Genomic DNA, 57671 nt, shown 5'->3' on the forward strand with positions numbered 1-57671 from the left:
GGGAAGGGGAGGACCGGGAGGCGGGTGGCTCGGACGGCCGCCTGCTCTGTCTCCATGGCGACGAACCCCTGCCCGCCGGGAGCAGTTCCCGCGCGAAATGGCCTCCCAGGTGGGAGGCCCGCCTCTGGGGGGAGGGGCGGCGCGTCGGCTCGGCGCGCCGGACGCTTCCCCGAAGAGCGGGCGAGTTTCGGAGGCGCGAAAGCGGACGGTCCGGGCCATGGCGGGGGTTGATGCTCTCACAGCTTGATGCCAGCGGCGGACTCTGCTGGCGGACGCATTGATTTTTCCCGCGACCGGGAGCCTCGTTGCTGTGGTAGTTCAACGGGTTCCCCGGCGATTTGGAGCCTGGGGCCTGTGCCAGCCGTGCAATCCACCGCCGATATTCGAGAGATCCTCCCGCCTCAGGACACCCAGTGGCTCCGTGCCCTGAAGGCCGAAGTTCAACCCGCGACCTTCAAGCAGGGGCGAGAGGTGGCGGAGTCGCGCCGCGTCTTCGGCCTCAATCGTGAAGGGGACCGCATCAGCGCCCAGGTCGCCGGTTCGTCCGGCGAGCGGTATCAGACGGCCCTGCATCTGGGTAACGGCCGAGCCACGTCGACCTGTACCTGCCCGTCGTGGAATGTCGAAGGCCCCCACTGCAAGCACGTGGTGGCCGCGGCACTCATCTACGCCGCGCGCTTCCGTCCGCCCGGACCGCCCGCACCTCGCCCGGCGGAGCCTGTCGCCGCCGCTCCCGAGCCGAAGGAGGCCGTCGTCGATGACGAGCCCCATGTGGAGCCGATGCAGTCGGGCGGCGACCCGGTCAGCCTCCCGGCCCTGGCCAAGGTGGAGAGCTGGCTCGGTCTGTCTTCTCAGCCCGACTACGAATTCTTCTACCGCCTCACGGCCGCCAGCACGGGGAACGGCAGCACGCGGCAGTGGATCGTCGACGTGCGCCGGCAGGACGCGCAGACGAAGGGCCCCATCCACGTCAAGCGCCTGTTGCAGACGGGGGGCCGCATCTCCCCCGCGGACGAGCGCGTCTTCATGCTGCTGTCGCGCCACGAGCACCGCTATGACTCGCGCCTGGTCCTGTCCGACGAGGAGCTGAGCGAGGCGCTGGAGCTCTTGCGCCACCGCCGCGTCATCTACCGTGGCACGGCGCTCATCAACACCGAGGTGCCGGTGCGGCCCCAGATTCATCTGGAGTCCCGCCCGGACGGCGCCACCGCGCGCATCGAGCTGCTCTTCCCGGACAACGCGAGCTACGCGCTCAAGGACGTCATCCTCCTGTCGGGCCGGCGCACCTGGGTCATCCAGGCGCAGAACCTGCACCCGGTGGAGCCGGACTTCCCGCCGCGGCTGCTGCGCAAGTGGCTGCTCGAGCCCAGCATGTCCTTCCCCTCGGGGCAGCTGGATCGGGTGCTGACCTTCTTCGCCGCGCACCTGCCGCGCTTCCGCATGGCGCTGAAGGCGGACGACATCGACGTGGACGAGAGCGTGGAGCCTCGCTTCATGCTCACGTTGGAGGGCAGCCCCGAGCGCGTGAAGGTGCAGCTGGCCGCGAAGTACGGCCACACGACGGTGCCGGTGTCCCCCACGGCCACGCACCTGGGCTACGCCAGCGGCGTGGGCGGGGACAGCCGCAAGCTGTACCGGCGTCGCGAGGAGCTGGAGCGCGGCGCGGGGAAGCTGCTGTTGGATCTGGGCCTGCGCTTCGAGCCGCAGGCGCAGGTCTTCGACGCCACGGGCGACACCGCGCTGGAGTTCTGGGCTCGGGGCCTGGCCTCGCTCCCCGAGGACTGGGAGCGCTTTGGCGTGCAGGCCCCCAAGGTGCGCCTGCGTCCCAATCTCAAGCCGCGCATCCGCGTGGGCATGAGCGGCGTGCAATGGTTCGACCTGGATGCGGAGTTCGTCACCGACGACCAGGCCGTGGACCTGGGCGCGGTGCGCATGTGGCTGGACTCCGGCCGCCGCTTCGTCCCCCTGAAGGATGGGAGCTTCGCGGAGGCGGACCCCGTCGAAATCAAGCGCGTGGCGGACCTGCTCGAGGAGGCCGGCGCGCTGCCGGGCCGCTCGCGCACGCGGCTGCCGCTGCACCAGGCCGTCGCGTTGGACCTGCTTGCGGACCTGGGGGAGTTCACCGAGGTGGAGGCCAAGGCGCGCCAGGCGATGCTGGAGCTGCGCGAGACGGCCGGCGTGCCGAAGGTGTCCGTGCCCGATGGGCTCCAGGCCACGCTGCGCCACTACCAGGAGGCGGGCCTGTCCTGGCTCTGGTTCCTGCGCCGCCACGGCCTGTCCGGCATCCTCGCGGACGACATGGGTCTGGGAAAAACCATCCAGTCGCTCAGCCTGATGCAGAAGGTGGCCAACGACGAGGGGCGCAAGCCGTCGCTCGTGGTGGCGCCCACCAGCGTGCTGGCCAACTGGGAGCGCGAGGCCGAGCGCTTCACGCCGGGCCTCAAGACGATGGTGTGGCACGGTCAGGACCGCAAGGAGCGGGCCGAGGACCTGAAGGACATGGACCTGGTCCTCACGTCCTACGCGCTGGTCCGCCGTGATCTGGACCAGCTGTCCCAGGTGGGCTTCCGCTACATCATTCTGGACGAGGCGCAGAACATCAAGAACGCGGGCAGCGCCACCGCGCAGGCGTGCAAGGCGCTCCCCAGCGAGACGCGTCTGGCGCTCACCGGTACGCCCCTGGAGAACCGCCTGTCGGAGCTCTGGAGCATCTTCGACTTCCTGATGCCGGGCTTCCTCGGCAGCGCGGATGGCTTCGGGGACCGCTACGAGCAGCCCATCCAGGTGGCCAACGACAACATCGCGAGGGACCGGCTGCGCCGCCGCATCCAGCCCTTCATCCTGCGTCGCCTGAAGACGGAGGTGGCCAAGGACCTGCCGCCGAAGACAGAGAGCGTCGCCTGGTGCGAGATGGAGCCCGGTCAGGCCGCGCTCTATCGCGAGGTGCTGGATGAGAGCCGCCGCAAGGTGCATGAGAGCATCGAGAAGGTGGGCTTCAAGCGCAGCCGCGTGTCCATCCTGGCCGCGCTGATGCGCCTGCGGCAGGTGTGCTGCGATCCGCGCCTGCTCAAGATGCCGCCCGGCACCCTGATGCCGCCCAGCGCGAAGGTGGAGCGCTTCCTCCAGTTGGTGGAGGACCTGGTGGCGGAAGGCCACCGCGCGCTCGTCTTCAGCCAGTTCACGGAGATGCTGGAGCTGCTGAAGCAGGAGGCGGACAAGAAGGGCCTGCGCTACCTCTACCTGGACGGTCGCACCAAGGACCGCATGGGCAAGGTGGACGAGTACAACAACCCGGACGGTCCGCCGCTCTTCTTCATCTCCCTCAAGGCGGGCGGCACCGGCTTGAACCTCACCGCGGCCGACTACGTCATCCACTTCGACCCGTGGTGGAACCCCGCCGTGGAGGACCAGGCCACGGACCGGACGCACCGCATCGGCCAGACGCGCGCCGTCATCAGCTACAAGCTGATCACCCGCGGCACCGTGGAGGAGAAGATCCTCGCCCTCCAGCGCCGCAAGCGGGAGCTGGCCGCTGGCGTGCTCGGCGGAGACACCGACGAGCTGGGCCGGACGCTCACGGAGCAGGACATCCAGGAGCTCTTCACGGAAATCTAAGGACTTGCGAGCTTGGGGGCCCGCCATCCGTGCGCTCAACCCGAACGCCTGTGCAGTGTCAGTCGAACCTGCTAGGGTGTTCAGGTACCAGAGCCGTCGTACGGACATTGGAGGGCGCGCGTGCTGCTGGGTCTGCGGATTTCGAACGTAGCGGTGATCGAGGAGGTGGAGGTGGCGTTCGGCGCCGGCCTCACCGTCCTCACGGGTGAGACAGGCGCGGGCAAGTCCATCCTCGTGGATGCACTGGGCCTTTTGCTCGGGGGGCGCGCCGACGCGGATGTCATTCGCGCCGGCTGTGAGGAGGCGTCCGTGGAGGGCGTCTTCGCGCGGACTCCCGCGTTGGAGGCCCGGCTGGAGGACCTGGGGCTGCCGGACCTGGGGGATGAGGTGCTGGTGCGCCGGGTGCTGGGACGCACCGGGCGTGGCAAGGCCTACGTCAACGGCTCACTGGTGACAGTGGGCGTGCTGGGCAAGCTCACGCGCGGGGCGGTGGACATCGCCGGCCAGCACGAGCACGTCAGCCTCTTTGATTCGGGCCTGCACCGGGTGCTGCTGGACAGGTACGGCAACCTGGAGGAGGGGTTGGCGGCCTACTTCCGGGAGTACACCGGCCTGCGTGAGGTGGACGCGCGCATGGAGGCGCTGGGCGGAGACGAGGCGAAGGTGCGCGAGCGCGCCGAGTTCCTGCGCTTCCAGCTCGACGAAATCACGCGGCTGGACCCGGAGGCCGGCGAGGACGCGCGGCTGGACGCGGAGCGCAAGCGGCTGGGCGGCGCGGAGAAGCTCAAGCGCCACGCCGCGGAAGCGGAGCTGCTGGTGTCCGGCGAGGAGCAGTCCGCCGTGGAGACGGTGGGCCGCGCGCTGGGGCTGGTGCACGAAGCCGTGAAGTGTGACGACACGCTGGCGCCGGTGGCGCAGGCGCTGAGCGCCGCGCTGTCGGAGCTGGAGGAGGCACAGCGCCGGCTCAACCGCTACGTGGAGGGGCTGGAGTTGGACCCCTCGCGGCTGGCGGACGTGGAGGAGCGGCTGGACGCGCTCAAGCGCCTGTGCCGCAAGCACGGCACGCACCTGGAGGGCCTGCTGAAGAAGCAGGGCGAGCTCGAGGTGGAGCTGGGCACGCTGGAGAACCGGAAGGAAATCCTGGAGGAGCTGGCCGCCGACCGCCGCAAGGTGGAGGAGCGGGCCCGGAAGGCCGCCGCGGCGCTGACACGGGCGCGCACGGCCAGCGCGGTGACGTTCGCCGCGCAGGTGCGTGAGGGCCTGGGGCAGCTGGCCATGGGCAAGGCGGCCTTCGAGGTGCGGGTGACGCCGTCGGAGTCGCTGCGCCCGGACGGCGCGGACGACGTGGAGTTCTTCTTCAGCGCGAACCCCGGCGAGCCGCCGCGCGCGCTGGCGAAGGTGGCCTCTGGCGGTGAGGCGAGCCGACTGCTGCTGGCGCTCAAGAAGGCCCTGGCCGACAGCGACGGGGGCGGGTGCTACATCCTGGACGAAGCGGACGCGGGCGTCAGTGGCGCCATCGCGGACGTGGTGGGGCGGATGATCAAGGACGTGAGCAGTCACCGTCAGGTGCTCTGCATCACCCACCTGCCGCAGGTGGCCGCCTATGCGGATGCGCACCTGCTCATCCGCAAGGGCCTCAAGGGCGAGCGCACTGTCTCGGAGGTGGTGGTGCTGGAGGCAGGGGCGGAGCGGACCCGGGAGCTGGCACGGATGATGTCGGGCGTGGAGGTGACGCGTGAGGCCCTGGGAGCGGCGGAGGCCCTGGTGCGTTCGGCCAACAGGGCGCTGGGGACCCGGGCCCGCAGGGAGTCCGGACCGGAGGGGGCCCCCCGGGGGCGGCTCCGACGCACTGCGTGAAGTGCGTCAGGTGCATCCGCGTCCTTGCCCCATCCTTGGGCCTCACATAGCATCCCGGGTGTGTCCAGCACCGCAGGGCAGACCGCGGCCTCCCGCTTGAAAATAATCTCCGCCGGCCTGACGGATGTCGGGCGTAAACGTAATCACAACGAGGACAGCTTCCTCATTGATGATGAGCTCCAGCTCTACGTCGTGGCCGACGGTATGGGCGGCCATGCGGGCGGCGGTACTGCGTCCCGCATCGCGGTGGAGACCATCGACAAGGAGATGCGCCGGGCGCGGGAAGGCAAGGACAACCCCTTCCTTTCCGTCCCGAACCTCCAGGACTCTCCGATTCCGGAGGCGCTGCGCACCGCCGTGGAGCGGGCCTGTCTGGCCATCTTCACGGCCGCGCAGGAAGACGCGCGGCTGTCCGGCATGGGCACCACCGTCATCTCCCTGGTGGTGCGCGACGAGCACGTCTTCTTCGCCCATGTAGGTGACAGCCGCGCGTACCTCATCCGCGGCGACCTCATCCAGCAGATCTCCGAGGACCACTCGCTGGTCAACGAGCAGATCAAGGCGGGGATGATTACCCCGGAAGAGGCGAAGCACTCCCGCTACAAGAACATCATCACCCGCTCCGTCGGCTTCGAGGAGGAGGTGCAGGTGGACGTCATGGGGCTGGTGTCAGAGCCCGGCGACGTCTTCCTCCTCTGTTCGGATGGCCTCGCGAACATGATGGAGGACCGGGAGATTCATGAGACGGTGGTGAAGGCGCGGACCTTCGATGAAGTCCCCGCGCGCCTCGTCGACTTCGCCAACGAGCGTGGCGGCGACGACAACATCACCGTCATCGTCGTGCGGGTGGAGGCCTGACGCACCCAGAGTCTGGACGTGGCCGACAGACCTCCCTGCGGGTCTGTTGACCTTGACACTCTTGGAATCTGAGTGGTAGCTGCCCCAACGTTTCCAGCCGAGTCGAAATGCCGGTGGGCGACGAAGCGGGAGGGGTAGGCGGCGGGGGGAGGTGTTGCGCGCGAGCAAGCGACTTAGCTTGCTGCGCCAGTAGTCCCACGCAAGCAGGGGAGCTGTCCCGTGGCGAAAAAGTCCTTCACACTGATGGTGATTCCGGACCATGACGCTCCGGTCAAGCGGTACACCATTCAGCGGTCCTTCTTCACCCAGGTGGGGATGGGACTGATGCTCGTGGTGGGACTGGGCGTGGGTGCGAGCGTGCACTACTTCCAGGTGGCCGCGGACGCCTCCGAGAACCGCATCCTTCGTGAAGAGAACCTGACGCTGCGCTCGCAGCTCAAGTCGGTGCGTGAGCGCATCGAGCACATCGGCTCCACGTTGGACCGGGTGGAGCGCTTCGACCAGAAGCTGCGCGCGGTGACGCTGCTGTCCGATCCGCAGCGCAACCTGGCCATGGGCCCCACGGAGCCCGAGGCGGGCACGTCCGCGCCGGCCACAGACACGCAGTTCACGCAGCTGACCTCCACGGAGACGCCCAAGGCGCTGATGGGCCGGTTGGACCGGCTGAGCGCGGAGGCCACCCGCCAGGAGCAGAGCCTCCAGGAGCTGCAGGCCTACTTCCAGGACCAGAAGTCGCTGCTGGCCTCCACGCCGTCCATCTGGCCCGCGCGCGGCTGGGTGACGAGCGATTTCGGCTCGCGCCTGGACCCGTACACCGCGGACCGTGTCATGCACGGCGGCATGGACATCGCGGCGCCGCACGGCAAGGAGGTCTTCGCGCCGTCGGACGGCACGGTGGTGTTCGCGGGCCTGGAGGGCGGCTACGGCAACGTGCTCGTCATCGACCATGGGTACGGCATCAAGACGCGCTACGGCCACCTGTCGAAGATGCTGGTGAAGGCCGGCGACAAGGTGAAGCGCGGCATGCACATCGCCGCCGTCGGCAACACCGGCCGCTCCACCGGCCCGCACCTCCACTACGAGGTCCGCGTCAACGGCATCGGGCAGAACCCGCGCAAGTTCATCCTTGAGGAGTAGTCAGCGCGGAGGATGACGCCTCGGCGCTTCGTCGAGGCGCCTCGCTCCGGACGGAAGGGACGCGCTCCCGTGGAAGCCCGAGGGGCTCCGGGCGCGCAGGCGCTGTCTCACGGCGTCAGAGCGTCGCGGGGCCTGGGATGGAGCCATCCAGCCGGATACGCCTGCGCTGAAGTCCCCGCGCGCGGCCGGTGCGCTCCATGACGTGGGTTCGCTCCAATTCCGCCCACAGCAGCGGTCCCAGCACCTGCCAGTGTGAAGGCGCGTCCACCGTCAGCTCCAGCAGGCTCACCGTCCACGAGGGCACGTCCGCGTCGGGCGTTCCCTGAGGCAGCACCCGGCGCACGTCCCGCGCCAGCCGTTCACGCGTGGGGGCGGCGAGGTGCTCCTCCACGGTGAGCTGCGACGTCGGCACGAGCAGGGCGGCGAAGGCGTCCGCGTGGATGCGCACCACCTTCGCGCCGGGGTACTGCGCGGAGAGGGACTCCACGGTGGCGCGCAGGACGGCGTCCCCGGTGGGGAAGCCGAAGCGGGCGTTGACGTTGATCATCCCCTGCACGTCCGCGATGACGGCGCCCACGCGCCACCCGTCATGGTGGCCGTGGGTGGACACGTCGTACTCCTCCTTGAGGAGGTTGCCCTGGGTGAGCGCTGGCACCTGGAGCGCGCCCGTCTTCGCGTCCGGCTGGCCGCGCCGGGCCTGCTCCGCCTGGACGAGCACCTCCACGGCGGCCTGCACCGGGGCCTGGGGGCTGCGGGTGAGCACCCAGGGATGGAGGGCGATGAGGGCGGTGGCCGTGGCGTCGTCGAGCGGGTAGGGCATTGCGCTCCTTGTGTAGCGCGTCCACCGCCGGGGCGCAGGGCCTCACTTCATCTTGTGCGCGGTGACGGTGACCTCATCCCGGTCATGGTAGAGCTGGCGAACGGTGAGCCCCTCCCAGCCGCCCTCCTGGACGAGCGTGTGGCGCACCCGCAGCAGGAGGGGGTTCTTGTCCTTCATGGGCAGCTTGATGTTGGCCACCAGGTGCTGCGCCCAGCCGCGGCGGCCCCACTTGGCCAGCAGCTGCGCCACTTCCAGGGGGCGCCAGGCCATGTCGCAGAAGAGCCAGTCCGCCGGCTCGTCGGGCGCATAGGCGAAGGCGCTCTCCTGGACGTGCTTGACGCGCGGGTTCCCCGTCAGCTCCGGCATCAGCCGGGCGGGGTCCACCGCCACCACCTTCGCGCCGCGGCTCACCAGCCGCTGCGTCCAGCCGCCCGGCGCCGCGCCCAGGTCCACGCACACGTCGCCGCGCCCGGGCTCGAAGGCCAGCCCGTCCAGGGCCTCCTCCAGCTTCATGGCCGCGCGTGACGGCGCGTCTCCAGCCCGCCGCATGCGCCTGCGCCCTCCCGCCGCCAGGGACACGGCCTCGCGCGCGTGCACGGCGCCCACCACCGTCACGTCGTCCGGCGCCACGCACAGGGAAACCAGCAGGGCCCCGGCCTCCCGCGCCCGCTGGGCGTCCTCCACACGCCGCCCTGGCGGCAGCCTGGCGGACACGGCGGATTCCAGGGCTTCGGCTACGGCCGCCAGGGCGTTGCCTCGTGGGGTGTCGGGCGTGAAGGCCTGCACCGCCCAGGGCGCCCGCCCGGGAAGCGCCAGCACGACCCGGGCCGCGGCTTCAGCGATGGCTTCGGGGCTGGTGGCCGTCAAGGTGGCGGCCACCTGATAGCCCGCGCGCGCGAAGGCGGGCGGAGGGCCAGAGACGGCGTCACTCTCCACCAGGGCCTCGCCCAGCAGGCGGGGCTCGGCGCCGGCCCACTCCAGCTCCTCGAAGAGGTGGGCCTCGAAACCCGCGCGGCAGGTCCACAGCCAGCGCCCGGGCCGGGCGGCCAGCGTCCGGGCGGGCATGGCGGGGACCTTGGCCCTGGGCGGGACTCTGGGCGCGGGCGGCGCGGTGCGTGCAGGGGGCTTGCCCCCAGGGGCAGGGCCCTGGCGGTTGGCCGGCGGTCCGGGGCGCCCCGGGTGGCGGGAGGGAGGTCGTCGTGAAGGCCGGGAGGGGCCTCGGCGTTGATTTCGTGTGGGGGACATTGCGTGGGCCGGGTTCCGCTTTACTCTGAGCCGCTGCGTGGTGGGCGGCCTGCCGAGTGGAAGTTTCGGCGGACGCACGTGGTTTCCATACGTTTCTCCCTTACACCTCCAGGGATTTCCCTTCACTCGCCGCCGTCCTTCGAGGATTCTCCGGCGAGAGAGCCGACCGAATGATCGAATGGACGCTGAAGAAACTGATTGGGACCAAGAACGAGCGTGAGCTCAAGAAGGCTCACGCGAAGGTCGCCCGGGTCAATGAGCTGGAAACCCGCATGCGGGCCCTCAAGGACGAGGACTTCGTCTCCGAGACGAACCGCATGCGGCAGGAGATCCAGAACGGCCGTTCGCTGGACGACCTGCTCTTCGAGGCCTTTGCCATCACCCGCGAGGCGGCGCGCCGCGTCATCGGCCAGCGTCACTACGACGTGCAGCTCATTGGCGGCATGTTCCTCCACGAGGGCTGCATCGCGGAGATGCGCACCGGTGAAGGCAAGACGCTGACGGCGACGCTGCCCACCTACCTCAACGCGCTGTCCGGCCGGGGCGTGCACGTCGTCACGGTGAACGACTACCTGGCCCGCCGCGACGCGGAGTGGATGGGCCGCGTGTACCGCTTCCTGGGCATGACGACGGGCTGCGTGCTGCACGAGCTGAACGACAAGCAGCGGCAGGAGTCGTACCGCTCGGACATCACCTACGGGCAGAACAACGAGTTCGGCTTCGACTACCTGCGCGACAACATGAAGTTCCGCCTGCAGGACTACGTCCAGCGCGAGCTGAACTTCGCCATCGTCGACGAGGTGGACTCCATCCTCATCGACGAGGCCCGCACGCCGCTCATCATCTCCGGCCCCACCGAGGACAGCACCGACAAGTACTACCGGGTGGACCAGGTCATCCCCGGGTTGGTGCCGGACCAGGACTACACCCTGGACGAGAAGCACCGCTCCGTGTCCCTCACGGACGACGGCATCGAGAAGCTCCAGAAGCGGCTGGGCGTGGGCAACCTCTACGACCCGGGCGAAATCGAGATGCTGCACCACGTGGACCAGGCCCTGCGCGCGCACACGCTCTACAAGCGCGACAAGGACTACGTGGTGAAGGACGGCGAGGTCGTCATCGTCGACGAGTTCACCGGCCGCCAGATGCCGGGACGCCGCTGGTCCGACGGCCTTCACCAGGCCATCGAGGCCAAGGAAGGCGTGAAGATCGAGAACGAGAACCAGACGCTCGCGACGGTCTCCTTCCAGAACTACTTCCGCATGTACTCCAAGCTGGCCGGCATGACGGGCACGGCGGACACGGAGGCGGAGGAGTTCGCCAAAATCTACAACCTCGACGTGCGCGTCATCCCCACCAACCGTCCGCCCATCCGCAAGGATCTGCAGGACGTGGTGTACAAGACGGAGCGCGAGAAGTTCGAGGCGGTGGCGGCGGAAATCGAGGAGCTGCACAAGGCGGGGCAGCCGGTGCTCGTGGGCACGGTGTCCATCGCCAAGAGCGAGGTGGTGGCCAGCTTCCTCAAGAAGCGCGGAATCCCCCACAACGTCCTCAACGCCAAGCAGCACCAGCGCGAGGCGGACATCGTCGCGCAGGCCGGCCGCAAGGGCGCCGTCACCATCTCCACCAACATGGCCGGCCGCGGGACGGACATCCTCCTGGGCGGCAACGCGGAGGTCCTGGCCAAGTCGTCCATGGGCCCGCCGCCCGAGCCGCCCACGTCGGCCCCGGACGGGCAGCCGCTGGACCTGACGGCCTACGAGGCGGAGCTCGCGGCGTGGCAGCAGAAGCTCGCCGACACCCAGGCGAAGCTCGAGGAGCAGACGAAGAAGGAGCGCGAGGAGGTCCACGGCGCCGGCGGCCTCTTCATCATCGGCACCGAGCGCCACGAGTCGCGCCGCGTGGACAACCAGCTGCGTGGCCGCGCCGGCCGCCAGGGTGACCCGGGTGGCAGCCGCTTCTTCCTGTCGCTGGAGGACGACCTGATGCGCATCTTCGGGTCCGAGCGCATCCAGGGCCTGATGGAGCGGCTGGGCATGGAGGAGGGCGAGGTCATCGAGCACGTGTGGCTGTCACGTGCCATCGAGGGCGCCCAGAAGCGGGTCGAAGGCCACAACTTCGACATCCGCAAGAACCTCCTCGAGTACGACGACGTGATGAATCAGCAGCGCCGCACCATCTACAAGCTGCGCCGCCAGGTGCTGGCCGCGGGCGCGGGCGTGCCGCTGGTGGAGTACGAGGAGGATCCGAAGACGCGCATCAAGACGCGCTCCGAGCGGACCATCAGCTGGGCGGACTTCCGCGAGCTGATTCTGGACTCGATGGAGGACGTCATCGTGTCCCTCACCGACACCTACGCGCCCACCCGCGGCGTGGAGGGCTGGGACATCGCCGCGCTCCAGCAGGGCGTGAAGGAGACCTTCAACCTCGAGATGAACTTCGAGGGCGTGGGCAACCGCGAGGAGCTCCAGGAGCACATCTACAAGGCGGCGGAGAAGATCTTCCAGGCGCGCGACGAGGAGTTCGGCGAGAACTTCATGCGCTTCCTCCAGTACAACTACCTGGCGACCATCGACCGGCTCTGGAAGGACCACCTGCTGGCCATGGACCACCTGCGCCAGGGCATCGGCCTGCGCGGCTACGGCCAGAAGGACCCGAAGCAGGAGTACAAGAAGGAGGGCTACCAGGGCTTCATCCAGATGCTCTCCGCCATCAAGGCGCAGTTCGTCACCCAGCTCATGCACGTGCAGCCCCGCTCCGCCTCCAGCGCGGCGGAGGAGGCCGCCCGCATCCAGCGCCAGCTCGCGCAGCAGCAGCAGAAGGCGGTGGCGGGGCGCGCCACGGCGGACGGCAAGCTGGATGAGGGCTCGGTGGCCGCGGCGGCTCGCCCGGCGGGGGCCAGCAAGCCGGCGGTGGGCCGCAACGACCCCTGCCCCTGCGGCAGCGGCCGGAAGTACAAGAAGTGCCACGGCGCCTCGGAGGCCAGCGTCTAGGACGCGGGCTGTCTGACAGGTCACCGTGCAGGACGCCGGCGCGGCGCCACCCCCTGGGGAGGCACCGCGCCGGTGCTGTCCTGGCGGGGCAAGAGGGCCTCGCTGGGACGGGAGGAGGGCAGGGGCGCGGCGGGTGCCGTCCCTGCCCGGACGGGCGGTGCGGCGAAGCTTGCGCGGCCCGGAGGGGTTCTGTTAAGGACCCCCCGCCCCAAGGTATGGGGTCGGGGGGACGTCCACCCCAGGCAGTACCCACTACTCACACGTTCGTGCCGGTCGCCGGTGCTTCCGTGGGTGAGCGCCTCTCTTCGGAGAGGGACTCCCCCGTGGTCGTTTCGGCCGGAAGGTTTCTCGAGCGTGGCGGAACAACCGGAGAGACACATGGAAACGCAGGACACGCAGACGCAGCAGCAGGCGATGGCCGCCGCCGGTGGCATCACGATGAGGCAGCTCCTGGAGGCCGGTGTTCACTTCGGCCACCAGACGAAGCGCTGGAACCCGAAGATGAAGCCGTTCATCTTCGGCGCCCGCAACGGCATCTACATCATCGACCTGCAGAAGACGGTCGTGATGGCCCGCTCGGCGTTCCGCTTCGTGGCGGACATCACCGCGCGCGGTGGCTCGGTGCTCTTCGTCGGCACCAAGAAGCAGGCGCAGGACGTGGTCCGCGAGGAGGCCGCGCGCGCCGGTCAGTACTTCGTCACCAGCCGCTGGCTGGGTGGCACGCTGACCAACTTCAAGACCATCAAGCAGGGCATCGACCGCCTGAAGACGCTGGAGAAGATGTCCGAGGACGGCACCTTCGAGCGCCTCCCCAAGAAGGAAGTCGCCCTGCTCGAGCGTGAGCGCGAGAAGCTGGAGAAGAACCTGGGCGGCGTGAAGGAGATGTCGAAACTGCCTCGCTGCGTCTTCGTCATCGACCCGAAGAAGGAGCACATCGCCATCCACGAGGCGAGCCGCCTGGGCATCCCGGTCATCGGCCTGGTGGACACCAACTGCGATCCGGATGGCATCGACTTCGTCATCCCGGGCAACGACGACGCCATCCGCTCCATCAAGCTCTTCACCTCCAAGATCGCCGAGTCCTGCATCGAGGGCGCCGCGCGTTACCGCGCCTCGGGCGCCGCCGAGCGCGACGAGCAGGAGGAGCGCGAGGGCCATGACCGTGGTGACCGCCGCGACGACCGCCGTGGCCCGCGCCGTGGTGACCGTCGCGACGACCGTCGCGACCACCGGGGTGGTGACCGTGGTGGCGACCGTCGTGGCCCCCTCGTTGAGATGAGGACCGCGGCCCCTGTCGCCGCGGCCCCCGAGGCCGCTGCTCCCGAGGCTGCGGCCCCCGAGGCCGCTGCTCCCGCGAGCGAGACGGCGGCCGAGTAGCCGTCCCTTCCTCACGTCAGTGCCGAAGCGGCCGGGTGGCGCCTGTTCGGGCCAGCTCCCCGGCCGCCTCTGTTTCCCTGGTGCCGCAGTATCCCCTTGAACTTGCAATGCTTCGCCCGGCGCAGTGCGCCCTGGAGTGGCGGAGGCAGGAGACGACGATGGCCGAAGTTAGCGCCCAGATGGTGAAGGAGCTCCGCGAGCGGACCAACGCGGGCATGATGGACTGCAAGAAGGCGCTCGCCGAGTCCGGTGGCGACTTCACCAAGGCCGAGGAGTGGCTGCGCAAGAAGGGCATCGCCAAGGCCGCTGGCAAGGAAGGCCGCGTTGCCGCCGAGGGCGTCATCGGCACCTACGTTCACGGTGGCCGCATCGGCGTCATCGTCGAGGTGAACTGCGAGACGGACTTCGTCGCTCGCAACCCCGACTTCCAGGAGCTGGTGAAGGACGTGGCCATGCAGGTCGCCGCGGCCAGCCCCAAGTTCGTCCGTCGTGAAGAGGTCCCCACGGACAACCTGGACAAGGAGAAGGACATCCAGCGGGAAATCCTCAAGCAGCAGGGCAAGCCTGAGGCGATGCTGGAGAAGATCCTCGTCGGGAAGATGGAGAAGTACTACGAGGGCGTGTGCCTCGTGGACCAGCTCTGGGTGAAGGACGACAAGAAGAAGGTCGGCGAGATGATCTCCGAGCGCGCCGCGAAGATTGGCGAGAAGGTCTCCGTGCGCCGCTTCGTCCGCTACGAGGTGGGTGAGGGCATCGAGAAGAAGAAGGACGACCTCGCCGCCGAAGTCGCCAAGACGCTGGGCCAGGCGTAAGGCCTCCGCGGTCCCCATGGGGCCGCGAGCCTGGACGCAGGGCTGACAAGGGCCGCGCGCACCGGAATCACCCCACACGGGGCGTCCGGGCGACGCGGCCCTCGCTTTTTGCGGGTCTGATTGGCCCCTCCCCGTGCGACCGCCAGCGGACGATGTCGGGCGGGCCCACCGACTCCAGCGTTGATCCCTCGCGGAGCGGGGGATAGAAGCGGTGGCGCATGTCCTCCGACACGAAGAAGCCGCTCCCGTATAAGCGCATTCTCCTCAAGCTCTCGGGCGAGGCCCTGATGGGGGAGGGGAAGTACGGCATCCATCCGCCCACGCTGATGGGCATCGCCGAGGAAGTCATCGAGGTGGCGCAGGCCGGCGTGGAGGTCGCCCTGGTGATTGGCGGCGGCAACATCTTCCGCGGCGTCGCGGGCGCCACGGAGGGCATGGACCGCGCCAGCGCTGACTACATGGGCATGCTGGCCACCTGCATCAACTCCATGGCCATGCAGGACGCGCTGGAGAAGAAGGGCCTGCACACGCGCGTGCTGTCCGCCATCAAGATGGAGCAGATCGCGGAGCCGTACATCCGCCGGCGCGCGGTGCGCCACCTGGAGAAGGGCCGCGTGGTGATTTTCGCGGCGGGCACCGGCAACCCGTACTTCACCACCGACACCGCCGCCTCGCTGCGCGCCATGGAAATCAACGCGCAGGTCATCCTGAAGGCGACCAAGGTGGACGGGGTGTACAACGCGGACCCGAAGAAGGATGCCACCGCGCGACGTTACCGGTCGCTGACGTACATGGACGTGTTGAAGCAGAATCTCAACGTCATGGACTCCACGGCCATCTCGCTGTGCATGGACAACAAGCTGCCCCTCATCGTGTTCGACCTGACGCAGCGGGGCAACATCCGCCGCGCGGTGCTGGATGGCGGGGACATTGGTACGTTGGTGGGTGGCAACGAGACGGTCTGGGCCTGAGCCCCGACCCACCGGCAAGCACTCAAGGAGAGAACGCAATGAGTGGAGACGTCGTCGCCGAACTGAAGGGCCGTATCGACAAGTCGCTCGAGGGCCTGCGCACGGACCTGACGAAGGTCCGCACGGGCCGCGCCAGCATCGCCATCCTGGATGGCGTCCGGGTGGACTACTACGGCACGCCGACGCCGCTGTCAGGCGTGGCCAGCGTGAACGCGCCCGAGCCCCGGCTCATCACCATCAAGCCGTGGGAGAAGAGCGTCCTCAAGGACATCGAGAAGGCGCTGCGCGAGGCGAACCTGGGCATCAACCCGATGAACGACGGCGAGATGATTCGCCTGCCCTTCCCGCCGCTCACCGAGGAGCGCCGCAAGGACATCGCCAAGCAGGTGAAGAACAAGGGCGAGGAGTTCAAGGTCGCCATCCGCAACCTCCGCCGCGACGCGAACGAGGCGCTGAAGACGCAGTTGAAGGACAAGAAGATCACCGAGGACGACCACAAGCGCGTCACCGAGGTCGTGCAGAAGCAGACCGACGCGGGCATCACGCAGGTGGATGAAATCGTGAAGAAGAAGGAGAAGGAGGTCATGGAGGTTTGAGGTCCTCCATTGTCCTCGCCGAGCCCTCCGCACCGGTGGCGGGCGCTCTGCGCCGCTACCTGGAGGCCGCCGGTCACGAAGTGTCCTGGGTGGGCAGCGTCGACGAGGCGCTGCGCGCGGTGCGGGAACGCACGCCCACCGTCCTGCTGGCGTCCGGAACGGGCGCCCTGGACGGTGAGGCGCTGTGCAGGAGTGTGCGGGCCGAAGGCCTCGCCGCGCCGGTGTTGCTGCTGTATCCGCCGGAGGAGGAGCAGGCGGACACGCGTGCCGCCCAGGCGGGCGCGGACGGGTGCCTGGTGGGGCCGCTGAAGCGCCCCACGGTGCTGACGTGTGTGTCCCTGCTCGTCCAGCGCGAGGAGGCGCTGCGGCGGGTGGCTTTCGTGGGCACACCGCCGCCGCCCCCTCCGTCCGCTGGGGCCTCTCACGAGGGCGGACCTCCGCCGCTGCCGGGCGCGTTGGGCGGGCGGATGGTTCCGCCACCGCCGCCGCTCGACGACGTGGGGGTGCCCGTCGAGCGCGCGGAGGCGCGGGGCGTGCCCCCTCCGCCGCCGCTCGCCGAGGAGGCCCTGGAAGCCGAGAGCGCGCAGGCGCTGGTGGTGTCACCTCCGCCCGAGGCGGATGCTCCGTTGCCCGAGGGTCGCGGCGCGGAGACCGCGTCACTGCCACCCGAGCTGGACGAAGAGCCCATCACGTCGCCGTCCTCCGGGGCGGGCAGCACGGCCCCGGATGTGGGCGCGGCGCCTGCTTCGGCCGCTGCGGAGTCGCAGGCTGTCGAGGAAGACGACCTACCGCTGCTCCACGCGGAGCCCGCGGACGACGAGCCGGGTGACGCCGGGCAGGCGTCCGAGGACAGGCCCGTGGCCACGGAGGCCGTCGCCGCGCCAGGAGTCGGTGCCGAGACGTCGCCCGAGTCGACGCGCCTGCCTGAAGCGACGACGGGTTCAGCGCCGCGGTCCGCGGACGCGGTCGCTCCAGCGGGGGACGAGCGACCGGCGTCGTCCGCGCCGGCATCACCGCCCGAGGCCGCGGCTGCCTCGGCGACGAATCCCGCGGACTCTGGCGCCGCATCCACGCGCGTGCCTGACGCCTCCACCGCGACGCCAGCGGCCAGTGCTCCGCCTCCCTCGGTGGGGGCCCGGCACTCCGGCGCCTTCCCCGCGCTGGCGCCCACGCCTGTTCCGGGCGGCAGCCGCATCAGCCGGTCCGACCTGGCGGCGATCGGCGCCTCTCCGGACTTCGAGTTCCTCAAGCGGCTGATGTTGATGGAGGTGAAGCGCAGCCGGCGCTACCGCTACCCCATCGCCGTGCTGTTGGTGGACATCGACAAGTTCGCGGAGAAAGCGGCGCCCCTGGCCCCCGCCGCGCGGAAGCTCGCGCTCGCCGAGGCCCTGGGCCTGCTCGTGTCGGGCGTGCGCGATATCGACGTCGCCGTGCCCTTCGCGGACAGCCGCTTCGTCGTCTTCCTGCCGCACACGCCGCGCTCCGGCGCGCTGGTGGTGGGGCAGCGTCTGCGCGAGCTCATCAAGTCCCTGACGGCCTTCGAGGGCGCCAGCGCCTCCGTGGGCGTCGCTGTCTCCGAGCCCCCGCCGGGTCGTGGACCCGTGGCGGGCGCGCTGACTCAGGTCAGCTTCGGCAGCCTCCTCAAGGAGGCCGGTGAAGCCCTGCGCCGCGCTCAGGCCGCGGGTGGGGATTGGGTGGAAGCCGCGAGCGGAAGGACTCAGCCGGGGTAGACGAAGTCCGCGCCGGCGATGCCGCGGACAACGTCCGCGACGAACGACATCAACTCCAGGCCTCGGCCCTTGTCGTCCTTCCAGGTGCCGGTGGCCGCGTCGTAGTCGAAGTGGATGCCCTGACCCCGGCCCGCCACCCAGACCTGCCGAACGGCGCGCTGGGTGTTGACGATGCACTTCTCCCGCGAGGCCGCGGTGAGCGTCACCATGTCGCCGGTGCTGTCGGCTTCCAGGATGTCGGGGTCGATGGCATCCGCCGCGCCGAGGATGCGCTTGAACGCGGCGGAGACCAACTGGTTGTAGCGAGCTTCGTCCATCATGGCCGCGACGGCCTCACTGGATGATGTCGAGCACCTGCTGACCCGGGGCGGCGTAGAACAGGAACTTGAACGACGGTGAAGATTCCCCCTCCGCGCGCTCCAGGCCGATGACGGTGCCCGGGTTGACGGGCTTGGGGAAGGACTGCATGCCGAGCAGATGGGCCGCCAGGGCGCCCATGGACGGCTGGTGACCCACGAGGACGAGGTTCTCGTCGGCGTACTCGGTGAGCACCGGCTCCACCGCGCCCACGGGCATGTCGGGCAGCAGGCAGCGATGCACCTTCAGCGGGCCCTCGAACCTGGCGGAGATGGAGAGGATCTGCGCTGTCTGCACCGTGCGAACCAGCGGGCTGGTCAGGATGCGCCCCACGGGACCAATGCGCTCGGTCAGCGAGGCGAAATGCTGGGCGGTGCTGGCGCGAGACTTCGCGGTGAGGGCGCGTGCCTCGTCACCGAGACCCTCGGGGATCTCCGCGTCCGCGTCCGCGTGCCTAACCAGGAAAAGCCTCAAATTCCCTCCACCGCTTTCGACAGAACCGCGGTTCGTACACGAGCGCGGCGGGGTTGGTCAAAGGTAATGCGGCGATTGTTCAGTGGCCGGAACAACCCCACCGTGACAGACAGAGGCGGGACGCCTCTCACCGCCCAGGTTGCAGGAGCATACATGAGGGGCTGACATGTCTCGTCTGGAGGAACGCGCGTGCGCAAGCTGCTGTGGGGACTGTGGGTGCTCGTGGCCTTCTCGGCCTGCAAGAAACCCGAGGACGCCTCCGGGTCGCCCGCCGGGGTGGTGGACGAGCAGGCTCCCAGCGCCGCCGACAGTGTCGTGGAGGCCGGCCCCTACCCGGTGACGAAGGAGAAGCTGGACGCGTACGTGGGCTACCAGCGGCGCATGCTGGAGGTGTACGGCTCGCTGATGAAGGGCCTGCAGAACCTGGGGGCGCTGGTGGACGCCGGTACCCCGGAGGCCATGGCCGCCGCGCGCGAGGGCCTGAAGGTGGTGGAGGCCAAGGCCAAGGCGGAGGCCGAGGCGCGCCGCGAGGCCCAGCTCTCCGAGGCGGACGTCAACGGCATCGCCGAGGTCGTCACCGCCGTCATCAGCCAGCGGCAGCTGGGGCGCACGCTCCAGTACGAAGAGGAGCTGAAGAAGCTGGAGGCGCTCCAGGCGAAGCTGCCGCCCGAGCAGCAGCAGGGCATGGCGCCCCAGGTGGCGTCGATGCGCGCCCAGGTGGAGGCCTTCCAGACGCTGGCCGACGCCCGCAGAGCGCATGGCGATGCGAACGTCGACGTCGTCCTGACGCGCGAGGAAGACCTCATCCAGAACTATCAGGAGATGATTCGCGTCTTCACCGGCACGCGCCGGTGAAGACGGGCACGGCCCGCTTGCCTCAGACGCGCTTGAGGTGCGGGGCCTGCTTGAAGAGCTGCGCCAGGTAGACGTCGGCGACCTTCTCCATGACGGTGTTGCCGCGCAGGCGCTGCCGGAGGTTGACGAAGTCCACCTGGTCCAGCCGCTGGTCCTGGTTGTAGCAGGAGAACACCCACGTCTCCTTGCCCGTCACCGGGTCCACGTGCCGCTGGAGGCACTGGGCGCAGATCTCCTTCATCATGCACTGCATCGGCGAGTTGATGGAGCCGATGGCCTCATGCCCCGGCTTGAGGTGCGGCTGGAGGACGCCGTGCCGGGCCTCGGCCACCGCGCGCATCATTCCATCCGAGCCAATGGCGATGATGCGGTCCACGTCCGCCAGGGGGACGACGGGCGCGGGGCCCAGCTTGCCCTCCGCGTAGGCCACCATCGCCTGCACCACGTTGCCCCGGAACGTCGAGTCCTGCGGCCGGCGCGGCGCAATCGTGTCCCCGGTGTCCACGGACCACACAATCTGGTCCGTGCCGGCCTCGATTTCGTCGTGCTTGAAGGAGTCCGACTTCTGCCGGTAGCCGGCGAAGTACACGACGCGGCAGCCGGCCGCCTTGAGCGAGCGGGCGATGGAGAAGAGCACCGCGTTGCCCAGGCCGCCGCCCACGAGCACCACCGTCTCGTCGTGGCCAATCTCCGTGGGCGCGCCGGTGGGGCCCATCAGCACCACGGGCTCACCGGGCTTGAGCGCGGCGCACAGGCGCGAGGACGAGCCCATCTCCAGCACGATGGTGCCCATCAGCCCCTTCTCCTTGTCCACCCAGGCGCCGGTGAGGGCCAGGCCCTCCATGGTGAGGCGCACGCCGTCCACCACGGGCGCGTTCCGCTCGAAGTTCTGCAGCCGGTAGAACTGGCCGGGGGAGAAGTGGCTGGCCGCGAAGGGCGCGCGCACCACCACCTCGACGATGGTCGGCGTCAGCCGGTTGACGGCCACCACGGTGGCGGTGAATGCCTCGTCCAGCTTCGCGAAGTGCTCGGCGCGGCGCGCGTCACGCGCGGCCTGGGCCCCCTCGTCGGTGAAGTCGAGCGCGGCCACTTCCTTCGCGTACAGCCGCGCCACCTGCGGGTGCCCGTCCTTCGCGCTGGCCATGGCCTTCACCACGTTGCCCGCGTAGGTCGGGTGGTTGTCGCCGTAGAAGGAGATGAAGCGGCCGTCCTGCTGGTACGACGTGAAGAAGCCCGTCTTCGCCGCCGGGTCCTCCTTCGCCTTCACGGGCGCCAGCGAGAAGCCGTCCTGCGCATCCACCAGCTCGTGGCTCTGGAAGTACTCGCCGCGCGCGTCGAGCTGGAAGGTGCCCGGGTATTCCTTTTCGTAAGTGACGTTGGGGGACGTGCCGGCGGCGACGCACACCGTGCGCGCGGGCAGCTCGAAGAACTGGCCGCTGCCCTTGAGCTTGCCGTCCACCGTCACCATGCGCTCGAAGCGCAGCGCGCGCACCGCGCCGGAGGCGTCCGGCAGGGCCTCCACCGGGCTCATGCGCTCGATGAAGCGGATGCCTTCCTCCAGCGCCTTCGACACCTCCTCATGGTTGAGGCGGTAGGCGGGGGACTCGGTGAGGCCGCGGCGGTAGACGAGGCTGACGCCGCCCCACGCGCGCACCAGCTTGATGAAGTCCGGGTCGCGGCCCAGGGCCTCCGCCTTCTGGCGCTCCTCGCGCACGGCGCGGCCGTGCTCCAGGAACGTCTGGTAGGTGACGCGCTCGTCCGCGTCGAGGCGGGCCAGCACGGCCTCCTCGCCCACCTGGGACACCAGCTTCTCGTGGCGGGCGAGCGCCTTCTCCACCTGCACCGGGTAGTACGCCATCAGCTCCGTGGCGGTGTCGACGCCGGTGAGGCCGCCGCCGATGACGATGGCGGGCAGCTGCACCTGGAGGTTCGCCAGCGAGTCCTTCTTGAACGCGCCGCTGAGCTGGAGCGCCATCAGGAAGTCACTGGCCTTGCGGATGCCCCGGATGAGGTTGTTCTTCATCCCGATGATGGTCGGGCGGCCCGCGCCAGCGGCGATGGCGATGTGGTCGAAGCCCAGCGCCCACGCGTCCTCCACCGTGAGGGTGCCACCGAAGCGCACGCCGCCGTGGATGCGGAAGCTCTCCCGGCGCGCCAGCGTGAGGTGGATGAGCGTGAGGAAGTTCTTGTCCCAGCGCACGGTGATTCCGTACTCGGACACGCCGCCGAAGCCCTCCAGGATGCGCTCATCCAGCTCGGTGGTGAGCGCGGACCAGTCACGGATGGGCCGGAGCGCGTGGCCGTTGCGGCCCACGAGCGCGTCGGGGAAGGGCTCAATCTTGAGGCCGTCAATCCCCGTGACGCCGAAGCCCTCGTTGAGCAGGTAGTGCGACAGCGTGTAGCCGGCGGGGCCCAGGCCCACCACCAGCACGTTGCGGCCCACGTAGGGCAGCGCGTACGGGCGGCGGACGTTGAGCGGGTTCCACCGCGTGAGCAGGCCGTAGATTTCGAAGCCCCACGGCAGGTTCAGCACGTCCGTGAGCGTGGCCGTCTCCGCCAGGGGGATGTTCACCGGCTCCTGCTTCTGGAAGATGCAGGCCTTCATGCAGTCATTGCAGATGCGGTGACCGGTGCCGGGGCACATCGGGTTGTCGAGCGTCACCATGGCCAGCGCGGCCACGGAGTTGCCTTCCCGCTTGAGCAGGTGTGCCTCGGAGATGCGCTCGTCGAGCGGGCACCCGTTGAGGGGGATGCCCAGCGGGTTCTTCTTGTAGTGGTGTCCCTCGGCCACCGGGTCCTTGGCGGGGAAGCCCTTGGTGCACGAGTCCTTCTGCCGCTCGTGGCAGAGCACGCAGTAGTCCACCTCGTTCATCACGTCGCGCGAGGTGCCCCGGCGGTCGGTGAGCTTGAACCCGTCGCGGTGGCGCAGGTGGTGCTCCAGGCCCTCGGTGGCCTCGGGCAGCGCGTTGTCCGGACGCTGGAGGTGGACGAGCTGGTCGAACACCAGCGGCTTGGGAATCCGGTGGGTGGGCCAGGCGTGGAAGAGGTCCTTCGTCTCCGGGTGGAGCGCCCGCGCGTACGTCCAGCGGTCCGCCAGCGACAGCAGCGCGCGCACCGACTGGAGCTCCGCGGCGTCATCGCCCTGCGTGACGAGGCTGGAGCCGAAGGCGTCCTGGCCCTCGGGCGTGGACAGCAGCACCTCACGCAGCGCGGACCAGCGGGCGCGCAGGGCCTCCGCCTCCCCCTGCCGCTCGGCGGGCAGCGCGTTGGAGAACAGGCGCTCCAGGTCCATCAGCGAGAGGACGGACTCCGCCAGGCCCCGCTCCAGGTCCCCGGTGGCCAGCGCCTCCGGGAAGCCCAGCTGGAGCATCAGCCGCATGCGCGCGTCCAGCGAGGGGAACTCCGCCAGCGCCGGGCGGTCCGCGGCGCCCTTCTTGAAGACGCGGCGGGTGATGAACTCGCGCTTGAAGTCGAAGAGCGGCAGCTCGCCCTTGAGGCGGCCGGACAGGCGCTCCAGCTCCTGCTCCACGCGGAAGAGGCGCGAGACGAAGCGCGACACGTGGCGCGACACGCGGACGAGCAGGTCCGACTCCGCGGCGCCGCTGACGCTCTTGCCGCCGGACTCGCGGTACGCGGCGAAGGCCTGGAAGAGCTCGGGCTCAGCCTCGGCGAGCTGCGCGTCGAAGCGCTCCGCCAGCCGGCGCAGCCCAGCGGGGCGATACAGGTCCTCGAAGACAAAGCCCGGCAGGCCCAGGGTCAGAGGAGGGGTGGGGTCGGAGGGCAGGTCAGTCAAGGCGCGCATGTCACGAACAGTGTGGGAGGAACCTGGGGAAACAGCTTCCAGGCGGGACCTATTTCGCGGGGTGCCGTCCGGAAATCAAGCGGGCTTGTCACTGTACGTGAGGCTCGCCTTCGGGCAACGCGTCCCGGTGGGTAGGCAGGGACACACGCTCCAGGCGCTGACGCAGCTGCAGCAGTCCCCAGAACATGCGCGCCGCGTCGAGCCCCGGGATGACCTTGGAACCCCCGAAGTCCTCCCAGTCGATGGGGACCTCCAGGAAGCGCGCGCCCTGGCGCTTCAGCAGCACCAGCAGCTCCACGTCCAGCAGCCAGCGCTGCTCCTGGAGTACGTCCAGGAGTGGCCGCAGCAGGTCCGCGCGGATGAACTTCACCCCGCACTGGGTGTCGTAGAAGTGGAGCTTGAAGTTCGCATCCGTGAGCGTGGCGAAGACGCGACCCTGTAGGTGCCGGTGGAGGCTGCGCACGACGCGGCGTCCGGCCATGAGGATGCGCGAGCCGGCCAGGACGTCCACGTTCCGCGCCATCTCCGAGGCGCTCAGCGCCACCAGCCGGTGGAACTCCTCGGCGTTGATGGCGCCATCCGCGTCCAGGAAGGCCAGCCACGTGACGCCCGCTGACGCGTGACGCCAGCCGAGCCGGATGGCCGAGCCCTTTCCCTGGTTGCGAGGCGCCGCCACGTAGGTGAACTGGTGCCGTGCCCCCGTGCTGGCGAGGTGGGCCTGGGCCGCCTCTACGCTGGCGCGCTGGCGTTCGGCGTGCTCGGGCGCGCTGCCATCGTCGACGACGACGAACTCCACCGGCGGGGCGCTCCGCTCCAGGAACACGCGCGTGAGCTCCGCGACGAAGCGAGGCAGCCGCTGGCCCTCGTTGTAAGCGGGGATGACGACGCTGACGGAGGGCCCATGCACGCGTTCGATTGAGCACAGGTGCGGATGAGCCGTCAATGCAGGGGGGCGGCATATCCCCGCCTCGCACGCACCAGCTCACACGGCCCGACGTCCGGGCGCGCGCCCTGTTCTGGCGGCCTGGGGCAGGCGCCGTGCCCCTCATGGGGGTGGTGCTCAGCGGGCCTTCTTGCCGCGGCGCTTCTTCTGGCCGGAGGCGTTCCGGCGCGGCGGAGCCTCCGCCGAGGGCTGTGCGGGAGCGGAGGGCGCGGCCTTCTTCGCGCGGGCCGTTTTGCTTCGGGCTGGCGCACCCGCGGCGGGCGCCGGTGCCTGCGCGCGGGCGGCCGGCGCACGGGGCGCCGAGGTCGAGTCCACTTCCGGAGAAGCCGCGCCCACTGGCTGCTTGGGCCGTGCTGGCTTCCGTGGATGGGCCTGGGGGGCACGCGGCTTGGGCAGCACGGTGTCGACCGCGGTCGCCGGCCGCGCCACGGGGGATGGCGTCGCTTCGTGCTCGCGCCGCTGTGCGCGCTCCTGCTGCCGCGGCGGCACCGCCGCTTCGGCGACCGCGGGGACTGGACGTGCCCGGAGCGCCTCCACCTCGCGACGCAGGCGGAGCACCTCGGCGGACAGCTGCGCGTAGGAGTCGCGCACGTGCCCGTTGAACACGCGCTGCCTGCCGAGCGCCTCGTTGATGAACACCTGGCACGACTTGCGGAAGGCCCACTTGGCCAGCAGGACGACTTGTCCCACGCCACCCCGGTGGGTGTGCAGGGGGAGGGCGCGCGTGGCGTCCGCGTATTCCTCCAGCGCATGCAGGTTGAACGTCAGCGGCTCCACCCGGGGCTCCACGCCTTCGGCAGGCAGCTCCACTTCCTCGGAGGTGGGGAGGCCGCGCGTGCGCAGGCGCTCCTCGATGCGGGCAATCAGCTCCCGCGCGGGGATGTCCCGTCCCAGTAACTTCATTGGCGCTTCTCCTCGAGGATGCGTTGCATTTCTTCCCGGTAGGCCGCCACCACCTGCGGCCAGCCCTGCTTCTTCACGTACGCCAGGCCCCGCTTGCCCATAGGCCCACGCTCCGAGCCCACCTCGCGCAGGCCCTGGATGAACGACTCCAGGTCCGTGTACGCGCGGCCCGCGCCGCTGCGCTCCACCTGTCCCACCAGCACGTCCGAGCGCCCATTCACCAGCACGGGGGTGCCCTGGGCGAAGGACTCCAGCGTCAGCAGCGACAGGCTCTCGTAGCGGGACGGCACCACCACCGCCAATGCCCCCGCCAGCGCGTCGTGTTTGTCCTGCTCGTCGATGCGGCCCAGGTAGCGCACGCCCTCGCCGGACAGCGCCATGTTGGTGTCTCCCGCGAGCACCAGGTCCGGCGCGTCCTCGAACCGCTCCTTCAGGGCCTGGTGGTACTCCAGCAGCTCGGGCACGCCTTTGCCCGGCTCCTGCCGGCCGATGTAGAGCAGGTAGTGCCGGTGGAGGCCGTGCTTCTCCTTGAAGCGCGCGCCGTCCGCCCGAGGCCGGTCCACGCCCACGCCCACCACCCGCGTGGGCGCGTGATTCGGGAAGAGCTTCTCGATGAGCGTGTGCTCCTCCGGCGTGAGGCAGAGCAGGGCGCGCGGGCGCTCGAAGACGTCCCGGTACACACCGAAGCGGACGGGGGCCTCGTCATGCGTGGTGGGCACCAGCAGGGCCCGGTCCGCCACCAGCGGCAGTCCCCACACCGTGGGCGCGTAGAGGTAGGTGAAGAAGAGATAGCCGTCGTAGGCGTCGCGCTCGGTGGCCAGGTGGTGCAGCAGGCCGGGGCACATGGGGCCCTGCTCGGCCACCCACTGCTCTTCGCGCAGCCGCTCGTTGCGCTTGTCGAACACCTGCCGCGACAGGCCGTTGAAGCCTCGGATGTTGCGCACCCGCGTGGACGGGAAGCGCAGCACGTTGATGCCGTCCACGACGTCGGGCCCGGGGGCAAAGGCGTTGTCCCACTCGAGGTGGTTCTTCGCGCAGGTCGTCAGCACGGTGAGGTCCCAGTGCGGCGCCAGGTGCTCGGCCATCTGCGCGGCGAGCTTCTCCGCGCCGCCCGTCACCTCGCCGTAGCGCTGCACCACCAGCGCCACCCGGGGACGCTCGGGGACCTTCCGCGGCTTCGTGGGCGCGGGGCGGGGGAGCACCGTCTCCAGCGCCTTCGTGAAGGCGGTCTGCACGGAAGGCGCGGAGAAGTGCTCCAGCCGCCGCGTCTGGCCGGCGATGACGGGGCCTCGCAGGGCCGGATCCTCGCTCAGGTCCACCGCCAGCTCCGCGAGGAAGGCGAAGCGCTTCTGGTCAAAGGCCACGCCCGCGCCGCCCAACGTCTCCGGCACCGCGGCGGCCGCGTAGGCCAGCACGGGGACCTCGGCGGCCATGGCCTCGATGAGGGGGACGCCGAAGCCCTCATGCTCGCTCATGGAGACGTAGACGGAAGCGGAGCGGTACGCGGCCACGAGCTGCGCGTGGCTCAGGCGTCCCAGGAAGCTCACGCCGCGCAGGCCGCGCGCCTCCCGCTGGAGCATGCGGAAGTACCGGCTGCCGGGCTCGTAGCCGCCCACCATCAACAGGCGCGCCTGGGGCCGCAGCCGCAGCACTTCGCGGTGGAGCGCGAGCAGGTCCTCGAAGCGCTTGTGCGGCATGACCCGGCTCACGCCGAGCAGCACGGGGCCTGGACCCTCAAGCCGCTGGAGCAGCTTCGCGTCCGCGCTGGCGCGGGAGAATCGCTCCGGTTCGATGAAGAGGGGCACCGTGTGGACGTTGCGGTAGCCCGCGGCGCGCAGCTCGGCGGCGTTGAAGTCCGACACGCCGATGGCCACCTCCGCGAAGGGGGCCATCGCGGCGAGCTGGGCCCGCCCCGCCACCAGCGCGTCCGCCAGCGGCAGCCCTTCGTAGAAGCGTGCGGGGCTGATGTTGTGGAAGACGACGCCGCGACGGCAGGGCAGGTGCATCAACCGGCTGCTGAGCGGAGAGGCGATGCCATGGTGGTAGAGGACCAGGTCACCGGGCGCGGGACGCAGCGCGGACGCGGGGCTGGCCAGCCCTTCGAGCCCCGGGCCCACCTCGTCCGCGTACAGCGCGCCCGCGTGCCCCGTGCGGCGCAGCAGGAGCTGCAGGTGCAGCGCGGCCTGCCCGGTGGCGTCGCCGGGGACAAAGCTCGGTATCAACTGGTGGATCGCCATGCGGGTCCTGCCTATCACACGCTCGTGGTATGAGGCGCACCGTGTCCATGAGCCCCATCGCCTTCGACGCGACACTCTGGGACGAGCCGACCACCGGCATCGGCCTGTACACCCGTTGCCTGGCCTCCGCCCTGGAGGCGCTCGGCGTCCAGCTCATCCGCATGGGGGCGCAGTCCTCTGGCGAGGCGCCTCGCGCGAAGGCCGGGCGCACCGCCTGGACGCTGGGAAGCTTGCCGCGCGTGCTCCAGGGCTCGGACGCGCCGCTGTACCACGCACACGGCAACTTCAACCTGCCCCTCATCCGCGCGCCCGGCATGAAGTACGTGCTGACGGTGCACGACTTGATTCCGCTGCTGATGCCGGAGACGGTGTCGTCCGCGTTCCGCTGGCAGTTCCGCCTGTGGCTGTCGCGCAGCCTGATGGTGGCGGACCAGGTGGTGTGCGTGAGCGAGCGCACGCGGCAGGACCTGCTGGCCCGCTACCCGGAAGCGGAGTCGCGCACGGTGGTGGTGCCCAATGGCGTGGACCACGTCCATGCGCCAGCCCTGGACGACACCAGCAAGGACTTCCTACGCGCGCTCTCCTTGCCGAAGGAGTACGTGCTCTACGCGGGCTCGCTCGACGTGCGGAAGAACGTGGACCTGGTGCTGGACGCGTTGGAGCGGCTGCGACCGCGGGGGCGGCCCGTCTCGCTGGTGCTGGCGGGGCAGAGCTGGTTCGGCGCGGGTCGCGTGGAGTCGCGCATCTCCCGGATGCGCTCGGAGGGGTTCGAGGTGCGCTCGCTCGGCTATCAGTCCGACGCCGTGTTCTACGAGCTGATGCGCCGCGCGGCCGTGTTCGTGTTCCCCTCTCGCTACGAGGGATTCGGACTGCCTCCGCTGGAGGCGATGCGGCTGGGGACGCCCACCATCGTCTCCACCGCGGGCTCGCTGCCGGAGGTCTGTGGCGACGCCGCGCTGAGCGTGGGGCCCGACGACGCGAACGGGCTCGCGAGGGCGTTGGACCGGCTGCTCCACTCGCCGGAGGAACGGCGGGCGCTCGCGGAGCGAGGAAGGGCGCAGGCCGCGAAGTTCACCTGGAAGCGGACCGCCGAGGGCACCTTGGCGGCGTATGAGGCCGCGCTGCGGCGATAAGGAGACGTATGCGAACGCTCGTCTGGAGTGGGGTGATGTTGTGCGGACTGCTCGCGGGCTGCGCGAGCCGGCAGGAGATGGGCACCGCTCCGGTGGAACCGCCGTCCACCGAGGCCGAAGCCGGGGCCAGCGCCGGGGTGCCAACGCCGGCCCCTGAGGACACGCAGGCCACTCCGACGTCGCCTGCCGGGGACGGCGAGGCGAAGGCCGCCGTCCAGCCGTTGGTGGTGATGCCCAAGCCCGAGCCGAAGGACCCCATCAACATCCGAAGCGCCCAGGTGGACGGCGGCATCCTGTCGCTGGCCGTGATGCATGGCGGAGGCTGCGCCGAGCACACGTACACGCTGGCCTGGGACGGAACGCTTCAGCCGGGCGCGGACGGGACGCCGGTGGCGAACCTGGTGCTGGTACATGACGGGAACAATGACATGTGCAAGGCGCTCCTGCGGGCCACGCCTCGCTTCGACGTGTCCTCGGTGTCGCAGCGCTTCGGGGCGCAGTTCGGGAAGACCTCGGGCACGGTGAACCTGGTCCTGCCGGACCAGGCTCCCCTGCGCTACGACTTCTGAGCCCTACGCTTCAGCGGGGGACGCCTCGGTGACGCCCTCCGCCAGCAGGTCCTCACGCAGCTTCGTGAGGACCTTGCCCAGCAGATTCAGTCCTCGCCACTTCGCGGGGTGATGGATGCGCGGGTCCTCCGCACTCAACCCCACACCCCAGATGCGATCCATGGGGCTGGCTTCCACCAACTCCGTGCCCGCGGTGACCAGGAGCGCTTTCAGCAGCGCCGGGCTCTGGGTGAACTTCGCGCGGTTGCCCTCGTAGACGATGCGCTCACGCGCCTTCTCCCAGCGCACGTTGTCGAAGTCTCGGACCTTGCGGCCCAGGGCCTTGTGCGTCTTGGGCGACCTCGATGACAGGATGCTCGCCAGCGCCTCGTTGTCACCGAAGAGCCGCGCCTTGCCCGCCATCATGTACTGCTCAGCGCACACGTAGCGCGCGCCGTCCACGACGAAGTCGGAGCGGTGCCACTGCGAGAAGGGGGAGTGCGCCTGCCAGAAGAAGGTGAACCGCTGCTGTCCTGCTTCACTCATGGGCGACCTCAGGAATGGTGTTGATTGTACACTAACGATGGTGGCCCGGCGACCTGACAAACGTCGCTACACTGCCCTACCTTCATGACGCTCTCCGACGCCCTGGCGCTGCTGGAACACTGCTTCACCGGGCTCGCGGAAGGCGCCCCCCGGCTCCGCGAGCAGGAAGACGGCCGCTTCGCCCTCCGCCCCAGCGCCGTGTGGCTGGAGTACCGCTGGTACGTCCATGAACGGGGGATGGCGGAGGTCTTCCTCAAGTGGCCTCGCGTCTCCACCGAACAGTGTGTCGCGGCCGAGGCCACGGTGCTGCGCGTCCATGTGCTCGGCGTGTCACCCACGCTTTCCGAGCGAGCGGGGAAACTGCTCGTGGGTGGAAAGCCATCGAGAGATCGCATCATGGACCTCTTCGGTGATGACGGCGTGCGCCGGGAGTGCGTCTGCGTGGGCCGGACGAACGTCACCGTGGAGCACTGGGAGCCGCGGCCCGGCCCGCGCCCGCTGCTGGACGATGCGCGCTTCACCGCGCTGGCCGAGGCGCTGGAGGCACCGGACGCCACGCCCGAGGCACGTCATGAGGCGGTGCAGCGGCTGGCCGACGAACGAAGCCCCCGCGTCGTGGCGGTGCTGCTCGCGCTGGTGGCGCGCAAGTCCTCGCTGATGGCGCTGCGGGTGTTGTCGGAGTGGGGCGTGATCGAGGCGCGCGGGGCACTTCAGCGGGACCTGGCCCTGGTGCGGCCCGACAACCCCGCCGACCTGTGGACCTTCACGGCGCTGGAGCGGCGGCTTCAGGCCTGGGCGGCCCTTCAGGGGCATGGGGGGACCTGAATCGTCCCTCCCGTCACCTGTCCGCGCTCAACGTCGATGAGCCAGTAGCCTTCACGGCCCGCCTGCGTGGAGGAGCCGGCGCCGAACACGTGGGGGTGCTCGGCGGTGGCCGGGTGGTGGAAGCGGTGGTGGATGTGGCCATGCAAGATGGCGTGACGGGGCCCGCGGAGCAGCTTGCAGAGGTCGGGGCCGTCACTCAATCCCCAGGGCCCCAGGGCCGCCGTGCCTTGGGGCTTCAAGGGCGCGTGGTGTACGACGACGAGGAGGGCCCGGCTCGCGAGCCGGACGTCGCTGACAATCGCCGCCAGTCCGTCCAACTGCTCGGGGCCGATGACCCCGCGAGAGAGGCCCGGCAGCGGTGGCACCCGGGCCGAGCAGAGGCCAACGACGGCGGCGTCCTCGCCCACGAGCCGGACGAAGGGAAAGGCACCTTCCCGTTGGTGCTCGGGCAGGTCGCTCTCCAGCAGGTGCCCGAAGTAGCGCTCGAAGCGCCTGCCGCGAGCGCTGCCCGGTGTGTACACGTCGTGGTTGCCGGGGATGACGGTGCAGCGGCCGCGGTCCTCCGCCAGCGCACCCAGCGCGTCCCGTGCCCCCTGGAACTCGAGGTCGAGCGCGCAGGCCGTCAGGTCTTCCGAGAGGATGAGATGGTGCGCGCCGTGTGCCGGCATGGCGCGCGCGATGGCGGAGAGCGTGCGAGGCGCTTCGTCGTAGGCGCGCGCCCGCCCCGCTGCCAGCAGCTCTGGCAGCGCCAGCCAGCGCCGCCAGCCCAGCCGGCGCAGGGGCAGCGCCCGGTAGTCGGCGGTGACGTGGACATCCGAGCAATGAAGAAAGCGCATGGCGGGCGCTGGAGGCGATGCCGGGACACCACGGTCATGAACCGGCACCGCCGTGTCAGCCGGTGATTAGAGTGCCTGACAGAGGGCGTTGCCGAGGGTGCGCGTATCCCAGTAGCGGATGCCGCAGCCGTAGCCCGGGCCGTCCATGGCGCCGCCACCCGCCAGACGCGCGACGTCCCACGTCCCCAGCAGCGCGCAGACCTCGCTCTGACGGGCCTCGGCCTCGGTCGGCGCCAGCAGGGCCGTCCCCGGGGCGCAGGGCTGGTCTCCCACGACCTCGACGAACGTCAACTGCGCGCAGAGAGTCTCCCCCATCGAGCGGGTGTCGACGTCACGGATGCCGCAGCCGTAGCCCGGGCCGTCCATGGAGCCGCCGCCAGCGAGCCGGACGATGTCCCAGGTGCCCAGCTGCGAGCAGATGTCGCTCTGGCTGGCACGGGCGACCATCGGGCTGACCACCGTGAGCCCCGCCGGACAGACGCCGTCGCCGGTGACCTCGCTGAACTGTTGCACCTGCTTGCAGAGGCTTTCGCCCATGCCGCGCGAATCCACCGTCCGAATGCCGCAGCCGTAGCCCGCGCCATCCATGGAACCGCCGTTGGCAAGTCGCACGATGTCCCACGTGCCGAGCATGGCGCACAGGGTGGATTGGTTCTCCCGCGCCTCTTCGGGAGAGGCCAGCGTGTAGCCCGAGGGGCACGCCGTGTCGCCTAGGACGTTGTAGACCTGCCCGGCGAGCGACGCCTGCGCCTCCTGGGTCGTGTCCGCGGGCGTGTCCTGCGCGGGCGTGCCGCATCCGGCAAGAGAAAGCGCCAAACCAAAACCAGACAACAGGACGGAGATTGCGCGCTGATTCATATTGACCTCGTGAAGGGTGGTTGCATGCGGAGCCCGGGGATGTGCCTCGGGGTCCGGGGCGCCGACATGAGCAAGACTCATACCGTGAGTGTGTTGCTGTTTGTCTTGGGAGCATGGGCCTGCGAAGTCTTGAAGTGGATGGCGGGCGCGTCCGTGGGGGACGCAATCGCGTTCTCCGGGAACGCCTCATGTATGGGGTTTCCCGTGCAACGAAAGACAGAGTGCGCGCGCACGGTTCGTGAAAGGAAATCTCCCAGGACAGGGGGAGCGCATGCGGGTGCGGCACGTCGCCATTGGGGCGAGTCATGAGGTGTATGCATCGGGAGAGGCCGCGCTGGCGGCAGCCGTCACCCGGCGCGTGGGGGACCGGTTGGCGCGGGAGCGTCAGGCGCGGCTGCCCCCGCGCTATCGAAGATGGCGGGTGTTGGAGACCACGCCCCTGCTGCGTTCAATGGAAGGCGGGCTGGATGACACCAAGTTCCTCTACCCGGTGCTCGACAACCTCCCGCTCATCGTCTTTCCGCTGCTGGCCCATGCGCTGACGGGGGGCCAGGTCAGCGTCCATGGGCCTCGTGAGGTCTGTCACGTGGTGGAGGTGGTCCGCGACTTCCTCCTGGAGGAAGGCCACATCGACGAACGGAGCCGCGTCGTGGCGGTCCAGGAGGACCTGGGCGATATCTCCCTCTTCCGCTCACTCCAGCGGTCCACCGAGGGCCTTTCCGCCAGCGCCGAGGCGCCCCTGCTCTGGTCCGCCGGAGACCTGGTGCTGGCGTACAACGCCTATCCCTGGCTGAGGGACCGGCATCTCGCCAGTCATGCGCTCATCCTCAACCTGAACGCGCGCCAGGTCGTCTTCCCTCCGAGCCGCGCGGAGCTCTTCGCGCGCAACTATCTGGACCGCATGCGGCTGGACGACGGGAAGGAAACCCTCGTCGACGTGAAGGAGCCCAACCTGCTGCTCTTCACCGGCGCGGGGCTCCAGGGGCTGGCGAAGGTGGACGGCTTGCGCAAGCCACCACCCGGAGAGACCTATATGAAGGTGCTGCTCCGCGGTGTGGGCAGAGTGGGGTGTCACGCGCCTCTGCGGGCGACGCTGGCCTTCCTCCGCTATGGCCTGAAGCGGGTGAAGGACAGGCTGGACGACGCGGAGGGCGTGTCACAGCGCCATGTCACGGCGCTTGCGAGCGCCTTCTTTGGCGTGCCCACCGTCGTGAAGGCGGAGAACACCGACCCCTTCTCCGTCAGGGATGGGGACAGCCTGGAGGACGTCTTCGGGTACTACCGCGCCTTCCTCCAGCCCATCGTGGACTCCAGGCCGACGAAGGAGGCGGGGTACCGCGAGCTGGCGCACTACCACCCGCACGCGGAGCTGCTCTACCGGCTCTCCCTCCGGCTCCGTCCGCTTCAGGCCGAGCTCCCGCTCTGGAGGCAGTGGCCGGAGCTCATCCGCGACAAGTGTGCCTCGCTGAACCAGCGCCTGGTCGCGGAGTTTCGGGGGCTGGGGTTGGCGGATGCGACGCCGCTCGTGCCTGAGTACTTCGATGCGACGGGAACCTTCCGGTGTCATCCCTTGCCTTCGGATGACCTGCGGGCCACCGGAGCCTTTCTCAGACAGGTCTACCTCCCTGCCTATGAGAGAGACAGGGCAAGCGCTCCGGGGCCGCGGGGAGCGCGCTTGCGGCTCGCACGCAGGCGCGTCGCAGGATGACGCGGGCAGGGGTGGGAAGGGCGGTATGTCCAAGCCCGCATGCTCGTACGGATTGTGAAGCGTGGCTTGGTATGCGGACTGCAATGCCAGCTGGTCATGGCCTTCAGAAAAGACGTGTTGACTCAGATTGCTGGCAGCTACTCGAATTTCTCCGAGCACCATAAAGACATCCGTTCGTTCTTCGAGATTGTCGGCGTCCGGTTCGCCATCCGCGAGTATGGCGTCAGCTTGAAGTGCCTCGCGGGCAACAAGCTGTTCTCCAACGCGAGCGGCTACCTGCTGTCGGATGACAGCTCGTACCCGTTCTATCTCTGGCTGCCGTCCTGGCTTGGCCGCTTCTATGTGGACCCGCTCCACGTCCCCGCGGGCACCGCGGTGGATGACAGCCGGGCACGGGACGTGAAGCTGCTGGCCTTCATCTGGATATGGCTGGGCTTCAATGACGCCTACGTGAGTGACGCCGCGGGGCCGGAGTGCTGGTTCGGCGTCGCCGAGCCCCGTCCCGAGGACCCGGACGAGCCGGTCGTCTGTACCGCGGACAAGATATGGAAGTACTTCCGCATCGAGCGCACCAGCCAGGGCGAGAGTGACGGATGGCTGAGCGGCGGCTTCCAGAAGAACGCCATCGGGTGTGACCTGAATGGCCGTTGGCACATGCGGCGCGTCCCGTTGGAGCAGCTCTCCAGCTACTACGCCATCGAGAAGCACGTCATCCGGCCGCTGGGGGAGAAGTTCAACGAGCTGTCGGGCGCCCTGGCCCCCATCGCCAAGACGGGGACGTGACGGGCGCCGCGCCTACCCGCGACGTTTGGGTCGGAGGTGCTCCGCGAGGTCCCTCGCCACCGTGGTGACGTCGGTGATGGCGCGGTAGCGCCCGGGGGTGAGGAGGAGGGCCCGTCCCAGCTCGACGCAAGCGCGCTCACAGCCGGCGCGGCGGTCAGGGGCGGCGATGCTCTCCAGGTCCAGGTTGTGCGCGAGCCCGAAGATGCGGCGGAGCATCTTCGCGCCCGCGAACGCCAGGCTTTCACTCAGCAGCCCCTGAAGCCAGCGCCGGCGCTCCTCGGTGAGCGCGCGCCGGTCGGCCGGTGAGGTGAACAGCGCGGAGGGATAGGCGTCGCCGCGGCCGTGCGCCTCCCAGAGCGCCAGGAACCCGTCGTGGAAGCCTGACCACATGTCCTCCAGCGTCTCCAGGACCCAGGCCTGATAGGGGGCGCGCGGCGCCGCATCGGTGGTGTGTCCCTCCTGGCTGAAGTAGTTGATGAGCAGGTTGGCCATCAGGGCGCCCACGTCGAACCCCATGGGGCCGTAGAAGGCGAACTCCTGGTCGATGACCCGCGTGTCCTCCTGCGTCACCATGATGGAGCCGGTGTGGAGGTCACCGTGGATGAGCGCCTCTGCCCGCGTCAGGTACTGGTGCTTGAGGCGGGACGCCGCCAGCTTCAGGTCCACGTCCTCACGGACCTCGGCCGCGAGGCCATCCAGCTGGGGCGAGGTCCACCGGTTGCGCGGGTGAAGCTGGTAGGGCTCCGTGAAGACCATGTCCTCCATGATCTGGCACATCGCGCTGTTGGCACTGAAGGTGGCCACCCGGCGCCGCTTCTCCGCCGCGGTGAGGGCCAGGTCGGAGGAGAAGAACAGCGAGCGGGCCAGGTAGTCCGCCAGGTGTCCGGCGAGGCGTGGGTAGCAGACGCCGGCGGTCATCCCCTTGCGGAGGATGATGTGCGGCGTCAGGCATTCGAGGACCAGGACATATTGCCTGGCGTCATGGTGGAGGACCTGGGGGACGCGCCCAGGGACATGGCGGCCGTGTTCGAGCAGCGCCTGATGTTCGAAGTGGATGCGCTCCAACGTCAGGGGCCAGGACTCACCCACCAGCCGGACGTAGGGCAGGGACTGCTTGACGCAGACGCTGCCGGCGGGGCCGTGGACCAGGAACACCTGGTTCACGTTTCCGTCGCTCACCTCCTGCGTGTGCCAGTCCGTCGCGCCGCCTCCCAGTTGCTTCGCGAGGTGGGGGTGGCTGGAGAGGTAGTCGGGCAGGCTCTGTTTCTGGAGAGGGCGGTAGCCCTCGGGCACGCTCAGCGCCATGGTTCAAACGCCTCCTCGTGAGGGGATTCGCTTCGCTGTCCCGCGCGGACCCAGGCGGGTGCCTTCGTGCCGGAGCCAGCCGGGCCAGCCGAGGCCCAGGTGGTCCTGCAGGGTGCACTCCGCGGTGGCCAGCGTGCCGTGCACCGAGCCCGGGTCATGGGACCAGCAGTCGCTGACGATGAAGACCTGCTCATCGGCGAGCGGCTTGCGCATCGCGGGGATGATGTCACCGGAGACGTGGTGCTCCCGCCAGACGTGCCAACCGCCTCCGTGGGGCGCGTCGGACCAGTCCTGGCAACGCGCGGCGACGGGCCAGGGAGCGTCCTGGACACCGTGGAGCTCCAGCAACATCGCGTGGGCACGCTCGACCATCCGGCGGCTGGCGGGAGCATCGGCGGGCAGGCTCGGCGCCTCCCGTGGCCCCTTCGCGTCCGGATACAGCTCGCCCGCGCGGAGGCCGCTCCAGTACGCCGCGTCGGTGCCGCTGGTGTACGACGCCAGGAGCACGGCGGGAGGGCGCTGCGTGTCGCCGCCGGCCCAGTACCAGAGCTGACGCAGTGGCAGGTCGGTGGTGCTGCGCCCTCGGGAGACGCCCGTCTGCTCCCACCAGGGAGACGGGTACGCGAGGAACAGCTTCACGGCCGGGACGGCGCGCACGCCGCGGAGGTTGCGATTCAGCGCCGCGTCCTCGAAGAGGAAGGTGTCCGGGTCGAGCGACTCCAGGGCGTGCTGCGGTAGCGCGAGCAGCACGCAGCGCGCCCTCACCCGGCGCGCCCTGCCCCCCTCCGGCGCCGCGAAGTGCAGCGTGTATGCGGGCATGTCACCGGCGCCCGGGTGCCTGTCGAGCCGGCGCAAGTGGTGGTGCGGCCACGTGGTGCCTCCCGCCGCCCGGTAGCGCGCGTGCAGCGCCAGGGGCAGGGCGTCGAAGCCGCCGAGGAGGCGCCGGTAGCGGCCGTCGATGGGGGCGTGGAAGAGCACGTCCAGCCAGTCCGCGACGTTCCCGTTCGCGGCGAGGTTGTCGTAGCCACCCGCATCCTTCACCAGTTGGATGGCCTCCTGTCCGAGCACCTGGCCGAGCAAGGTCCGCCACGACAGCGCGTGCAGCGGTGCTCCGTCGATTCGGGCGGCGGCCTTGCATTGGGTGTACTCCCGCTCCGAGGCGGTGACGTCCTCCCAGGCCTGACGCTCGAAGGCGGCGTGGTAGCGCGCGCGCAGGCCGCTGAAGCCGGGCAGCGCGGTGTCGGTGACGTGTTGCTCCAGGCCCGACGGCCCCAGTAGCCGCTCGGCCGAGCGCAGCCGGTAGGGGAGGGGGGTGGCGCTTCGCGCGAGCGCCGTCGTCTCCAGCTCCCGTTGCCGGAAGCGCCTGCCCCGCAGGTACGCGAAGTTCTCCGGCTGGCCGAACGAGAAGTCCGTCACCTGGTCCGCCAGCCCCAGGTGCTGGATGAGGTCGGCCACGAGGTGCAGTTGGTCGTGGAAGCGCATGCCTCCGAGGTCCGCGGCGACGTCCGGCAGGCCGGGCAGCCGGACCGACCACAACCGGCCTCCAAGGCGCCCCGTGCTTTCGTACAGCCCCACCCGGAGCTGCTCCCGGCCCTGGCGCAGCGCCGCGAGGGGGGAGTGCCCGTGGGGCGTGACACCTGCGAGGAGCCGGTAGCCGAGGTAGCACCCGCCCACGCCACCACCGACGATGGCGACGTCCACCTCATCCTGGGGGGCGTCGGGCGCCACGTTCAAACCGCTCCGACGGCGCGGAGAATCTGCTCGGGGGACAGCAGGTCCATGCAGTCGCGCTGGACGCAGCCCGCATCGAAGTCCTGCTTGTAGCACATGAGGCAGGGCACCTCCGGTTCGAGCACCGTGCCCCGGCCATACATGTAGAACTCGTGCCGGTTGAACGTGTTGTTCAGCAGGACGATGCGCTTGCGCAGCCCCACGGCCGCGTGGAACGCGAACGTCACCGACGTCACCACCACGTCGGCCAGGCTCAGCAAGCCGATGAAGCCGTCGAAGGGCTGGACGCCGAAGTAGCGGACGCCGGCCCGCGCCGAAATCTCCAGGTTGCGCTCGTGCTCGTCGGGCCCGCCCACGAGCACGACCTCGCGGCCCGTCTCCTTCAAGCGCCTGGCAAGCGTCGCCCAGTTCGCGGGCGAGTAGAGCCGCGGCTTCCATTGGCTCCCAGCGCCTGTGTTGAGCATCACCACCTGCTTGCCCGGCTCGAGCTCCACCTGGGGCGGGGTGTAGTCGGGCAGGATGTACTCCTCGCCCTGGAAGGCGAAGCCGCAGATGTCGAACAGCTCCTGGACGTAGTGCCGGGTGTTCGCCTTCATCAAGTCGTCGAAGACGCCCGTGCGCCACTTGCGCTGGCTGTCCCCGTCGAAGGGCAGGATGACGCCGTCCTTCTGCGTGAAGCCCTTCTTCACCCGGCCGTCCACGCGGTTCGCCAGCGCGCACGCCTCCACGTCCTTGTCCAGGGACAGCACGAGGTCGAAGCGCAGGTCGAGCACCGTCGTCACGCCCGCGAGGTCGTAGCGCAGCACCTTGAAGACCTCTCGCCGGGGCACCAGCTCCGGGTAGTGCGTCAGCCAGAAGATGCGCGCCCCCGGGTGCCGCTGGCGGATGGCGTGGAGCAGCGGCGTGTTGCGCACCACCTCGCCCGCGGCCTGGAGCTTGATGATGAGCACGTTGCCGGTGGCGGGTTGGTAGTCGGCGCAGCCGTCGCAGTGCGTTCCCCGCGCCTTGTGCGGGCCGCAGGGCTTGTAGCCGTTGAAGTGCTGGCAGTCGGTCCGGATGTCCATGGTGGCTCGCTCCCGGGGCTACGCGGCCTGCCGAGCCAGGGACTGGGCGTCGGCGTCCAGCTCCGCGAACGTGTCGCGCAGCACGGCCACCATGGCCTCCAGCTCCTCGGGGGTGACGGTGTAGGGCGGCATCACCAGGATGGAGTCGCCGCTGCCGTCCGGCAGGTAGCCAATGGAGAAGTAGAAGTTGCCTCCCCGCCGCATGGCCCGTTGCAGCACCTGCTCCGCCAGCCGCGCCGTCCTGGGAAAGGCGCGGCGGGTGCGCTTGTCGGCGACGAGCTCGAGGCCGCAGAAGAGGCCCAGTCCGCGCACGTCGTCCACCCAGGAGAAGGCGGTCAGCTCCCGCAGCTTCGCGCGCAGGGCGTCCCCCTGGCGTTGGACGTTGTCCAGCAAGCCCTGACGCTCGATGACGTCGAGCACCCGCAGGCCCACCGCCGCGGAGAAGGGGTGATTCGTGAAAGTGAACCCGTGGGCGAAGTTGGCGCCATCCCGATGGAGGCCGTCCACGATGTCGCGGCTGGCATAGACGGCGGACAGCGGAAGCAGCCCCGCGGCCATCCCCTTTCCCTGGACGATGATGTCCGCCTGGACGCCTGAGTGCTCGGACGCGAACCACGTGCCGCAGCGGCCGAAGCCGCACATCACCTCGTCGAAGATGAGGGTGACGTCGTGACGGTCGCAGATGTCCCGGACGCGCTGGAGGTAGCCTGGTGGCGGGACGCTGACGCCCATGGAGGCGCCAATCACCGGCTCGACGATGAAGGCCAGACAGCTCTCGGGACCCTCTTCCAGAATCTTCCGTTCCAGCGCTTCGGCGCAGGCCTCGCCGGACTCTGGCCGGCGGTAGGCGTCCGGCGCGGGGATGAAGCATTGCTCGCGCAGCAGCCCGTCGAACAGCAGCCGGTCGCGAGGCTTGCCCGTCACGGCCAGGGCCAGACCGGTGGCGCCGTGGTAGCCCGGCTCGGTGGCAATCACCTTGTGCTTGCGCGGGCGCCCCGTCTTGCCCAGGTGGAACTGGTACGCGAGCTTGATGGCCGTCTCCACCGCGTCGGAGCCGCTCCCCATGAGCAGGACGTGGGAGATGTTGGCCGGGGCCAGGGCCACCAGCCGCTCGCCGTAGGTCTCCAGCTCGGGCGTGGTGAACTGCATGCCGTGCAGGTAGCTGACGTGCCGCATCGACTCGGCGGCCTGCCGCGCCAGCTCCTCCAGGCCATGTCCCAATATGGCGACGCCCGCGCCGCCCACGGCGTCCAACCAGGCGTTGCCCGCGTCGTCGTACAACCTCGCGCCGCGCCCGCGGACGATGCGCGGATAGCGGTGCTCGAAGCGTCGGTGGAAGAGCATGGCGACTCCTAGGCGTCCAGGACGTACTCGAGGGCGCGCCTGGCGCAGGCCTCGGGGGAATGGCGGAACCACGTCTCGATGACCTGATGGGGAACGGGCGGAGGCACGAAGCGCGCCTTCACGTCGAGGTACTCTTCCAGTGTCGTGCAGCCGCCGCAGTACCCGGCGCGGGCGCGTTGACTCAGCAGTCCTTGTACGGCCTCGGGGGCGTCGTCCGCGGGGCGGAGCCAGAGCACCTTGAGCCGCGCCTGCGCATGGGGCCCGAGCACGCGCAGGAGGTACTCCCAGCTTGAAGGCCGCGAGTAGGTGGTGACCGCCACGAGCGAGCGCGGGGGCCGTGCGACCTCCAGGTGGATGCGCACGGCCTGGTGGAACAGCTCATAGGCCATGGTCATCCGGTTCAGGTTCCGCTGCCGTCCCGCCTCCGTGGCCTCCCAGTCGGGCTCCGGCGGACCGATGCCCGCTCGGGCGAGCACGTCGATGTCGATGACATGCGCTCCCAGGGGCGGGCCCAGCAGCGCGGCCGTCTCGCTCTTGCCGGAGAGGGGCCAACCACACAGCACGGTGACCGTGGCCGCCATCACGTCTCCCTCCGTGCCAGGCCCGCGTCCGCCAGGTGCGTCAGGAGGGCGGCGTGCAGGTGCCCGTTGGAGAAGAGCAGCTCGGTGCAGCGCGTGAGTGACCAGGGCGCGCCGTCGAAGCACGTCACCTGTCCACCGGCCTCCTCGATGAGGCCAACGGCGGGCAGGTGGTCCCAGGGCTTGTTGTCGATGGCCAGGACGGCGTCGATGCTGACGGGCAGGTGATGGCCGCGCGCCAGCCGCGTCCCCGCCCAGCAGAAGGCGCCGAAGTTCCGGATGCGCGTCACCCCGGCGACCAGGGGCGGGTGGTAGAGCCGCCCCACCGTGGGCGTCGTCCCGTCGACGGCGATGGAGGCCCGCGCCAGTTGCTCCACGGAGGAGACGCGCAGTGGGATGGCCGTCTCTCCCCGGAGGATGACGATGGCGCCCTGGCCGCGCCTGCTGACATGGAGGCCCCCGCCGCCCAGCCGCTCTTCGGTGGGCAGGAAGATGACGGCCTCCTCGACACGGCCTCCCACCACGCTGGCGAACTGCAGCCCGAAGAGGGGCGCGCCCAGGAGGAGGCTGTTGGTGCCGTCCACCAGGTCGACCACGCAGCAGTCACCCTGGGGCGGCCATGGGGACACCCCCTCTTCGTTGATGGGCAGGCCGGGGTATCGCCTGGCCAGGAACGCGGACGTGCGCTCGCGCAATTCGTCGACGACGCCGTAGACGAGCCGGTCATCCGCGCGCGCGGTGTGCGCCCCCACCGCGCCCTCGAGCAGCCGGGTCCAGAGGGGCCGCAGGTCTCCGGCCAGGAACTGCCACAACGTGCGCGTCTCCACGTGGGGGCCCGCCGCGTCACTTCTCATGGCGAGCGCTCCAGTCCGTCCCGGCCTCGGCGAGGACCGCCCATTCCCGCTCCACCAGCATGCACAGGACGTGGGCCAGGGTGATGTGACACTCCTGGATGTGCTGCACGTTGCCGCTGGGCACCCGGATGCAGACGTCACTCAGCCCCAGGAGCTTGCCTCCGCCGCTTCCGGTGAGCGCCAGGGTGCGGATGCCCAGCAGCCGCGCGCAGCGGAAGGCCCGGACCACGTTCTCGGACTCGCCGCTGGTGCTGATGCCGAGCAGCACGTCCCCGGGGCGCCCCAGCGCCTGGACCTGACGTTCGAAGATGTGGCTGAAGCCGAAGTCGTTCGCGTGGGCGGTGATGAGCGAGGTGTCCGTCGTCAGCGCGATGGCGGCCAGCCCCGGCCGCACGAGGTCGTGGCTCAGCGCGCTGACGAACTCCGCCGCCAGGTGCTGGCAGTCCGCGGCGCTACCGCCGTTTCCACAGAGCAGCACCTTGCCGCCTGATTGCAGCGCCTGCGCCAGGAGGTTCGCCGCCGCCTGGATGTCCTGCTCGCAATGCTCCAGCAGCCGCTGCTTCGTGTCGATGCTGCCCTGGACGTGCTGCCGGACGAGGCGGGTGCCCGGCTCGCTACGGTCCTCTACTGCCTTCAGCGCTGTCTCCATCTACATCCTCCCCCGCTGGTGAATGTGCCGTTGGACGAACTCCGAGGCGTGAAGCAAATCGTCGACGACGTGGTGGGCTCGGGCGCCGGGAGCGCCCTCTTCCGCCGCGCCATGGCCCGTGCGGACCAGGAAGGTCATGGCTCCCAGGTGCAGGCCCCAGGCGATGTCGCTGCGCTTGTCCCCGATGACGAAGCTGCGCGACAGGTCGATGCCCAGCTCCGTCGCTGCCCGCAGCCCCAGCCCGGGCCTGGGCTTGCGGCACGCGCAGCCCGCGTCGGGCAGGTGGGGGCAGACGTAGATGCCGTCCAGGTGCAGGCCGTCTCGTGCCAGCCAGGCCCGGAGCCGCTCATGAATCGCATCGAGGGCCTGCTGGTCGAAGTAGCCCCGGGCCAGTCCGGATTGATTGGTGACGAGCACCAGGCCCAGCCCCAACGCACGGAACCGGCGCAGCGCGGCCAGGGTGTTGGGGAGCAGCCGCAACCCGTCCGGGCCGCGCAGGTAGTCCCGCTCCTCGATGAGCGTGCCGTCACGGTCCAGGAGGACGAAGGCCCGGGTCAGTGCCATGCCGTCACCTCGTCCCAGGGCGACAAGCCCACGGTCGGACGTGGCCAGCGCCTCGTATCGAGGAGGAGCTGGTGGCCGGGGCGCACGCCTCGCTGCGCGAGCCGGGCCGCCACCTGCTCCGCCACGAGCGGCGCGAAGGCCAGCTTGGTGGGCCAGAGCTGCGTGACACCATCCGAGTGGTGGAGCACGGGCCCGTCGGGCCGGAGCCCGGCGGCTTGCCGCCCCTCGGCGCGCTCCACATCCAGGACCGCCAGCGCGCACGCGGACAGGTCCACACCTGGAAGCTGCGCGGCCAGCGCGTCCCGTGCCGTGCGTGCGTGGGCGAGCGGCTCACGGTCCAGGCCCGCTTCGGCCAGCGCTCCGCCCAGATACCAGACGGTGCGGCCCACGCTGTCGCGGTGGCTGGTGACGGTGACGCGTGGCGTGGCGCCTGCTCCCAGCCAATGCGCGTAGAGGTCTGGCAGCGCGCCTCGGAGCATCACCATGCGCAGGGGCCGGCGCTGCATGGGGGCCGCGCCGGTGGGCATCAGCCGCCCGAGGGCCTCATTCCCGGCGCCCGCGCACAGCACGACCTGCTCACACAGGACCTCCAGCCGCTGCCCGCTGGGGCTCTGGACGTCCACGCCCGCGACGTGCCCGGCGGCGTACCGCAGGCGGGTGGCTTCGGGGTTGATGGCCAGCAGGGCCTCGTGGTTCGCGTGGGCCAGGGCCTCGAGCACGGACGGGACGTCCACCACCGGCTCCTCGAGCTGGTAGACGGCATGCCGCGCGGACGGGCCGAGCGCCGCGGCGAGGGGCTCCGGGATTCGCTCCGCGTCGAGCGCCGCCACGCGTCCATGGAGCAGCTTGCTGGCGAAGAGCCCCGCCAGCCGTGAACCCCACCCCTGACCGGCGACCAGATACTGGTGCCGCGACAGCAGGCGGGCGCCTCGCAGGTCCGGGGCGTGCTCACCTTGGAGGGACGCGCGCCATCGGGCGGGCATGGCGGTAAGGGCCTGGCTCGCCGCGCCGAGGGCGCCGTCGAGGGCGTACTTCAGTCCTCCGTGGATGATGCCCTGCGCGCGGAGCGTCTGGCCCATGCCCAGCTTGCCGCCCTCGCACAGGATGGCGGCGTACCCCTGGGCGCGCAGGTGCGCCAGCGTCCAGAGGCCGCAGATGCCACCCCCCAGGATGGCCACGTCGGCGCGAACCTGTTCGATGGGGGCGGGGCCGGCCATCGCTCACCCTCGCTCCTGGGACGCGGGGGCCGCCGTCTTCGCGCCGCCGCGCTCGTGGATGCGCGCCACCAGCCCGCTGGTGGAGCACCCCTCCATGAAGTCGAGGATGCGCACCTCTCCGCCCGCTTCGCGGACACAGCGCTGGCCGGGGACCTGCTCGGGGCGGTAGTCGCCGCCCTTCACCAGCAAATCTGGCAGGAGCCTGCAGACCAGCCGCTCCGGCGTGTCCTCGGTGAAGGGCACCACCCAGTCCACGGACGAGAGCCCGGCGAGCACCTGCATCCGCTGCTCCACGGGGTTGAGCGGCCGGGCGGGGCCCTTGAGCCGGCGCACCGAGGCGTCATCGTTGACGGCGACGATGACCCGGTCCGCCAGGTCCGCGAGCTGCGCCAGGTAGGTGACGTGACCGGCGTGGAGGATGTCGAAGCACCCGAGCGTCAGCGCCACCCGCTCGCCTCGCGCCTTGGCCTCGCGGACCAGGTCCACGAGCCGTGCCTCGGTGACGACGCCGCGCGGTGGCTCAGCCGGGCCGGACAGCGCGCGTTCGAGCTCCGTCACCGACAGCGCGCAGGTGCCTCGCTTTCCAATGACGATGCCCGCGGCGGCGCTGGCCAGGGCCACGGCTTCCGGCAGCGGCACGTCCACCGCGAGCGCCGCCGCCAGCACCGCGATGACGGTGTCCCCCGCGCCCGTGACGTCCCGGACTTCCGTGGCCGACGCCGGCACGTGCAGGGGCGGGTGTCCTTCGCGCAGCAACGTCATGCCCTCGGCCCCGCGGGTGATGAGCAGGGCGTCCAGGGACAGCGCTCGCAGCATCGCGAGCCCGCGGGTGGCCAGCGTGGCGTCGTCCGCGCAGCGGCCCGCCACGGCCTCGAACTCACTCCGGTTGGGGACGAGGACGGAGGCGCCCCGGTAGCGGGTGAAGTCCGTTCCCTTCGGCGCGACCAGCGTGAGGCGGCCCTTCTCCCGGGCCCGTTCGATGAAGCGCCAGGGCTCCTTCAGCGTTCCCTTGCCGTAGTCGGACAGCACCACGACGCGCGTCTGCGCGAGCTGGGGTTGGAGCCGCTCCAGGAGCGGCTCGTCACAGCTACCCGGAAGGCCGTCCTCGAAGTCCATCCGGAGGAGCTGCTGCTGGCCGCCCAGCACCCGCAGCTTGGTGATGGTCCTCGCGCTCCGCACCCGCACCAGGTCGGCGCGCACGCCCGCCGCCGCGAGTTGCACGTCCAGCGCGGCTGCGTCCGCGTCCTCTCCGGTGACGCCGAGCAGGCTGACCGCGGCCCCCAGCGCCGCGGCATTCACGGCCACGTTGGCCGCGCCTCCCGCGCGCGACTCGTCGCGGTTCACCAGCACCACGGGGACGGGGGCCTCGGGAGACATGCGTGTGGCCTCCCCATGCCAGGAGCGGTCGAGCATCACATCCCCCGCGACCAGGACCCGGGCCTGGTGGAAGGGAGGCAACCGGCGCTCGCGGGGAGGCGTCTTCGCGGCCGTCATGACAGGCCTCCCTGGACCGCCGCCTGGAAGGTGGCGCGTCCTCGCTGGAAGCGGGGCAGGTAGACGTCGCGGAGGAAGGCCCGTGTGCCGGGAAGGTCGTCGCCCGGGGCCGGTGCCTGCTGGAAGGTGCCGTCGGCGGCGAAGTACTCCGGCACGGGCGGCGTGCCGTCATGCAGGCCTTCGGCGCGCAGGGCCTCCGTCAGCCGGCGGTTGCAGGTGGCGACCTTGTCGCGGATGAGCTCGGTCCAGTGGCGCCAGAGGGGGAGCTCGTGCCAGAGCGGCTCCAGGCGGCGGGAGAGCGCCAGCAGGTGCTCCGCGTGGGGATGGTAGCGGGCGAGCTTGTGGTAGCCCTCCTCACGCGTCGCGCCCTCATCGACGATGCCCTGGAGCAGTCCCCGGTAGAAGCCGAACAGGTCCTCCAGGTTGTCGCAGTCCTTGAGGACGAACGGGTCGACGGTGTCCGCCTTGAGGCACGCGCGGACGCCGAAGAACGCGGACGCGAAGTCACTGGCGTGGTCCTGGCGCAGGCCCTCACCCGGGGGCAAGGAGCCGCGTTGGCGCCGGAGGCCGTAGTGGAGCGTGCTCAGGCAGGCGCGCCCCCTGGCGCTCGCGAGGGCTCGCCAGGCGGTGCGCAGGAAGACGTCCATGTAGGCGCTGGAGTCCTTCGCGCCGCGCAGGTCATCCAGCCGGGACAGGCCGCGCAGCCCCGCACGCGTGAAGCCGAGCAGGTTCGGGTCCTTCACATCGAGCGCCCGCGCGTCACCGCCGCGAGGGATGAGCGTCTCGTAATAGTTGCCGAGGAACAGCTCGGGCTGCCCGTCCGGGAAGACGCGCTGCTTCGCGCCGACGTTGAGCACGAGGTCGTGGGGCCCGAGCTCCGGCTCCATCAGCCAGGGGAAGACGTCGTAGGCGAGCACGATGTCTCCCGCCGACCAGACGAGGGTGTCCGCCGCCTGGGCGCCCAGGGCCTCCGAAGCGCCTCGGATGGAGTGGAAGAAGGAGCGGTGTCTTGGGTCCTCCGGCACGTAGAGCAGGTGCTGGGCGTCCGGGAGCACCTTCGCGGACACGAGGTAGTCGCGAAGCACCTCCACCACCTGGCCGACCTCGGGCGGCCCATAGACGCTGACCTGCACGCCGCAGGTGGCGAAGTGGAGGATGGGGAAGGCGATGGCGGGGATGTTGTCGAGCAGGGGGTAGAGGAACTTGAGGTCGTCGACCCCACCTTGCAGGGTGCGCTCCATTCGCGTCGCGGCGATGCGCACCGGGGCGCGGAGCGTCCGGCCGTGCTGCTGGTCGCGCATCCGCCGGTGGGCCACGACGCGCTTCTCGACGATGCACGCCAGCGCGGCTTCTTCGGAGGGGAACAGCTCATGGCTCGCCGAGATGGCGACGTGGCGCGCGGGACGGGCATGGCCGGCGCCCGCTCGCACGCGGGCGCGCGGGAGGCTCCACGACTTCTGCGAGGACATGGCGCACTTTCCGGGAGGTGGGTGGCGTGCCGCGAGGACGCCCCGACAGGCGCCCCCCACGGCACTTCAGCAACCCCGGTGCCACTGTCCGGAAGGCGCCCGCGCCTTCATGTTTCGAGCACTTGCGCGCGGAGTCCTTGCGCACCCGCACTCATGGCGTCATTTCGCGACGCGCGCGCGTCCTGGGGATACGCGCGCGCTGCCGCTCCACTCACGCCGCGCCGGGCACGCGGGGGCCGAGCACGTCGCGCAGCGCGTCCGTCACGGTCAGCTTCGGGGCCCAGCCCAGCGCCTTCAGCTTGTCGGGGGCGCCGACGAGGCTGGGGATGTCGGAGGGCCGCAGGCGCGCGGGGTCCAACTCGATGCGCGCGTCGACGCCCGCCAGCGACAGCATCTCCTCCAGCAGGCTGCGGATGGTGCGGCCCTCGCCGCTGCCGATGTTGTACGCCTGCCCCGGCTCGCCCTTGTCGAGCAGCAGCCGGTAGGCCTCCACCACGTCGCGGACGTGGGAGAAGTCGCGCACCGCCTCCAGGTTGCCGGTGCGCAGCACCGGGTCCACCGTGCCCAGGCCAATGGCGCGAATCTGCGCCGCGAACGAGGGCACCACGAAGGTGGGGTCCTGCCCCGCGCCCAGGTGGTTGAAGGGCCGCGCCATGACGACCTCCAGCCCGTAGCTGCGGTGGAACTGCACCGCGGCCAGCTCCGCCGCGGACTTGGAGGCCGCGTAGGGGCTCAGGGGCACCGCCGGGGTGTCCTCGGTGGCGCGCGTGCCCTCGGGCACCGGGCCGTACACCTCGCCGGAGCCCACCAGCACCACGCGCGCCTTCGGGACGCTCTCGCGCACCGCGGTGAGCAGGTGCACCACGCCCATGGTGTTCACCGCGAACACCCGGGACGGGTTGTGGTGGCTCTTCGCGACCGAGCTGAAGCCCGCCAGGTGGATGACGCCCTCGGGCTTCACCTCGGCCAGCGCCGCCTTCACCGAGGCCTCGTTGGCCACGTCGAAGTGCAGGGCGTTGCTGTTGATGCCCTCACCGCGCGGCCCATGGGCCTCCACGACCTCGTCGCCAGCGGCGCGCAGCAGGGCGCACAAGTGCCGGCCGACGAAGCCATCCGCGCCTGTTACCAGAATGCGCATCTACCGCTGCCCCGCCTTCACGCGCTCCAGGTCCGCGTCCACCATCATCTCCACCAGCTCCTTGAAGCGCACCTTGGGCTCCCAGCCCAGCTTCGTCTTCGCCTTGGCCGGGTCACCGATGAGCAGGTCCACCTCCGCGGGGCGCACGAAGGCCGGGTCGATGAAGACGTGCTTCTCCCAGTCCAGGCCCACGCGGCCAAAGGCAATCTCCACCAGCTCGCGCACGGTGTGCGTCTCGTTGGTGGCCACCACGTAGTCCTCGGCCTGCGGCTGCTGGAGCATCCGCCACATGGCGTCCACATAGTCGCCCGCGAAGCCCCAGTCGCGCTTGGCGTCCAGGTTGCCCATGGGCAGCTTCTCCTGGAGGCCCAGCTTGATGCGCGCCACGTTGTACGTGACTTTGCGCGTGACGAACTCCAGGCCCCGGCGCGGCGACTCGTGGTTGAAGAGGATGCCGCTCACCGCGAACAGGTTGAACGACTCGCGGTAGTTCACGGTGATGTGGTGGCCGTAGGCCTTGGCCACGCCGTACGGGCTGCGCGGATAGAAGGGCGTGTCCTCCGTCTGCGGAACCTCCAGCACCTTGCCGAACATCTCGCTGGACGACGCCTGGTAGAAGCGCGCCTCCGGGCGGGTGTGGCGGATGGCCTCCAGCATCTTCGTCACGCCCAGCGCGGTGAACTCACCGGTGAGCACCGGCTGGTTCCAACTGGTGGGGACGAAGGACTGCGCCGCCAGGTTGTAGACCTCATCGGGCTTCGTCAGGCTCAGCAGCGCCGCGAGCGAGAACTGGTCCAGCAGGTCGCCCTGGTGGAGCTGAATCTTCCCGTGCAGGTGCTGGATGCGCTCGAACTTCTCCTCCGACGAGCGGCGCACCATGCCGTGCACCTCGTAGCCCTTCGAAAGGAGCAGCTCCGCGAGATAGCTGCCGTCCTGCCCCGTGATGCCGGTGATGAGTGCGCGCTTGGTCGCCATGGTCTCTTCTGTGTTGGCTGGAGGACGCACTTTCTAGCCGACGCCGTCACCCGTCGCCAACCGTTCCGGGAGGCTTCCCACTTGAAAGCCTGACACCTCGTGCCAAGTTAGGGCGTTCCAATCGCTCAACCTCGAGGCGGTCATGCGCAACCCAACCCCCCTGGCCCTGGCGGCGTTGCTGCTGGGCACTCCGGTGTCCGCGCAGGTCGCCGTGCCGCCGACGTCGCAGTCCGAGCCCGACCCGTCCATCACCGGAGGGGTGCTCCAGGACGTGGCCCTCTGGGTGAGCCCCGGCGCCCCCGGCAGCAGCCTGTTCCTCACCGCCTACAACAGCCCCAACTCGGGCCTCGTCACCTTCGGCGTGGGGGGCGAGCAACTGGACGCGGAGCTCCCGGATGGGCCGATGTCCGCCGTGGCCGTGCGGGACGACTTCCCGCTGTCCGGGGTGCAGCAGACCCTGGCGGTGGCGGCCAGCATCAACCTCAACGGGCTGGTGGCCTACACGGTGGACCCCGACCGCGCGGACCGGGTGGTGCGCGTTGGCGCAGGCGCCTTCGTGACGGGGACGCAGTTCTCCGCCGTGGCGCTCCATCAAGACGAGGACTCGGGCCGGTTCCATGTCTTCGCGGGCACGCCCACGGGCGTGCTCCAGCAGTACGAGCTGGCCGGGGACACGGGGAGCGTGACGGCCACCCTGGTCCGCACGCTCACCACGACGGGGCCCATCGCGGGCCTGGCGGTGGACGAGGCGTCGGACTCCCTGTTCGTCACCCAGCAGGGGCAGGGCCTGTGGCGCTACGCGGCGTCCGCCGACGCGGACGTCACCGGGCAGCAGCTCGCCATCCAGGGCACGGGCGGGCTCTCCAACAACGTGGGCCGGGTGGCGCTGTACCGCGCGCGCGGCGGGGAGGGGTACCTCCTGGTCGCGGACACGGGCGCGGATGCGTTCGCCGTCTACGAGCGGCGCGCGAGGACCTTCGTGGGCGCGTTCCGGCTGGCGGACGACGATGGGGGCGTCATCCGGGCGAATGACCCGGTGGCCCTCGCCGTCTCCGCGTCGCCGCTGGGCACGGCCTACCCCGAAGGGCTCTTCGTGGGCAGTGATGCGTTCTCCAATCCTCAGCGCTTCCTGTATGCGCGCTGGCCAGCGGTGGCCGAGGCGTTCGACCCCGCGCTGCGAATCGACACGCGGTCCGACTCGGATGGGGGGACGGACGGGGGCACGGACGGCGGCTCGGGCGACGGAGGTGGCACCGGTGGTCCGGGGCCGCTGCCTCCTCCGGGGGTTTCGCCTCCGGCTGACTCCGGTTGTTCGTGTGCTTCGGCCTCCGTGCCGGCCACCGCGGCGTTCGCGTTGCTCGCGCTGGTGCGGGTGGGGCGCCGCCGCCGCGACTGAAGCGCGTTGCCAGCGGGCGCGCGCCGCGCTGAAGTGCGCGCCCTCATGCGTTCCTTCCGACTCATCGCCCTCGCGTTGGTGTGCGGGGCCACCCTCTCGTGCTCTGGCGCCCGGACTCGCGGCGCGCCCCGCGAACCCATCCGCATCACCCTGGTGGGCATCAACGACTTCCACGGGCAGGTGGAGCCCCACCGCACGCCGTTGAAGGACGGCCAGGTGGTGGAGGAGGGCGGCGCCGCCACGCTCGCGGCCTATGTGGCGCGGCTGCGCGCGGACAACCCGGGCGGCGTGGTGCTGCTGGACGCGGGCGACATGTTCCAGGGCACGCTGCCCTCCAACCTCACGGAAGGGGCGGTCGTCATCGACGTGTACAACCACCTGGGGGTGGACGCGGCCGCCATTGGCAACCACGAGTTCGACTATGGCCCCGTGGGGCCGGGCTCCATGGCGCGGCGGCCCGGGGATGACGCGCTGGGGGCGCTCAAGGCGCGCATCGGCCAGGCGCGCTTCCCCCTGTTGTCGGCGAACCTCCGCGACGCCGCCACCGGCGCGCCCCCCGCCTGGACGGGCAATGACGGCACGTCCCTGCTGGAGGTGAAGGGCGTGAAGGTAGGCCTCATCGGGCTCTCCACGGAGGACACCCCCAAGGTCACCAACCCCGCCAACGTGACGTCCCTGCGCTTCCTGCCCCTGGCGCCCGCCGCGCTGGAGGCGTCCCGCTCCCTGCGCGCGCGCGGCGCGGAGGTGGTGGTGGCGGTGGCGCACGCGGGCGGCAAGTGCGCGGACTTGAGCAACCCCCGCGACACGTCGAGCTGCGACCTGGGCGACGCGGAGATTCTGTCGATGCTGGAGCGCCTGCCTCCAGGCACGCTCGACGCCGTCGTGGCGGGGCACACCCACCAGACGATGGGCCACTTCTTCGCCCAGGTGCCCATCATCGAGACGACGGGGCTGGCGCGCTCCCTGGGCGTGGTGGAGCTGTTCGTGGACCCGGCCAGCCGCCGCGTCCTGCCCGAGCGCACCCGCATCCAGGCCGCCATTCCCCTCTGCGCGAAGGTGGACGCCACCCAGGGAACCTGCGACGGACGCCGCCTGCGCAACGCGCCCCAGGTGCGCCTGGAGCCCGCGTCGTTCATGGCCGAGCCGGTGGTGCCCGACGCGCAGGTGGCGCCGCTGCTGGCGCCGGCGCTGGCGCTGGCGCGGGAGGCGCAGAATCGTCAACTGGGACTCATGGCGGCCACGCCCCTGGCCCGCGGCTACACGGAGGAGGGCCTGCTGGGCAACCTGGTGGCGGACGTGCTGCGTGCGTCGGCCAACGCGGACGTGGGGCTGATGAACCCGGGCGGCGTCCGCGCGAACCTGCCCGCGGGGCCGCTCACGTTCGGTCAGGTGTTCGAGGCGCTGCCCTTCGACAACACGGTGGCTGTCATCTCCCTGACGGGCCCCGAGCTGGCGCGGCTGCTGTCGCTGGCCTATGGCAATGACATGGGCTCCATCTTCGCCGTCTCCGGCCTCGAGGTGACGCTGGAGCGCTGCCCGGGGCACGGGCGGTTCTCCAAAGTCGCCCTCACCGGAGGACAGCCGCTCGTGTCCGACGACCGGACGCTGTACCGGGTGGCCCTCCCGGACTTCCTGGCGCGGGGCGGTGACGGGCTGGAACCCCTCCTGCGCACCGTGCCGCCGGAGCGCATCGAGATGGCCCCCGTCAACGGGCTCGACCTGCGCGAAGCGCTCATCGCCTACGGGAAGGCCCGAGGCGGCACGCTGGACGCCCCGGCGCTGGGGCGGGTTCACTACAAGGGTGTAGCAAAGTGTCTGCCAGCGGCGCGCTGAGCGCGTCCCGGCTGAAAATTCGAACGACGGCTGATCCGCTGGGGTTGAACGAGAGGACTCAACCCAGCGGAAGGACACTGAAACCGCGCCGGGGGCCGATTTTTCGGCCTGGGATCAGTTTCCAACGGGAAGCGGAGGTCCTACTCTAGTCCCTGCGAGTGTCCACTCCGAGGTGGCCCAGGGCCTGCGTGGGTGGACTCCCGTGAGCTGGAGGAACCGACATGCTCTACAAAGTGACCCCGATGATGGCGCCGCCTGCGCCTGACAAGGCGAAGCAGCGTGAACCGGGGCAGGGCCAGCCGCGCAAGCGTCGCAAGTCCGCCGTCTACGACGCGGATGGTCAAGAGGTGCTCATCTCGCTGATGTGCATCAAGTGCAGGACGCTGAAGCCGCTGGCGCAGTTCGGCCTGCGGAAGATGGCGGATGGCGCCATCCGGAATCAGCCTTGGTGCCGCACCTGCCGCTCGGGCGCGGGCAGCAAGAAGCCCAAGGCGGGCAAGGACGCCGCCGCCGCCGCGCCGGTGGAAGAGGCGGCCCCGGTGCTCCAGGTGGTGCCGGCCGCGGCGCGGCCCGAAGCGGGTGAAGCGCCCGCCGAGCCTGTCGCCGCCGTGCAGGGCTGATCCACCGCCCGCTGTCCCGACCTCGGGGGCTGGACCTTCCTGGTCCAACTCCCGCGGGAGCATTCCTTCCAAACCTACGAGAGCCGCAGCCCGGCGGGGAGCGTATCCCCGAGCGCGCGAGCCTCGTCCGCGGCTTCCAGCGCCACCACTTCGCGCACCATGCGCACCCACGTCTCGGAGGCCTTCGCCGCCAGCAGGGCCTGGGCCGTGCGCTCGCGCAGCTCCGGGTCCAGGTCGCGCGTGCGGTCTCCCGTGAGCCGCGCGAGCTGCGCCGCCGCGAAGGACGCGCCGTCAAGCTTCCGCAGGTCCAACTCCAGCAGCAGCGTGAGCCAGGCCCCGGCCGTGTCCACGTCCACCACCTTGTGGCTGCTGCCGTAGAGGGGCACTCGCGCGCCCAGGCGTCCCAGGGACCAGGCCCAGGGGCCGCCGGACTTCGCCTCGGCCTTCAGCCGCGCGGCAATCCACCGGCCCAGCTCCGCCTTGTCACCCGGTGGCAGGTGCTCCAGCGAGGCCGCGGTGCGGACCATCTCCTCCAGGCCCTCGGGCTGGATGCCCTTGAGCTTCCCCGGCGGCGGCGCGTCCGGTGGCACCTTCCGCGCCAGGTGGGGCTGGAGGTACGCGTACAGCTTCTGCTGCCGCGACTCGTCCAGTCCGCCCGCGATGCGGCGCCACATCACCCAGAACTCCGTCCACACCGCCTTGTCGGTGTGGTGCTGCACCAGCGCGTCGAAGAGGCCGAAGGTCTGCTCCGCGCGCCAGCCGTCCAGCGGGTAGCCGAAGCCCGGCCGCAGGCTGAAGCCGGTGAGGCTGTAGAAGACGCGCTCGTGGTCGTCCGAGCGCCGGCGCTTGCTCGCGCCCGCGAAGAGGGTGCTCCACATCTCCCGCAGCACCGGCACGCGCCACGTCTCACGAGGGCCCAGCGCCTTCTCCAGCGTGCGCCCGAGCTGCTTCACGTCCTTGGGGCCAATGGGCAGCGGCTTGTTGCCGTAGACGCGCTCGATGTTGTCCTTCGCCTCGACGAAGCGCGCGGGCATGGACTCGGTGACCGTCAACTCGTGCGCGCCGCCGGTGCCGCGCAGCTCGAACTCCAGGCGCCACCGCTCGTCCGCGATGTTGGAGACGCAGTACAGCTCCAGCGTGCCAATCTCCGTCAGCGCCGCCTGGAGGTGCACGGGCACCTCGGCCACCTTGTTGGAGGCGCCCTTGAGCAGCGTGTGGATGGGCGGCAGGGGCTTGAGGTCCTCCACCAGCGGCACCAGGTCTCCGGGCTTGTCGATGCGGTCGCTGGTGGTGGAGTAGAGCTGGAACTGCACCGGCCGGCCCAGGGTGAGCGAGAAGGGGCGCTCGCCCAGGTCCACCTTCTGGCCCTCCTCGAAGCCGCGGGGGATGAGGCACAGCGCGGGCTGCTCGGCGCTGTCCGCCGCGCGCTGCAGGCCCACGTAGTAGGCCCGCGCCGCGCCGCCGCCAATGCGCAGGCCGTGGCCGCGCCGCACCAGGCCGTAGTACGCGGCGCCTCGGGCCACCGCGAGCTCCAGGGACTCGTGCCGCAGCAGGGGAATGCGCGGCGCGCCTGGCCACCACGCGGAGAGGGCCTCCACCAGCCGCTCGGAAATCTGGGGCGAGTTGAACACGCCGCCGTTGAGCAGGATGGCGTCCGGCCGGGGCAGGGCGCCCTCCGCCGGCGCCGGCTCGCCCAGCGCCGCGAAGCCCGCCGCCGCGTGCTGCGCGAGGAAGGCCGCCAGGTGCCGCGTCACCGCCGCGTCCTGCACATAGGGCAGGCCCAGCTCCTGGAGCGCCATGCGCGCGGCGCGGCGCGGCCTGTCGGTGGGCGCGGTGAGGGGGAAGAAGCCGTCCAGCACCAGCGCCTGCGCCTCGTCACGCGACAGGTCCGTGGACAGGGTGCCGCCCAGCAGCTTGCTGCCGCCACCCACCAGCGACACGCCGTGCTTCTCCGGCGGGGCGAGCCCGAGCAGCGCCTCCTTCGCGGTGCGCGCGGCCTGGATGGCCTGCGTCCACTGCGTGGCGGACAGGCGGCGGCCGTCCGTGAAGAGCTTCTCCTCCACCCGGCGCGCCAGCGCGGCGTCCATGTTGTCGCCGCCCAGCATCAGGTGGTCGCCCACGGCCAGCCGCCGCAGCATGGGGCCTTCGGGTGACACGCCCGCGTGCACCAGCGTGAAGTCCGTGGTGCCGCCGCCCACGTCCACCACCAGCACCAGCCGGACGTGGGACAGCGTCTGCTCCAGGTCCGCCCGGTGGCGCGCGGTGTAGTCGTAGAAGGCCGCCTGCGGCTCCTCCAGCAGGGTGAACTTCTCCAGCCCGGCCTTGCGCGCCGCGCTCACCGTGAGGGCGCGGGCCGCTTCGTCGAAGGAGGCGGGGACGGTAATCACCACCTCCTGCTTCGACAGGGGCGCGTCCGGGTGCGCGTAATCCCACGCGCGGGCCATGTGCGTCAGCAGCAGGGCGCTGGCGTCCACCGGGGACAGCTTCTGGATGTCCGCGGGCGCGCCCCAGGGGAGGATGGGCGCGGAGCGGTCCACGCCCGGGTGGCACAGCCAGCTCTTGGCGCTGGCCACCAGCCGCCCCGGCACGCGCGCGCCCTGCCAGCGCGCCAGCTCCCCCACCACCCACGGACCGCCATCATCCCCCCAGGGCAGCGTGAGCGAACCCTCCGCCAGCTCGTGGCCGGCGGGCACGTAGACAGTGGAGGGCAGCAGGGCCCGCGGGGCCACCTCGCCCTGGCGGACGAGCTGCGGAAGGGCGAAGTCCTCCACGGGGGCACCCGCGCCCCGCGAGGGGTCCACGGATGCCACGGCGCAATGGGTGGTGCCCAGGTCGATGCCAACGATTCGCATGACGCCTCCGATTTGACGGATGGCTTTCTACTCCTTCATGCGGACGTTGAGCTCCAGCTTCCAGCGTCCGGGGCCTTCCTTCTCCAGGCACCGGAGCTCCAGCGTGCCCACCTCCGTCACCGCCGCCTGGAGGTTGACGGGCGTCAAGTCGCTGAAGGTGGAGGGCTGGCCGGGCATGGTGGTCTCGATGGGGGCCAGCTCCTCCAGCCCGCCGCTGGCCAGCTCGGTGTCGACGTCCTCCAGCATGACGCCCACCTTGTCGTCGCGCCGCAGGGACGAGGAGAAGAAGCGGAAGCGGGTGGGCTCACCTGTGACGAGCCCGAACTCCTGGGGCGGGACGTCCGCCTGCGTGCCTTCCTCCATGCCGAAGGGGGCCACGCAGAGCGCCTTCACGGGCGGCTCCATGCCGGGCACCGCGGGCATCGCCGTCTCCACGCCCACGTAGTAGGCGCGGGCCGTGCCGCCGCGGATGCGCAGGCCGTGGCCCTGGCGCACCCAACCGTAATAGGCGGCGCCGCGCGCCACCGCGAGGTCCAGGTCCGCGCCCTCCAGCTCCTTGGCGGGCTCGCCGCCATCCGCCGTGAGCCAGCCGTTGAGCACCTCCATGACGCGCGCCTTCAGCGGGCCGGCCTTGAAGACGCCGCCGTTGAAGAGCACCGCCGTGGGGTGGAGGAAGGCCTTGCCGCTGACGTCCACCGGCGCGTCCGGGCTGGTCGCCAGCGCCTGCGCCTGCCGCGTGAGGAAGGCCGCCAGGTGCCGGGACACGCCGGCGTCCTGGGCGTAGGGCAGCGCCATCTGCGCCAGGCCGGTGCGGCGCGCGGTGCGCGGCAGCTCGGCGACGGGCGTCACGGGGAAGAAGCCGTCGGTGAGGACGCGCTCCAGCTCCTCGCGCGTCAGCTCCGTGCGCAGCGTGCCGCCGATGAGCGACGAGCCCCGGCCGGGGATGGAGATGGGCGCGCGCTCCATGGACGGGTCGGCGTAGAGCGCCTCCTTCGCCTGACGGCAGCCGTAGGTGAGGGCGTTGAACTGCCAGGCGTCCAGCTTCTTGCCCTCGGCCGTCATCCGCTGGTTCAGCGTGTGCGCCAGCGCCAGGTCCATGTTGTCGCCGCCCAGCAGGATGTGGTCGCCCACGGCCACGCGCAGCAGCTCCAAATCACCCGCGCTGTCGCGCACGGTGATGACGGAGAAGTCGGAGGTGCCGCCGCCCACGTCCACCACGAGGATGACCTCGCCGGGCTGCACCTGCCTGCGGAAGTTCTCCCCCATGGCCTCCAGCCACGCGTAGAGCGCGGCCTGGGGCTCCTCCAGGAGGGTGATGTTGGGGATGCCCGCGGCCTTGGCGGCCTCCAGCGTCAAGTCGCGCGCCGCCGCGTCGAAGGAGGCGGGGACGGTGACGATGACGTCCTGCTCGGACAGGGCGTTGCCGGACTCCTCGCGCTCGCGGGCGAAGGTGTGGTCCCACGCCTCCTTGAGGTGGCGGAGGTAGCGCGCGGACGCGTCCAGCGGCGACACCCGCTGCACCTCGTCTGGAGCCTGCCATGGCAGCAGCGCCGCGCGCCGGTCCACGCCGGGGTGGGACAGCCAGCTCTTGGCGGAGGACACCAGCCGGGTGGGCACCTTGGCGCCGTGCGTGCGGGCGAACTCACCCAGCAGGGTGCTGGCCTCCGGCTTCCACGGCAGCGCCAGGCTGCCAGCGGGGAACTCCTGCGCGGAGGGCAGATAGAGGAAGGAGGGGAGCAGCGGGCGGGCCTCGACGGTGCCGGGCGCGG

At 70.4% G+C, this 57671-nt stretch carries 45 protein-coding genes (1 of these 45 running past the window's edge); 19 read left to right on the forward strand and 26 right to left on the reverse strand.

Annotated features, from left to right (window positions below):
- The first annotated feature begins 363 nt into the window (after nucleotides 1-363).
- The 4 genes from HV826_RS23305 to HV826_RS37875 all read left to right on the forward strand — a co-directional run bounded on the left by HV826_RS23305 (nucleotide 364) and on the right by HV826_RS37875 (nucleotide 7467).
- Nucleotides 364-3615 carry a DEAD/DEAH box helicase gene (locus tag HV826_RS23305; protein ID WP_176419255.1) on the forward strand — a complete coding sequence of 1084 codons (3252 nt, stop codon included), beginning with the start codon at nucleotides 364-366 and terminating at the stop codon, nucleotides 3613-3615.
- A 120-nt stretch (nucleotides 3616-3735) separates the two neighbouring features.
- Nucleotides 3736-5472 (forward strand): DNA repair protein RecN, encoded by a 1737-nt coding sequence (recN, locus tag HV826_RS23310; protein WP_176419212.1) that lies wholly within the window; start codon nucleotides 3736-3738, stop codon nucleotides 5470-5472.
- 60 nt (nucleotides 5473-5532) lie between these two features.
- Entirely contained in the window at nucleotides 5533-6330 is a 798-nt protein-coding gene (locus tag HV826_RS23315) for a Stp1/IreP family PP2C-type Ser/Thr phosphatase (RefSeq protein WP_176419213.1), read from the forward strand.
- Between the two features lie 219 nt (nucleotides 6331-6549).
- On the forward strand, nucleotides 6550-7467 hold the full coding sequence (locus HV826_RS37875; protein ID WP_176410345.1) for a M23 family metallopeptidase: 918 nt from the start codon (nucleotides 6550-6552) through the stop codon (nucleotides 7465-7467).
- Nucleotides 7468-7582: 115 nt separating this feature from the next.
- Here HV826_RS37875 and HV826_RS23325 read toward each other — a convergent pair whose 3' ends face one another.
- Together HV826_RS23325 and rlmM are read right to left on the reverse strand one after the other, a co-directional pair.
- On the reverse strand, nucleotides 7583-8287 hold the full coding sequence (locus HV826_RS23325) for a diguanylate cyclase (RefSeq protein ID WP_176419214.1): 705 nt from the start codon (nucleotides 8285-8287) through the stop codon (nucleotides 7583-7585).
- A gap of 42 nt (nucleotides 8288-8329) precedes the next feature.
- Nucleotides 8330-9352 (reverse strand): 23S rRNA (cytidine(2498)-2'-O)-methyltransferase RlmM, encoded by a 1023-nt coding sequence (gene rlmM / locus HV826_RS23330; protein WP_176419215.1) that lies wholly within the window; start codon nucleotides 9350-9352, stop codon nucleotides 8330-8332.
- A gap of 350 nt (nucleotides 9353-9702) precedes the next feature.
- On the opposite strand from rlmM, the gene secA reads away from it, so the two are divergent.
- The 6 genes from secA (at nucleotide 9703) to HV826_RS23360 (ending at nucleotide 18011) form a co-directional block, all read left to right on the forward strand.
- A complete protein-coding gene (gene secA / locus HV826_RS23335) occupies nucleotides 9703-12525 on the forward strand; it encodes a preprotein translocase subunit SecA (RefSeq protein WP_176419216.1) in 2823 nt (940 codons plus the stop codon).
- Between the two features lie 378 nt (nucleotides 12526-12903).
- Complete coding sequence (gene rpsB / locus HV826_RS23340; protein ID WP_176419217.1) at nucleotides 12904-13902, forward strand: 30S ribosomal protein S2; 999 nt, start codon at nucleotides 12904-12906, stop codon at nucleotides 13900-13902.
- A 158-nt stretch (nucleotides 13903-14060) separates the two neighbouring features.
- Nucleotides 14061-14714, forward strand: a complete 654-nt coding sequence (gene tsf / locus HV826_RS23345; RefSeq protein ID WP_176419218.1) for a translation elongation factor Ts — start codon at nucleotides 14061-14063, stop codon at nucleotides 14712-14714.
- Nucleotides 14715-14932: 218 nt separating this feature from the next.
- The gene (pyrH, locus tag HV826_RS23350; RefSeq protein ID WP_176419219.1) at nucleotides 14933-15685 is read left to right on the forward strand and encodes a UMP kinase; all 753 of its coding nucleotides are present in this window, start codon (nucleotides 14933-14935) and stop codon (nucleotides 15683-15685) included.
- Between the two features lie 38 nt (nucleotides 15686-15723).
- Complete coding sequence (frr, locus tag HV826_RS23355) at nucleotides 15724-16281, forward strand: ribosome recycling factor (RefSeq protein WP_176419220.1); 558 nt, start codon at nucleotides 15724-15726, stop codon at nucleotides 16279-16281.
- Entirely contained in the window at nucleotides 16278-18011 is a 1734-nt protein-coding gene (locus HV826_RS23360) for a diguanylate cyclase (protein ID WP_176419221.1), read from the forward strand. Before frr ends, HV826_RS23360 begins: the two co-directional genes overlap by 4 nt.
- Here HV826_RS23360 and cyaY read toward each other — a convergent pair.
- Both cyaY and HV826_RS23370 read right to left on the reverse strand, forming a co-directional pair.
- Nucleotides 17999-18331 carry an iron donor protein CyaY gene (cyaY, locus tag HV826_RS23365; RefSeq protein ID WP_176419222.1) on the reverse strand — a complete coding sequence of 111 codons (333 nt, stop codon included), beginning with the start codon at nucleotides 18329-18331 and terminating at the stop codon, nucleotides 17999-18001. The two genes, HV826_RS23360 and cyaY, sit on opposite strands and share 13 nt — an antisense overlap.
- A gap of 13 nt (nucleotides 18332-18344) precedes the next feature.
- Entirely contained in the window at nucleotides 18345-18842 is a 498-nt protein-coding gene (locus HV826_RS23370) for a histidine phosphatase family protein (protein ID WP_176419223.1), read from the reverse strand.
- 189 nt (nucleotides 18843-19031) lie between these two features.
- Here HV826_RS23370 and HV826_RS23375 point away from each other — a divergent pair, with 189 nt between their 5' ends.
- Nucleotides 19032-19697 carry a hypothetical protein gene (locus tag HV826_RS23375; RefSeq protein WP_176419224.1) on the forward strand — a complete coding sequence of 222 codons (666 nt, stop codon included), beginning with the start codon at nucleotides 19032-19034 and terminating at the stop codon, nucleotides 19695-19697.
- Between the two features lie 22 nt (nucleotides 19698-19719).
- Here the strand turns inward: HV826_RS23375 and HV826_RS23380 are convergent, their stop codons facing one another.
- The 4 genes from HV826_RS23380 to HV826_RS23395 all read right to left on the reverse strand — a co-directional run bounded on the left by HV826_RS23380 (nucleotide 19720) and on the right by HV826_RS23395 (nucleotide 27582).
- A complete protein-coding gene (locus HV826_RS23380; protein ID WP_176419225.1) occupies nucleotides 19720-23499 on the reverse strand; it encodes an FAD-dependent oxidoreductase in 3780 nt (1259 codons plus the stop codon).
- An 88-nt stretch (nucleotides 23500-23587) separates the two neighbouring features.
- Nucleotides 23588-24406 carry a dolichyl-phosphate beta-glucosyltransferase gene (locus tag HV826_RS23385; protein WP_176419226.1) on the reverse strand — a complete coding sequence of 273 codons (819 nt, stop codon included), beginning with the start codon at nucleotides 24404-24406 and terminating at the stop codon, nucleotides 23588-23590.
- A gap of 153 nt (nucleotides 24407-24559) precedes the next feature.
- On the reverse strand, nucleotides 24560-25345 hold the full coding sequence (locus HV826_RS23390) for a hypothetical protein (protein WP_176419227.1): 786 nt from the start codon (nucleotides 25343-25345) through the stop codon (nucleotides 24560-24562).
- Nucleotides 25342-27582 (reverse strand): glycosyltransferase family 4 protein, encoded by a 2241-nt coding sequence (locus HV826_RS23395; RefSeq protein ID WP_176419228.1) that lies wholly within the window; start codon nucleotides 27580-27582, stop codon nucleotides 25342-25344. Before HV826_RS23395 ends, HV826_RS23390 begins: the two co-directional genes overlap by 4 nt.
- A 47-nt stretch (nucleotides 27583-27629) precedes the next feature.
- On the opposite strand from HV826_RS23395, the gene HV826_RS23400 reads away from it, so the two are divergent.
- Together HV826_RS23400 and HV826_RS23405 are read left to right on the forward strand one after the other, a co-directional pair.
- Nucleotides 27630-28715 (forward strand): glycosyltransferase family 1 protein, encoded by a 1086-nt coding sequence (locus HV826_RS23400; RefSeq protein ID WP_176419229.1) that lies wholly within the window; start codon nucleotides 27630-27632, stop codon nucleotides 28713-28715.
- Between the two features lie 8 nt (nucleotides 28716-28723).
- Nucleotides 28724-29284: a hypothetical protein gene (locus HV826_RS23405; RefSeq protein ID WP_176419230.1), complete on the forward strand. Its 561-nt coding sequence runs from the start codon at nucleotides 28724-28726 to the stop codon at nucleotides 29282-29284.
- A 3-nt stretch (nucleotides 29285-29287) separates the two neighbouring features.
- Here the strand turns inward: HV826_RS23405 and HV826_RS23410 are convergent, their stop codons facing one another.
- Nucleotides 29288-29809 carry an NADAR family protein gene (locus HV826_RS23410; RefSeq protein ID WP_176419231.1) on the reverse strand — a complete coding sequence of 174 codons (522 nt, stop codon included), beginning with the start codon at nucleotides 29807-29809 and terminating at the stop codon, nucleotides 29288-29290.
- Between the two features lie 84 nt (nucleotides 29810-29893).
- On the opposite strand from HV826_RS23410, the gene HV826_RS23415 reads away from it, so the two are divergent.
- Nucleotides 29894-30634 (forward strand): hypothetical protein, encoded by a 741-nt coding sequence (locus HV826_RS23415; RefSeq protein WP_176419232.1) that lies wholly within the window; start codon nucleotides 29894-29896, stop codon nucleotides 30632-30634.
- Here the strand turns inward: HV826_RS23415 and HV826_RS23420 are convergent.
- Nucleotides 30613-31470 carry a metallophosphoesterase gene (locus HV826_RS23420; protein WP_176419233.1) on the reverse strand — a complete coding sequence of 286 codons (858 nt, stop codon included), beginning with the start codon at nucleotides 31468-31470 and terminating at the stop codon, nucleotides 30613-30615. The genes HV826_RS23415 and HV826_RS23420 overlap by 22 nt on opposite strands.
- 66 nt (nucleotides 31471-31536) lie before the next feature.
- Nucleotides 31537-32328, reverse strand: coding sequence for a hypothetical protein (locus tag HV826_RS23425; protein WP_176419234.1), 792 nt, complete (start codon nucleotides 32326-32328; stop codon nucleotides 31537-31539).
- Nucleotides 32329-32599: 271 nt separating this feature from the next.
- Between HV826_RS23425 and HV826_RS23430 the strand changes: the two genes are divergently transcribed.
- Together HV826_RS23430 and HV826_RS23435 are read left to right on the forward strand one after the other, a co-directional pair.
- Nucleotides 32600-34036, forward strand: a complete 1437-nt coding sequence (locus tag HV826_RS23430; RefSeq protein ID WP_176419235.1) for a hypothetical protein — start codon at nucleotides 32600-32602, stop codon at nucleotides 34034-34036.
- A gap of 96 nt (nucleotides 34037-34132) precedes the next feature.
- Nucleotides 34133-34819: a hypothetical protein gene (locus tag HV826_RS23435; protein ID WP_176419236.1), complete on the forward strand. Its 687-nt coding sequence runs from the start codon at nucleotides 34133-34135 to the stop codon at nucleotides 34817-34819.
- Nucleotides 34820-34831: 12 nt separating this feature from the next.
- On the opposite strand, the gene mtnK is transcribed toward HV826_RS23435, so the two are convergent.
- The 13 genes from mtnK to gmd form a co-directional block, all read right to left on the reverse strand.
- A complete protein-coding gene (gene mtnK / locus HV826_RS23440) occupies nucleotides 34832-36124 on the reverse strand; it encodes an S-methyl-5-thioribose kinase (protein WP_176419237.1) in 1293 nt (430 codons plus the stop codon).
- A gap of 3 nt (nucleotides 36125-36127) precedes the next feature.
- On the reverse strand, nucleotides 36128-37852 hold the full coding sequence (locus HV826_RS23445) for an FAD-dependent oxidoreductase (protein ID WP_176419238.1): 1725 nt from the start codon (nucleotides 37850-37852) through the stop codon (nucleotides 36128-36130).
- A 2-nt stretch (nucleotides 37853-37854) separates the two neighbouring features.
- The gene (locus HV826_RS23450; RefSeq protein WP_176419239.1) at nucleotides 37855-38919 is read right to left on the reverse strand and encodes a glycosyltransferase family 9 protein; all 1065 of its coding nucleotides are present in this window, start codon (nucleotides 38917-38919) and stop codon (nucleotides 37855-37857) included.
- 18 nt (nucleotides 38920-38937) lie between these two features.
- Entirely contained in the window at nucleotides 38938-40263 is a 1326-nt protein-coding gene (locus HV826_RS23455; protein ID WP_176419240.1) for an aspartate aminotransferase family protein, read from the reverse strand.
- Between the two features lie 8 nt (nucleotides 40264-40271).
- Complete coding sequence (locus HV826_RS23460; protein ID WP_176419241.1) at nucleotides 40272-40847, reverse strand: hypothetical protein; 576 nt, start codon at nucleotides 40845-40847, stop codon at nucleotides 40272-40274.
- Nucleotides 40844-41695, reverse strand: coding sequence for an inositol monophosphatase family protein (locus tag HV826_RS23465; RefSeq protein ID WP_176419242.1), 852 nt, complete (start codon nucleotides 41693-41695; stop codon nucleotides 40844-40846). Before HV826_RS23465 ends, HV826_RS23460 begins: the two co-directional genes overlap by 4 nt.
- Nucleotides 41685-42344, reverse strand: a complete 660-nt coding sequence (locus HV826_RS23470) for an SIS domain-containing protein (protein ID WP_176419243.1) — start codon at nucleotides 42342-42344, stop codon at nucleotides 41685-41687. The genes HV826_RS23465 and HV826_RS23470 overlap by 11 nt, the downstream gene beginning before the upstream one ends.
- Nucleotides 42345-42908 carry an HAD-IIIA family hydrolase gene (locus HV826_RS23475; protein ID WP_176419244.1) on the reverse strand — a complete coding sequence of 188 codons (564 nt, stop codon included), beginning with the start codon at nucleotides 42906-42908 and terminating at the stop codon, nucleotides 42345-42347. It lies immediately after the preceding gene.
- Complete coding sequence (locus HV826_RS23480) at nucleotides 42899-44125, reverse strand: FAD-binding oxidoreductase (protein ID WP_176419245.1); 1227 nt, start codon at nucleotides 44123-44125, stop codon at nucleotides 42899-42901. Before HV826_RS23480 ends, HV826_RS23475 begins: the two co-directional genes overlap by 10 nt.
- 3 nt (nucleotides 44126-44128) lie before the next feature.
- Nucleotides 44129-45619 (reverse strand): bifunctional D-glycero-beta-D-manno-heptose-7-phosphate kinase/D-glycero-beta-D-manno-heptose 1-phosphate adenylyltransferase HldE, encoded by a 1491-nt coding sequence (hldE, locus tag HV826_RS23485; protein WP_176419246.1) that lies wholly within the window; start codon nucleotides 45617-45619, stop codon nucleotides 44129-44131.
- A complete protein-coding gene (locus tag HV826_RS23490; protein WP_176419247.1) occupies nucleotides 45616-47088 on the reverse strand; it encodes a hypothetical protein in 1473 nt (490 codons plus the stop codon). Before HV826_RS23490 ends, hldE begins: the two co-directional genes overlap by 4 nt.
- Nucleotides 47089-47299: 211 nt before the next feature.
- Nucleotides 47300-48226: a GDP-mannose 4,6-dehydratase gene (locus HV826_RS23495; protein ID WP_176419248.1), complete on the reverse strand. Its 927-nt coding sequence runs from the start codon at nucleotides 48224-48226 to the stop codon at nucleotides 47300-47302.
- On the reverse strand, nucleotides 48227-49201 hold the full coding sequence (gene gmd / locus HV826_RS23500; protein ID WP_163779986.1) for a GDP-mannose 4,6-dehydratase: 975 nt from the start codon (nucleotides 49199-49201) through the stop codon (nucleotides 48227-48229).
- Between the two features lie 142 nt (nucleotides 49202-49343).
- Between gmd and HV826_RS23505 the strand changes: the two genes are divergently transcribed.
- The 3 genes from HV826_RS23505 (at nucleotide 49344) to HV826_RS23515 (ending at nucleotide 53050) form a co-directional block, all read left to right on the forward strand.
- A complete protein-coding gene (locus tag HV826_RS23505) occupies nucleotides 49344-50597 on the forward strand; it encodes a myxosortase-dependent phytase-like phosphatase (RefSeq protein WP_176419249.1) in 1254 nt (417 codons plus the stop codon).
- A gap of 45 nt (nucleotides 50598-50642) precedes the next feature.
- Nucleotides 50643-52430: a bifunctional UDP-sugar hydrolase/5'-nucleotidase gene (locus HV826_RS23510; RefSeq protein WP_176419250.1), complete on the forward strand. Its 1788-nt coding sequence runs from the start codon at nucleotides 50643-50645 to the stop codon at nucleotides 52428-52430.
- 221 nt (nucleotides 52431-52651) lie between these two features.
- Nucleotides 52652-53050 (forward strand): hypothetical protein, encoded by a 399-nt coding sequence (locus HV826_RS23515; protein ID WP_176419251.1) that lies wholly within the window; start codon nucleotides 52652-52654, stop codon nucleotides 53048-53050.
- A gap of 74 nt (nucleotides 53051-53124) precedes the next feature.
- Here the strand turns inward: HV826_RS23515 and HV826_RS23520 are convergent, their stop codons facing one another.
- Entirely contained in the window at nucleotides 53125-55902 is a 2778-nt protein-coding gene (locus HV826_RS23520; RefSeq protein WP_176419252.1) for an Hsp70 family protein, read from the reverse strand.
- Nucleotides 55903-55929: 27 nt separating this feature from the next.
- Nucleotides 55930-57671, reverse strand: the 3' portion of a protein-coding gene (locus HV826_RS23525; RefSeq protein WP_176419253.1) for an Hsp70 family protein. It continues 121 nt past the right edge of the window; 1742 of the gene's 1863 nt are visible here — the last part of the coding sequence; the start codon falls outside the window, past its right edge; its stop codon occupies nucleotides 55930-55932.

The sequence above is a fragment of the Myxococcus sp. AM010 genome (assembly GCF_013372585.1).
In the GTDB taxonomy this organism is placed as follows: Bacteria; Myxococcota; Myxococcia; order Myxococcales; family Myxococcaceae; genus Myxococcus; species Myxococcus vastator.

Excerpts from the sequence above, each read along its gene's own strand:
- HV826_RS23325 (WP_176419214.1), bottom strand. The coding sequence starts at position 8,287 with ATGCCCTACCCGCTCGACGACGCCACGGCCACCGCCCTCATCGCCCTC.
- rlmM (WP_176419215.1), bottom strand. The coding sequence starts at position 9,352 with ATGCCCGCCCGGACGCTGGCCGCCCGGCCCGGGCGCTGGCTGTGGACC.
- secA (WP_176419216.1), top strand. The coding sequence starts at position 9,703 with ATGATCGAATGGACGCTGAAGAAACTGATTGGGACCAAGAACGAGCGT.
- rpsB (WP_176419217.1), top strand. The coding sequence starts at position 12,904 with ATGGAAACGCAGGACACGCAGACGCAGCAGCAGGCGATGGCCGCCGCC.
- tsf (WP_176419218.1), top strand. The coding sequence starts at position 14,061 with ATGGCCGAAGTTAGCGCCCAGATGGTGAAGGAGCTCCGCGAGCGGACC.
- pyrH (WP_176419219.1), top strand. The coding sequence starts at position 14,933 with ATGTCCTCCGACACGAAGAAGCCGCTCCCGTATAAGCGCATTCTCCTC.
- frr (WP_176419220.1), top strand. The coding sequence starts at position 15,724 with ATGAGTGGAGACGTCGTCGCCGAACTGAAGGGCCGTATCGACAAGTCG.
- cyaY (WP_176419222.1), bottom strand. The coding sequence starts at position 18,331 with ATGATGGACGAAGCTCGCTACAACCAGTTGGTCTCCGCCGCGTTCAAG.
- HV826_RS23380 (WP_176419225.1), bottom strand. The coding sequence starts at position 23,499 with ATGCGCGCCTTGACTGACCTGCCCTCCGACCCCACCCCTCCTCTGACC.
- HV826_RS23390 (WP_176419227.1), bottom strand. The coding sequence starts at position 25,345 with ATGAAGTTACTGGGACGGGACATCCCCGCGCGGGAGCTGATTGCCCGC.
- HV826_RS23395 (WP_176419228.1), bottom strand. The coding sequence starts at position 27,582 with ATGGCGATCCACCAGTTGATACCGAGCTTTGTCCCCGGCGACGCCACC.
- HV826_RS23400 (WP_176419229.1), top strand. The coding sequence starts at position 27,630 with ATGAGCCCCATCGCCTTCGACGCGACACTCTGGGACGAGCCGACCACC.
- HV826_RS23405 (WP_176419230.1), top strand. The coding sequence starts at position 28,724 with ATGCGAACGCTCGTCTGGAGTGGGGTGATGTTGTGCGGACTGCTCGCG.
- HV826_RS23410 (WP_176419231.1), bottom strand. The coding sequence starts at position 29,809 with ATGAGTGAAGCAGGACAGCAGCGGTTCACCTTCTTCTGGCAGGCGCAC.
- HV826_RS23415 (WP_176419232.1), top strand. The coding sequence starts at position 29,894 with ATGACGCTCTCCGACGCCCTGGCGCTGCTGGAACACTGCTTCACCGGG.
- HV826_RS23420 (WP_176419233.1), bottom strand. The coding sequence starts at position 31,470 with ATGCGCTTTCTTCATTGCTCGGATGTCCACGTCACCGCCGACTACCGG.
- HV826_RS23425 (WP_176419234.1), bottom strand. The coding sequence starts at position 32,328 with ATGAATCAGCGCGCAATCTCCGTCCTGTTGTCTGGTTTTGGTTTGGCG.
- HV826_RS23430 (WP_176419235.1), top strand. The coding sequence starts at position 32,600 with ATGCGGGTGCGGCACGTCGCCATTGGGGCGAGTCATGAGGTGTATGCA.
- HV826_RS23435 (WP_176419236.1), top strand. The coding sequence starts at position 34,133 with ATGGCCTTCAGAAAAGACGTGTTGACTCAGATTGCTGGCAGCTACTCG.
- mtnK (WP_176419237.1), bottom strand. The coding sequence starts at position 36,124 with ATGGCGCTGAGCGTGCCCGAGGGCTACCGCCCTCTCCAGAAACAGAGC.
- HV826_RS23450 (WP_176419239.1), bottom strand. The coding sequence starts at position 38,919 with ATGGACATCCGGACCGACTGCCAGCACTTCAACGGCTACAAGCCCTGC.
- HV826_RS23455 (WP_176419240.1), bottom strand. The coding sequence starts at position 40,263 with ATGCTCTTCCACCGACGCTTCGAGCACCGCTATCCGCGCATCGTCCGC.
- HV826_RS23465 (WP_176419242.1), bottom strand. The coding sequence starts at position 41,695 with ATGAGAAGTGACGCGGCGGGCCCCCACGTGGAGACGCGCACGTTGTGG.
- HV826_RS23470 (WP_176419243.1), bottom strand. The coding sequence starts at position 42,344 with ATGGAGACAGCGCTGAAGGCAGTAGAGGACCGTAGCGAGCCGGGCACC.
- HV826_RS23475 (WP_176419244.1), bottom strand. The coding sequence starts at position 42,908 with ATGGCACTGACCCGGGCCTTCGTCCTCCTGGACCGTGACGGCACGCTC.
- HV826_RS23480 (WP_176419245.1), bottom strand. The coding sequence starts at position 44,125 with ATGGCCGGCCCCGCCCCCATCGAACAGGTTCGCGCCGACGTGGCCATC.
- hldE (WP_176419246.1), bottom strand. The coding sequence starts at position 45,619 with ATGACGGCCGCGAAGACGCCTCCCCGCGAGCGCCGGTTGCCTCCCTTC.
- HV826_RS23490 (WP_176419247.1), bottom strand. The coding sequence starts at position 47,088 with ATGTCCTCGCAGAAGTCGTGGAGCCTCCCGCGCGCCCGCGTGCGAGCG.
- HV826_RS23495 (WP_176419248.1), bottom strand. The coding sequence starts at position 48,226 with ATGCGCATTCTGGTAACAGGCGCGGATGGCTTCGTCGGCCGGCACTTG.
- gmd (WP_163779986.1), bottom strand. The coding sequence starts at position 49,201 with ATGGCGACCAAGCGCGCACTCATCACCGGCATCACGGGGCAGGACGGC.
- HV826_RS23505 (WP_176419249.1), top strand. The coding sequence starts at position 49,344 with ATGCGCAACCCAACCCCCCTGGCCCTGGCGGCGTTGCTGCTGGGCACT.
- HV826_RS23510 (WP_176419250.1), top strand. The coding sequence starts at position 50,643 with ATGCGTTCCTTCCGACTCATCGCCCTCGCGTTGGTGTGCGGGGCCACC.
- HV826_RS23515 (WP_176419251.1), top strand. The coding sequence starts at position 52,652 with ATGCTCTACAAAGTGACCCCGATGATGGCGCCGCCTGCGCCTGACAAG.
- HV826_RS23520 (WP_176419252.1), bottom strand. The coding sequence starts at position 55,902 with ATGCGAATCGTTGGCATCGACCTGGGCACCACCCATTGCGCCGTGGCA.